General features: G+C 71.5%; 47 protein-coding genes and 1 tRNA gene. 20 read left to right on the forward strand and 28 right to left on the reverse strand.

All coding sequences use genetic code 11. The features are described from left to right. Positions 1–118: 118 nt before the first annotated feature. From FM112_RS07790 to FM112_RS07800, 3 genes are read left to right on the forward strand one after another with little or no spacing between them, the layout of a single operon-like run. The gene (locus FM112_RS07790; RefSeq protein ID WP_087006078.1) at positions 119–1,960 is read left to right on the forward strand and encodes an ABC transporter ATP-binding protein; all 1,842 of its coding nucleotides are present in this window, start codon (positions 119–121) and stop codon (positions 1,958–1,960) included. Next, on the forward strand, positions 1,947–3,821 hold the full coding sequence (locus FM112_RS07795) for an ABC transporter ATP-binding protein (protein ID WP_254910414.1): 1,875 nt from the start codon (positions 1,947–1,949) through the stop codon (positions 3,819–3,821). Before FM112_RS07790 ends, FM112_RS07795 begins: the two co-directional genes overlap by 14 nt. 36 nt (positions 3,822–3,857) lie before the next feature. After that, positions 3,858–4,700, forward strand: coding sequence for a TetR/AcrR family transcriptional regulator (locus FM112_RS07800; RefSeq protein WP_087006081.1), 843 nt, complete (start codon positions 3,858–3,860; stop codon positions 4,698–4,700). A gap of 36 nt (positions 4,701–4,736) precedes the next feature. On the opposite strand, the gene FM112_RS07805 is transcribed toward FM112_RS07800, so the two are convergent. Further along, positions 4,737–5,297 carry an RNA polymerase sigma factor gene (locus tag FM112_RS07805; RefSeq protein WP_087006083.1) on the reverse strand — a complete coding sequence of 187 codons (561 nt, stop codon included), beginning with the start codon at positions 5,295–5,297 and terminating at the stop codon, positions 4,737–4,739. A gap of 190 nt (positions 5,298–5,487) precedes the next feature. Between FM112_RS07805 and FM112_RS17200 the strand changes: the two genes are divergently transcribed. The 4 genes from FM112_RS17200 to FM112_RS07825 all read left to right on the forward strand — a co-directional run bounded on the left by FM112_RS17200 (position 5,488) and on the right by FM112_RS07825 (position 9,875). Next, positions 5,488–6,471: a hypothetical protein gene (locus FM112_RS17200; RefSeq protein WP_176386730.1), complete on the forward strand. Its 984-nt coding sequence runs from the start codon at positions 5,488–5,490 to the stop codon at positions 6,469–6,471. Positions 6,472–6,571: 100 nt separating this feature from the next. Further along, positions 6,572–7,639, forward strand: a complete 1,068-nt coding sequence (locus tag FM112_RS07815; RefSeq protein ID WP_087006086.1) for a hypothetical protein — start codon at positions 6,572–6,574, stop codon at positions 7,637–7,639. A gap of 87 nt (positions 7,640–7,726) precedes the next feature. Beyond that, positions 7,727–9,073: a hypothetical protein gene (locus FM112_RS17205; RefSeq protein ID WP_087006089.1), complete on the forward strand. Its 1,347-nt coding sequence runs from the start codon at positions 7,727–7,729 to the stop codon at positions 9,071–9,073. Positions 9,074–9,191: 118 nt separating this feature from the next. Next, complete coding sequence (locus tag FM112_RS07825) at positions 9,192–9,875, forward strand: hypothetical protein (RefSeq protein WP_087006091.1); 684 nt, start codon at positions 9,192–9,194, stop codon at positions 9,873–9,875. On the opposite strand, the gene FM112_RS07830 is transcribed toward FM112_RS07825, so the two are convergent. The 5 genes from FM112_RS07830 to FM112_RS07850 are packed head-to-tail and all read right to left on the reverse strand — an operon-like array spanning position 9,872 to position 13,921. Then, positions 9,872–10,402 (reverse strand): methylated-DNA--[protein]-cysteine S-methyltransferase, encoded by a 531-nt coding sequence (locus FM112_RS07830; protein WP_087006094.1) that lies wholly within the window; start codon positions 10,400–10,402, stop codon positions 9,872–9,874. The genes FM112_RS07825 and FM112_RS07830 overlap by 4 nt on opposite strands. Next, positions 10,399–10,890, reverse strand: a complete 492-nt coding sequence (locus FM112_RS07835) for a carbonic anhydrase (RefSeq protein ID WP_087006097.1) — start codon at positions 10,888–10,890, stop codon at positions 10,399–10,401. Before FM112_RS07835 ends, FM112_RS07830 begins: the two co-directional genes overlap by 4 nt. A 53-nt stretch (positions 10,891–10,943) precedes the next feature. After that, positions 10,944–11,876, reverse strand: a complete 933-nt coding sequence (locus tag FM112_RS07840; RefSeq protein WP_087006100.1) for an AEC family transporter — start codon at positions 11,874–11,876, stop codon at positions 10,944–10,946. Positions 11,877–11,915: 39 nt separating this feature from the next. Beyond that, positions 11,916–12,638 (reverse strand): response regulator transcription factor, encoded by a 723-nt coding sequence (locus FM112_RS07845; protein WP_087006103.1) that lies wholly within the window; start codon positions 12,636–12,638, stop codon positions 11,916–11,918. Positions 12,639–12,697: 59 nt separating this feature from the next. Beyond that, positions 12,698–13,921 (reverse strand): sensor histidine kinase, encoded by a 1,224-nt coding sequence (locus FM112_RS07850; protein ID WP_176386731.1) that lies wholly within the window; start codon positions 13,919–13,921, stop codon positions 12,698–12,700. Positions 13,922–14,057: 136 nt separating this feature from the next. Here FM112_RS07850 and FM112_RS07855 point away from each other — a divergent pair, with 136 nt between their 5' ends. From FM112_RS07855 to FM112_RS07865, 3 genes are all read left to right on the forward strand, one after another. Beyond that, positions 14,058–14,825 (forward strand): ABC transporter ATP-binding protein, encoded by a 768-nt coding sequence (locus FM112_RS07855; protein ID WP_087006109.1) that lies wholly within the window; start codon positions 14,058–14,060, stop codon positions 14,823–14,825. Further along, the gene (locus FM112_RS07860) at positions 14,822–17,269 is read left to right on the forward strand and encodes an FtsX-like permease family protein (RefSeq protein WP_087006112.1); all 2,448 of its coding nucleotides are present in this window, start codon (positions 14,822–14,824) and stop codon (positions 17,267–17,269) included. Before FM112_RS07855 ends, FM112_RS07860 begins: the two co-directional genes overlap by 4 nt. Before the next feature lie 182 nt (positions 17,270–17,451). After that, positions 17,452–17,799, forward strand: a complete 348-nt coding sequence (locus tag FM112_RS07865; protein ID WP_087006115.1) for an Lsr2 family protein — start codon at positions 17,452–17,454, stop codon at positions 17,797–17,799. A gap of 96 nt (positions 17,800–17,895) precedes the next feature. On the opposite strand, the gene FM112_RS07870 is transcribed toward FM112_RS07865, so the two are convergent. Then, positions 17,896–18,699, reverse strand: coding sequence for an oxygenase MpaB family protein (locus FM112_RS07870; RefSeq protein ID WP_176386732.1), 804 nt, complete (start codon positions 18,697–18,699; stop codon positions 17,896–17,898). A gap of 180 nt (positions 18,700–18,879) precedes the next feature. Between FM112_RS07870 and FM112_RS07875 the strand changes: the two genes are divergently transcribed. Continuing rightward, entirely contained in the window at positions 18,880–19,773 is an 894-nt protein-coding gene (locus FM112_RS07875; RefSeq protein WP_176386733.1) for an Lrp/AsnC family transcriptional regulator, read from the forward strand. Between the two features lie 33 nt (positions 19,774–19,806). On the opposite strand, the gene FM112_RS07880 is transcribed toward FM112_RS07875, so the two are convergent. The 3 genes from FM112_RS07880 to cls form a co-directional block, all read right to left on the reverse strand. Continuing rightward, positions 19,807–20,559 carry an EI24 domain-containing protein gene (locus FM112_RS07880; RefSeq protein ID WP_087006125.1) on the reverse strand — a complete coding sequence of 251 codons (753 nt, stop codon included), beginning with the start codon at positions 20,557–20,559 and terminating at the stop codon, positions 19,807–19,809. A 2-nt stretch (positions 20,560–20,561) separates the two neighbouring features. Next, positions 20,562–22,589: a DUF262 domain-containing protein gene (locus FM112_RS07885; RefSeq protein WP_176386734.1), complete on the reverse strand. Its 2,028-nt coding sequence runs from the start codon at positions 22,587–22,589 to the stop codon at positions 20,562–20,564. 103 nt (positions 22,590–22,692) lie between these two features. Next, entirely contained in the window at positions 22,693–24,201 is a 1,509-nt protein-coding gene (cls, locus tag FM112_RS07890; RefSeq protein WP_087006132.1) for a cardiolipin synthase, read from the reverse strand. A 154-nt stretch (positions 24,202–24,355) separates the two neighbouring features. Here cls and FM112_RS07895 point away from each other — a divergent pair, with 154 nt between their 5' ends. Continuing rightward, positions 24,356–24,940 (forward strand): hypothetical protein, encoded by a 585-nt coding sequence (locus tag FM112_RS07895; RefSeq protein ID WP_087006137.1) that lies wholly within the window; start codon positions 24,356–24,358, stop codon positions 24,938–24,940. Between the two features lie 87 nt (positions 24,941–25,027). Here FM112_RS07895 and FM112_RS07900 read toward each other — a convergent pair whose 3' ends face one another. From FM112_RS07900 to FM112_RS07910, 3 genes are all read right to left on the reverse strand, one after another. Then, positions 25,028–25,828, reverse strand: coding sequence for a methyltransferase domain-containing protein (locus FM112_RS07900; protein WP_087006140.1), 801 nt, complete (start codon positions 25,826–25,828; stop codon positions 25,028–25,030). Between the two features lie 99 nt (positions 25,829–25,927). Then, positions 25,928–26,362, reverse strand: a complete 435-nt coding sequence (locus FM112_RS07905) for a hypothetical protein (protein ID WP_087006144.1) — start codon at positions 26,360–26,362, stop codon at positions 25,928–25,930. Continuing rightward, entirely contained in the window at positions 26,362–31,410 is a 5,049-nt protein-coding gene (locus FM112_RS07910; protein WP_176386735.1) for a DUF11 domain-containing protein, read from the reverse strand. Before FM112_RS07910 ends, FM112_RS07905 begins: the two co-directional genes overlap by 1 nt. Before the next feature lie 268 nt (positions 31,411–31,678). Here FM112_RS07910 and FM112_RS07915 point away from each other — a divergent pair, with 268 nt between their 5' ends. Further along, positions 31,679–32,839, forward strand: coding sequence for a MalY/PatB family protein (locus tag FM112_RS07915; protein ID WP_087006150.1), 1,161 nt, complete (start codon positions 31,679–31,681; stop codon positions 32,837–32,839). A 116-nt stretch (positions 32,840–32,955) separates the two neighbouring features. Here FM112_RS07915 and FM112_RS07920 read toward each other — a convergent pair whose 3' ends face one another. The 3 genes from FM112_RS07920 to FM112_RS07930 all read right to left on the reverse strand — a co-directional run bounded on the left by FM112_RS07920 (position 32,956) and on the right by FM112_RS07930 (position 36,113). Then, on the reverse strand, positions 32,956–33,960 hold the full coding sequence (locus FM112_RS07920; protein WP_087006153.1) for a PLP-dependent cysteine synthase family protein: 1,005 nt from the start codon (positions 33,958–33,960) through the stop codon (positions 32,956–32,958). Positions 33,961–34,158: 198 nt separating this feature from the next. Continuing rightward, a complete protein-coding gene (locus FM112_RS07925) occupies positions 34,159–35,151 on the reverse strand; it encodes an alpha/beta hydrolase (protein ID WP_087006156.1) in 993 nt (330 codons plus the stop codon). 17 nt (positions 35,152–35,168) lie between these two features. Next, positions 35,169–36,113: a diacylglycerol kinase family protein gene (locus FM112_RS07930; RefSeq protein WP_087006300.1), complete on the reverse strand. Its 945-nt coding sequence runs from the start codon at positions 36,111–36,113 to the stop codon at positions 35,169–35,171. Positions 36,114–36,280: 167 nt separating this feature from the next. Between FM112_RS07930 and FM112_RS07935 the strand changes: the two genes are divergently transcribed. Continuing rightward, positions 36,281–36,826, forward strand: coding sequence for a hypothetical protein (locus tag FM112_RS07935; RefSeq protein ID WP_087006159.1), 546 nt, complete (start codon positions 36,281–36,283; stop codon positions 36,824–36,826). A 21-nt stretch (positions 36,827–36,847) separates the two neighbouring features. On the opposite strand, the gene FM112_RS07940 is transcribed toward FM112_RS07935, so the two are convergent. Together FM112_RS07940 and FM112_RS07945 are read right to left on the reverse strand one after the other, a co-directional pair. Continuing rightward, a complete protein-coding gene (locus FM112_RS07940; protein ID WP_087006162.1) occupies positions 36,848–37,408 on the reverse strand; it encodes a hypothetical protein in 561 nt (186 codons plus the stop codon). Between the two features lie 187 nt (positions 37,409–37,595). After that, complete coding sequence (locus FM112_RS07945; protein ID WP_087006164.1) at positions 37,596–40,103, reverse strand: excinuclease ABC subunit A; 2,508 nt, start codon at positions 40,101–40,103, stop codon at positions 37,596–37,598. 159 nt (positions 40,104–40,262) lie between these two features. Between FM112_RS07945 and FM112_RS07950 the strand changes: the two genes are divergently transcribed. From FM112_RS07950 to FM112_RS07960, 3 genes are all read left to right on the forward strand, one after another. Continuing rightward, the gene (locus tag FM112_RS07950; RefSeq protein ID WP_087006167.1) at positions 40,263–40,580 is read left to right on the forward strand and encodes a nucleotide pyrophosphohydrolase; all 318 of its coding nucleotides are present in this window, start codon (positions 40,263–40,265) and stop codon (positions 40,578–40,580) included. Next, on the forward strand, positions 40,567–42,285 hold the full coding sequence (locus tag FM112_RS07955) for a DUF2075 domain-containing protein (RefSeq protein ID WP_087006170.1): 1,719 nt from the start codon (positions 40,567–40,569) through the stop codon (positions 42,283–42,285). The genes FM112_RS07950 and FM112_RS07955 overlap by 14 nt, the downstream gene beginning before the upstream one ends. 187 nt (positions 42,286–42,472) lie before the next feature. Beyond that, complete coding sequence (locus tag FM112_RS07960; protein ID WP_087006174.1) at positions 42,473–43,600, forward strand: FAD-dependent oxidoreductase; 1,128 nt, start codon at positions 42,473–42,475, stop codon at positions 43,598–43,600. Positions 43,601–43,878: 278 nt separating this feature from the next. Here FM112_RS07960 and FM112_RS07965 read toward each other — a convergent pair. Together FM112_RS07965 and FM112_RS07970 are read right to left on the reverse strand one after the other, a co-directional pair. Then, positions 43,879–43,951 (reverse strand) — tRNA-Ala (locus FM112_RS07965). A 102-nt stretch (positions 43,952–44,053) separates the two neighbouring features. Further along, entirely contained in the window at positions 44,054–44,839 is a 786-nt protein-coding gene (locus FM112_RS07970) for a sulfite exporter TauE/SafE family protein (protein ID WP_087006177.1), read from the reverse strand. A gap of 189 nt (positions 44,840–45,028) precedes the next feature. On the opposite strand from FM112_RS07970, the gene FM112_RS07975 reads away from it, so the two are divergent. Together FM112_RS07975 and FM112_RS07980 are read left to right on the forward strand one after the other, a co-directional pair. Further along, positions 45,029–46,093, forward strand: coding sequence for an MBL fold metallo-hydrolase (locus tag FM112_RS07975; protein WP_087006181.1), 1,065 nt, complete (start codon positions 45,029–45,031; stop codon positions 46,091–46,093). Next, the gene (locus tag FM112_RS07980) at positions 46,093–47,433 is read left to right on the forward strand and encodes an MFS transporter (protein ID WP_254910416.1); all 1,341 of its coding nucleotides are present in this window, start codon (positions 46,093–46,095) and stop codon (positions 47,431–47,433) included. Before FM112_RS07975 ends, FM112_RS07980 begins: the two co-directional genes overlap by 1 nt. Here the strand turns inward: FM112_RS07980 and FM112_RS07985 are convergent. Next, complete coding sequence (locus tag FM112_RS07985) at positions 47,430–48,374, reverse strand: LysR substrate-binding domain-containing protein (RefSeq protein ID WP_176386736.1); 945 nt, start codon at positions 48,372–48,374, stop codon at positions 47,430–47,432. The two genes, FM112_RS07980 and FM112_RS07985, sit on opposite strands and share 4 nt — an antisense overlap. A gap of 82 nt (positions 48,375–48,456) precedes the next feature. On the opposite strand from FM112_RS07985, the gene FM112_RS07990 reads away from it, so the two are divergent. Next, positions 48,457–49,830, forward strand: coding sequence for an FAD-binding oxidoreductase (locus FM112_RS07990; protein ID WP_087006187.1), 1,374 nt, complete (start codon positions 48,457–48,459; stop codon positions 49,828–49,830). Between the two features lie 3 nt (positions 49,831–49,833). Here FM112_RS07990 and rsfS read toward each other — a convergent pair whose 3' ends face one another. The 7 genes from rsfS to FM112_RS08025 all read right to left on the reverse strand — a co-directional run bounded on the left by rsfS (position 49,834) and on the right by FM112_RS08025 (position 56,668). Beyond that, positions 49,834–50,238 (reverse strand): ribosome silencing factor, encoded by a 405-nt coding sequence (rsfS, locus tag FM112_RS07995; RefSeq protein WP_087006191.1) that lies wholly within the window; start codon positions 50,236–50,238, stop codon positions 49,834–49,836. Positions 50,239–50,275: 37 nt separating this feature from the next. After that, on the reverse strand, positions 50,276–50,893 hold the full coding sequence (gene nadD / locus FM112_RS08000) for a nicotinate-nucleotide adenylyltransferase (protein ID WP_254910419.1): 618 nt from the start codon (positions 50,891–50,893) through the stop codon (positions 50,276–50,278). Between the two features lie 25 nt (positions 50,894–50,918). Then, a complete protein-coding gene (locus tag FM112_RS08005; RefSeq protein ID WP_140400628.1) occupies positions 50,919–51,164 on the reverse strand; it encodes a hypothetical protein in 246 nt (81 codons plus the stop codon). Between the two features lie 10 nt (positions 51,165–51,174). Continuing rightward, entirely contained in the window at positions 51,175–52,692 is a 1,518-nt protein-coding gene (gene obgE / locus FM112_RS08010; protein ID WP_087006202.1) for a GTPase ObgE, read from the reverse strand. Between the two features lie 120 nt (positions 52,693–52,812). After that, positions 52,813–53,067 carry a 50S ribosomal protein L27 gene (gene rpmA, locus FM112_RS08015; RefSeq protein ID WP_087006206.1) on the reverse strand — a complete coding sequence of 85 codons (255 nt, stop codon included), beginning with the start codon at positions 53,065–53,067 and terminating at the stop codon, positions 52,813–52,815. Positions 53,068–53,085: 18 nt separating this feature from the next. Further along, on the reverse strand, positions 53,086–53,394 hold the full coding sequence (gene rplU, locus FM112_RS08020; protein WP_087006211.1) for a 50S ribosomal protein L21: 309 nt from the start codon (positions 53,392–53,394) through the stop codon (positions 53,086–53,088). A 187-nt stretch (positions 53,395–53,581) separates the two neighbouring features. After that, complete coding sequence (locus FM112_RS08025) at positions 53,582–56,668, reverse strand: Rne/Rng family ribonuclease (protein ID WP_087006214.1); 3,087 nt, start codon at positions 56,666–56,668, stop codon at positions 53,582–53,584. Positions 56,669–56,870 lie beyond the last annotated feature (202 nt).

Here is a 56,870-nt window from a genome sequence, read left to right on the forward strand (position 1 = left end):
CCTCCGAACACCCGCCGCCCCATTGCCCCATCGCCACCCCTGTGGTTAACTCTGACGAACATTCAGTATTCATATAGGCAACCCTAAGTTGCACTGTCCGCAGTCATGGAGGAGCCGCATGACCACCCGATCCGATGCGCAGAAGCGCGATGCCGGCAAGGCCGCGCTCGCCGAGCTCCTCAAACCCGTCCGGGGCCGCCTGCTGCTCGGCCGAGCCCTCGGGCTCTGCTCCGGTCTCCTCGCCATCGCCCCCTACATCGCGCTGGTGCGCCTCGGCGAGGTACTCGTCGAGGCGGAGCAGTCCGGCGTCCCCGCCGATCCGGAGCAGATCCGCGACATCACGACCGTCCTGGTCTCCGCCTTCATCGGCCAGCTGTTCTTCCTCGCCATCGGCCTGGCCGTGACGCACTTCGCCGACCTCAAGCTCTCCGGCATCCTCCGCGACCGCATCATCGACCGCATCTCCCGGGCACCCCTGAGCTGGTTCTCGGACACCACCTCGGGCCGCGTGCGCAAGGCGGTGCAGGACGACACGAAGACGCTGCACACCCTCGTCGCCCACGCGCCGGTGGAGATCACGGTGGCCATCGTCACTCCCCTGGCACTCCTCATCTACGCCTTCGTCATCGACTGGCGGCTCGGCCTGCTCGCGATCGGCACCCTCCCCGTCTACTTCGGCATCCAGGCCATCGGCTACCGGGGCATGGGCGAGAAGACCGCGGAGATGGATACGAAGCTCGGCGAGGTCTCCGCCACCGCGGTGGAGTTCGCGGAGGGCATCGGGGTCGTGAAGGCCTTCGGCCAGGTCGGCCGGGCCCACGCCCGCTACGAGCGAGCCGCCCGCGCGTTCTCCGAGTTCTATCTCGCGTGGGTCGGACCCCTGCTCAAGATCTCGTCGATCTCCGAGGCGATCGTCTCGGTCCCAGTCCTGCTGCTCGTCAACATCCTCGGCGGCACGCTGCTCGTGCAGGGCGGATACGTGGGCGTCGCGGACGTGCTGGCCACCTCGCTCATCGCGCTCGTGATCCCCATGACCATGCAGGTGATCGGCCGCAACGCGATGGCCTATCAGCTCGCCGGCAACGCCTCGCTGCGGCTCACGGAGATCCTCGACACCCCCGAGCTGCCGATGCCCGAGGGCGCGGAGTCCTCCGCCGCAGACCGCGACCGCTCGGTGCTCGTCGAGTTCGACGGCGTGAGCTTCTCCTACGGCGCCACCCGCGCCCTGAGCGGGATCGACCTCCGGCTCGAGCCCGGCTCCATCACCGCGCTCATCGGCGCCTCGGGATCGGGCAAGTCGACGCTGGCCGGCCTGCTCGGGCGATTCCACGACCCCGACGAGGGCGCCGTGCGCTGCAACGGCACCGATATCCGCACCCTGTCGGGTCCGGAGCTGTACTCGACCGTCTCGTTCGTGCTCCAGGACCCGCAGCTGCTGCGCATCTCGCTGCGCGACAACATCCGCCTCGCGCGCCCCGACGCCTCGGAGGCGGAGGTCCGCGACGCCGCGGCCGCGGCCCACGTGCTCGACGAGCTCGAGCGCATCCCCGGCGGACTCGACGCGGTGGTCGGCGAGGATGCGAAGCTCTCGGGCGGGCAGGCGCAGCGGGTCGCGATCGCCCGCGCCCTGCTCGCGGATGCGCCGGTGCTGCTGCTCGACGAGGCGACCGCGGCCACCGACCCCGACGCCGAGGCGGAGATCCAGGCCGCCCTGAACCGGCTGGTCGCCGGCCGCACCGTGCTCGTCATCGCGCATCGGCCGGAATCGGTCCTCGGCGTCGACCAGCTCGTCCATCTCGAGGACGGGCGCATCACGACGAGGCTCGCGGGCGACTCGGTCACCGCCGAGGCGATCCGCTCGCTCATGCGCCGCACCCCCGCCGCCGCGGCGACCGCAGCAGCCACCGCAACCGCCGCAACCGAAACCGCAGCAGAGGAGTCCTCCCGTGCCCACTCCTGAACAGCACCCCGCCCCCGCGGTGCGGAAGCCCCAGGGGCCCCGCACGACGCAGGATGCGCGCCGCGGCGCGCCCCGGTTCGACCCGCTCATGCTCGCGCGGTTCCGCCCGCTCCTCTCGCCGGAGGGATGGCTTCGCCTGCGCATGTCGATCGGCATGAACATCGCCATGGGCGTCGTCGAAGGGCTCGCGATGCTGTCGCTGCTGCCGATCGCGACCGCGCTGACCGCCGAGGTGACCGCGAGCGCCGTGCCCGAGGAGCGCGCCCCGTTCGGCGTGTCCCTCGTCGGCTGGCTCTGGATCCTCGCCGCGCTCGCCGTGCTGGGCGGCGTCGTCCGCTACGTCGACTCGCTCGTCGGCTATCTCGCGGCCACCGACTTCATCCGCCGCGGCCACCTCGCGGTGGGCGAGCAGCTCTCCGTGCTCCCCCTGGGCTGGTTCGACCGCAAGCGCACGGGCGAGATCTCGCATCTCGTCTCCTCCGGATTCATGTCGGCGGGGCAGACGCTCGCGCACACCATGAGCCTCGTCGTCGGCAACGCGGCCACCCTCGCGACCCTCTGCATCGGGTCGTGGTGCTGGGACTGGCGCCTCGGCCTCACCCTGACCTGCAGCTTCCCGGCGGCCTTCGCCCTCATGCTCGTGGCCCGCCGCATCCGCGCCGCCGCCAACCGTCCGCTCGCGCCCGCCGACGCCGAGATGGCTTCGCGAGTGGTCGAGTACGCCGCCTGCCAGCCGGCGCTGCGCGCCGCCGGACGGTCCTCCGACTTCGCGCCCCTCGAGGCCGCCCGCGCCGCGAACGACCGCGCCCGATTCCGCGAGCTGTGGCTCTCCACCGCCGGGGTGCTGCTCAACGGCGTCTCCGTGCAGGCCGTGGTCGTCGCGATCATCGCCGTGGTCGGAGGGCTCGCCGCCTCGGGGCAGATGACCGCGGCCGCCGTGGTCGCCTTCGTGGGCCTGCTCCTGCGCTTCGCGAAGAACATCGGCACACTCGGCGAGAGCCAGCTCGGCGTCGAGGAGGCCAGGATCCCGCTCGAGAGGGCCGAGGAGATCCTCGACGCGGAGCCGCTGCCCGAGCCCGACGCCCCGGTCGCGCCGGGCGAGCCCGGCGGGGTCGAGATCCGCGACGTCCGCTTCGGCTATGCCCCGGACCGGCCGGTGCTGGACGGCGTCTCGATGACGCTGCGGCCGGGCACCGTCACCGCCGTGGTCGGCCCCTCCGGATCGGGCAAGACGACGTTGGCGCGCCTGATCGCGCGGTTCTGGGATGTCGACTCCGGCTCGATCTCCGTCGGCGGCGTGGACATCCGCGAGATGCCGGTCGAGCAGCTCATGGCGCAGCTGTCGATGGTGTTCCAGGACGTCTACCTCTTCGACGACACCCTCGAGGCGAACGTGCGGGTGGGCCGGCCCGATGCCACGCGCGAGGAGATGCTCGAGGCCGCCGACCGCGCGGGCGTGAGCGCCATCGCCGCCCGGCTGCCCGACGGCTGGGAGACGCGCGTTGGCGAGGGCGGCCGCTCGCTCTCGGGCGGAGAGCGCCAGCGGGTGTCGATCGCCCGCGCACTCCTCAAACGGGCGCCGATCGTCCTCTTCGACGAGGCCACCTCGGCACTCGACGCCGGGAACGAGGCGAACGTCCTCGCGAGCGTGGACGAGCTCCGCGCGGGATCGACGTTCCTGGTGATCGCCCACAAGCTCGACACGATCCGCTCGGCCGACCATATCGTCGTGCTCGACGAGCGCGGCGGCATCGCCGAGGAGGGCGACCACGAGCGCCTCCATGCCGCCGGCGGCCCCTACCGCCGCTACTGGGATCGCCGGGCGGCGGCCGCGGGATGGACCCTCGCGAGTCGGGGCTGAACCCTCCCGCGAAGCCGCGCTCGATACGATGAGGCCATGATCTACCTCGAGGGCGGCGGCGACGGCGCCCCCGCGCGCCTCGTGCCGGCCGGGTCCGACCCCGCGGATCCCGGGCGCACGAATCGCGAGCGCACGGGCCAGGGCCGCTCGGGCCAGGGCCGCACGACCCCGGCGCGCGTGGGCAAGAAGACCGGGCCGAAGCCGCGCTTCACGGTCGAGGAGGTGGTCGACGCCGCCCTCGACATCGGCATCGGCTCCTTCACGCTCGCCGACGTCGCGCGGCGCCTCGGCGTGGCGACCTCCGCCCTCTACCGCGTCGTGGACGGCCGGGATGCGCTCGTCGACCTCTGCCTGCGCCGCTGGATCGAGCGGGTGCCCATGCCGGATCCCTCGCTGGGCTGGCAGGATCAGCTGCGGGCGTTCGCGGACGCGCTCTGGGAGGCGCACGCCGGGAATCCGGGCATGGTCGCGGCCATGATCGACCGGCCGCAGACCGTGCAGCACGTATACGGCCCGCTCGCCGAGTTCTGCCGCGCACTGGACGCGGCCGGGCTCGAGGGCGGCCCCGGCCGGATCGCCTTCGCCGTGGACTTCGTCGCCGACACCGTGCACATGGCCTATCTGGGCTCGCAGCGGTACGGCGGGGCCGGCCGGGGCACGGACGGGCAGGGCACGGAAGGGCAGGATGCAGAAGGGCAGGACGCGGACGGCCGGGGCGCAGACGCGCAGCGCGACGGCGATGCGGAGGCCGGCGGCGAGGAGGTGCTGCGAGAGTACGTGGAGGGCGTCGGCGCGCAGGACGAGCCCGATTGGAGCTATCGCACGTGGCTGCGCCGCAAGGTCGAGTTCATCGTCGCCGGGCTCGAGGCGGGGCTCTGACCCCGGAACCCGCTCTGACCCCGGCGCCCGCTCCGGCTACTCGACCGTCGCCTGCAGCTCGAGCAGCGCCTCCCTGAGCTGCTTGCGGGCCCGGTTGAGGCGCGAGCGCACCGTCTGCACCGGCACCTGCTGATACTCCGCGATCTGCTCGTACGTGTAGTCGCCGTACTCCCGCAGCACGAGGGCGACGCGGAAGTCCTCGCTCAGCGCGGCGAGCGCCTGCTGCACCGTGTCGCGCACCTCGTGGTCGTGCGCGAAATCGTCCGCGGGATGCTCGGGCTCGAAGACCGACCGGGACTGCTCGTCGTCGGCCACGGTCACCTCGCGTCGCCGGCGGATGACCGCGAGCGCCGCGTTCGTGGCGATGCGGAACGCCCACGTGCCGATCGAGGATTCGCCGCGGAACTTCGGGAGGTTCTGCCAGATGGCGATGAGCGCGTCCTGCAGGGCGTCCTCGGCGTCGGCGCGATGCTCGGTCGTGCGCAGGCACGTGGCCCATAAGCGGTCGCGGTAGGGCTCCAGCAGCGCCTCGAATGCGCGTCGATCGCCCTGCTTCGCGTTCGCGAGCAGCACTGCTTCATCGGCGTGCCGTGCCAAGGGACCTCCAGTCGGGTGTCGCGGGGGTGCCTGGATGGTATCGCCTCCCCGTGAAGAAACGGCTCGGGGTCCTCCTGAGAGCCGCATGAATACGGCTAGAGGATGATCTCGATCGGGCGGGAACTTTCCCGCCGCCCCGCGCATCCAACCCTCGACAGCACAATCGTCTGCCCGAAAGGATCTGAAGATCATGACCTCGCACGACTCGAACTTCTCGGACCTGCCCTCGCCCATCACGACGACCGATGCCGAGGCGTCCGACCAGAAGGTCGACACCTCGGCCGAGTCGGTGGCCGCGGAGTCGACCGACGCGCCCCAGGGCCAGGCCTACGACCTCGACGAGGACGGCATCATCGACGTCGTCGAGTACGACACCGACGGCGACGGCGTGGCCGACGAGTTCCACCTCGACACCGACGGCGACGGCCAGGTCGACAACGTCTACACGGACCTCGACGGCGACGGCTACCTCGACGCCCGCTTCATCGACACGGACGGCGACGGCTCGCTGGACTACGCGGATGTCGACACCGACGGCGACGGCATCATCGACACCACGATGTACGACACCGACGGCGACGGCCACCTCGACACGGCCAACGTGGACCTCGACGGCGACTCCTACGCCGACGACAGCTACTCGCTGAACGAGGGCGACTACGCCCCGAAGGTCGACCCGACCGGCGCCTCCGCGGAGGACGTGTCGCAGACCGAGCCGGTGCCCGAATCCGGCGACGACTCCGGGAGCACGCCCGTCGGCACCGACGGCGAGGAGGGCGGCACCGCCGAGACGAAGAACGACGACTCCGCGCAGGGCGAGGGCTCCGAGGGAGACGGCGCCGAGGGCGAGGACATCGACCCGGGCTCGGTGGACGAGGTGGACTACGACCCCGCCGACTCCGACCCCGAGATGGTCGAGGGCGAGGCGACGGTCGACACGGACGGCGACGGCGTGGCCGACTCCGCCGAGATCGACCTCGACGGCGACGGCGTGAACGACTCGCTGCTCACCGACCTCGACGGCGACGGCCTCGCCGAGTCCATCTCGATCGACTCGGACGGCGACGGCGTCTACGACGTGTTCGGCACCGACACGGACGGCGACGGGATCATCGACGACTTCACCGCGGACACCGACGGCGACGGCATCGGCGACACCCCGGTCGAGCTCTGACCGAGGAATCTCCGCAGGCGGGAACTTTCCGCACTGTCCCCGCATCCAATACCCGACGACAGATCGAGACAGTTCTTCCTCCTGAAAGGAACCCAGGACCATGAGCACGAACAACCCCTTCCAGCCGTACACCGCCGACGGCGTCCCGCAGGAAGACATCGCCGAGGACCCCTCGCAGACCGACCAGGGCGCGGAACAGGCCCCCGTCGAGGAGGAGCAGGCCTCGGACATCAACTACATCGACACCGACGGCGACGGCACGCCGAACATCGCGCAGGTCGACACCGACGGCGACGGCTACGCCGACACCACGGTCGTGGACGAGGACGGCGACGGCGTCTACGACGCCACCTACGGCGACTCGAACGGCGACGGCTTCGCGGACGACGCGCAGTTCTACGCGGAGGACGGCTCGACCGAGACGATCGAGGAATCCGAGACCGAGACGATCGAGGAGTCCGAGCCGGCGCCCGAGTCCGAGGCCGCGCCCGACGCCTCCGGCGAGGGCTTCGGCACCGTCTACGCCGAGGACCTCCTGCCGCCGGAGTACGACTCCTCCGTGAGCCACGACACCGACGGCGACGGCCAGGCCGACCGCATCGACTACGACACGGACGGCGACGGCTACACCGACCAGACCTTCATCGACCAGGACGGCGACGGCCGGTTCGACGAGGTGCTCGTGGACATCGACGGGGACGGCAGCACCGACATCCGCGCGCTGGACACCGACCTCGACGGCACGATCGACTACATCGAGGCCGACACCGACGGCGACGGCGTCATCGACACGAAGCTGACGGACACCGACGGCGACGGCGAGATCGACACGGCGATGTACGACACGGACGGCGACGGCGTCATGGACGAGACCGAGACGATCGGCGGCGAGGAGCAGATCGCGGCGCCCTCGACGGGCAACCAGTTCGACCTCGACGGCGACGGCGTCAACGAATCCACCTACGTGGACCTCGACGGCGACGGCCAGCTCGACGCGCTCGGCAGCGACTACGACGGCGACGGCGTGGCCGAGGTCGTGTACCAGGACACCGACGGCGACGGCCAGTACGACACCGTCTACATGGACACCGACGGCGACGGCACCCTCGACACCGTGTCGGAGGACACGGACGGCGACGGCGTGCTGGACACCGACTACTCGATGTAGCCCGAGCCGATCGCGCGGGGCGGGAACTTTCCACCCGTCCCGCGCATCCAATCACCGAATCACCCGCACGAAGCGTTAGGACCGATCATGACCACCAACCAGCCGACCTCCGACAGCAGCTACGCGCCGAACGAAGAAGCCGACCTCGACCAGAACGGCGTCAACGAGACCATCTCCGTGGACGCCGACGGAGACGGCGCGATCGACACCCAGCTCGTGGACAACAACAGCGACGGCCTGACCGACTACGCCACGCTCGACACCGACGGCGACGGCTACGCGGAGACCACCATGCTCGACACCGACGGGGACGGCGAGCTCGACACCGTGCTGGTCGACGGCGACGGCGACGGCTACGCCGACGAGGCCTACACCATGGACCAGGACGGCAACGTCACGGACGTGACCGACAACCCCGCCGACCCGAACGGCGGCGCCGACCAGGTCGACTACGACTCGGGCGCGCCGGACACGGGCGCCCCCGACGCCACCGACTCCCCCTCGAGCAACGCCGAGGGCTACGACGCGGACGGCGACGGCTACGAGGAGACCACGCTCGTCGACAACGACGGCGACGGCTACCCCGAGGAGATCCACGTCGACAGCGACGGCGACGGCCAGACCGACCTCATCGACTACGACTACGACCAGGACGGCACGACCGACGAGGTGATCGTCGACACCGACGACGACGGCTCCTTCGACACGACCTATGTGCCGGACGAGCAGGGCAACCTCGTCGAGGCGGACGGCGGATCGGGCGCGGGCGCGCCGGACTCGAGCGCGCCGGACGCGGACGCCGACACCACCAACGTCAGCGACCCCGGCACGGGCGGCGAGTCGCAGTACTCGGAGTCGGAGCTCACGGAGGACCACGACGGCGACGGCGTCAACGACGCCGGCTACTTCGACCTCGACGGCGACGGCACCGACGACACCTACGGCGTGGACAACGACGGCGACGGCCTCATCGACGAGGCCGTGATCGACACGGACGGCGACGGCGTGTACGACACCTACGCGGTGGACACCGACGGCGACGGCGTGCTCGACTCCTCGGAGCCGGTCGACGGCGGCGCCGCGGACGGCGCGAGCGCGGACCCGGTGAGCAACGACACCGGCTACTCCGACGACGCGGGCTCCACCGGCGGGGTCGAGAACCCCTACGGCGGCACCGAGTACGACACGGACGGCGACGGCATCGCCGACACCGTGGGCTACGACACCGACGGCGACGGCATCGAGGACTCGTTCATCACCGACTCGGACGGCGACGGCATGCCCGACGCGGTGCACGTGGACGTCGACGGCGACGGCGTCATGGACGCGTCCGCCTACGACACCGACGGCGACGGGGTACTCGACTCCTACGACACCGACGGCGACGGCGCGGTCGACGCCTACGACATGGACGGCGACGGCGTCATCGACTGACCGCCACGACCGATTCGGTCCCGCCGCGTGCGCGGCCGGATGACTCTCGGCAGTCGTCCGGCCGCGCACGCGGCACCAGCAGCCACACGCACACTCTTCCGCAGAAGGAGCCACGACCATGGTCAGCACCAACCCCGACGCCGGCACGAACGCCGAGGAACCGATCCTCGGCGCTCCCCCCGCGCTCTCGGACGCGCAGTGGGACGGCATGCTGACCACGGCCTTCGAGGCGCCCCCGGGATTCGCCGACGGCATCGTCGACCTGTTCGAGGGCACCGAGAGCGCCGGCACGGAGAACTCCGACGCCGAGGCGATCGATGCCGAGAGCATCGCGCCGGATTTTACGGAGCTGGGCGGCGGCGTCGGCCAGGAGTCGACCGCGGACGCCGGGATCGACGTGTCCGGCACGGACGGGGCCGAGGACGAGCAGCTCATCGACCTCAACGAGGAGGACGGCGGGGCGGCCCCGGCCGAGGAGGCCGGTGACGACGCCGACGCGATCTCGCCGGTCGGGCTCGACGAGGTGAACGAGGGCATGGCCTCCGAGGAGGCCTCGGACGAGGAGATCGACCACTCCGCGCTCGAGGACGACGCGCCCGAGGAGAGCGGCGACGAGGGCGCCTTCGGCTTCGAGGACGCCGCGTTCGACGACTCCGTCATGACCGACGACGCGGATGCGCTCGCGGACGACGCCGGGATCGACGGCGAGGAGCTGGACGGCTCGGGCTTCGACGACGCGGTGGTCGAGGACGGCGCGGACGGCGGATTCGACGCCGGCGGCGCCGAGGGCATCGAGCTCTAGCCCGCCCGGGACCAGCCCGCCTGGGACACCGCGCGGCGCTCGAGCTCGATCAGCTCGCGCTTGAGCTCGACGCCGCCCCCGCCCGACACGCCCCGGCCGTACAGGCCGGGGCTTCCGTCTGCGCGGATGATGCGATGGCACGGGGTGAGCAGCGGCAGCGGATTCTTCGCGCAGGCGCTGCCCACCGCGCGGGCCGCCCGCGGCCGCTGCAGGATGTCGGCGAGCTCGCCGTAGCCGCAGGTCTCGCCGTACGGCACGGTGCGCAGGCCGCGCTGCACCTCCCCCGCGAACCCGGGCGAGCGGTGCACGCCGTCGAGCGGCACCTCGAACTCGCGCCGCTCCCCGCGCAGGTACTCCTCGAGCTCCCGCTGAGCCCGGTCGAGCAGCGCGTTCTCGGCCTCCGAGCCCGGCCGGCTCGCGAATCCGAGCGGGAAGTCCCCCGGCAGCCAGACGCGCGCGATGCCGCGCTCGGTGGCCTCGAGCCCGAGCTCCCCGATCTCGCTGTCGAAGCGGCGGTACCCGGTCATTCCGGCAGCACCTCGCGCAGCCGACCCGTCTCGACGTCGGCCACGAAGCCGCGCACCTGCTTGTGCTCGATGAACGGCGACTGCGTGATGCGCCGCATCGATTCGCGCACGCTCGCGTCGACGTCCTTGAAGGACTCGGCCTTCCAGTGGGCGCGGGCGCCGGTCTCGTGCATCAGCAGGTCGTCGAACTCGTCCTCGGAGAACGTGGAGAGGCCGCAGTTCGTGTGGTGGATGAGCACGATCTCGCGCGTGCCCAGCATGCGCTGCGAGATGGTGAGAGACCGGATCATGTCATCGGTGATCACGCCGCCCGCGTTGCGGATGATGTGCGCCTCGCCGAGCTCGAGCCCGAGCAGGCCGAAGATCCGCAGGCGCGAGTCCATGCACGCGACCACGGCCACCCGCTTCGAGGGGCGCAGCGGCATCGGACCGGGGTAGGTGCGGGCGTACTCCGCATTGGCGGCGAGCATTTCGTCGGCGAACGACATGGGCGACCTCGTTTCGTATCGCTCCGAGTCTATGCCCGCGCGGGGCCCGGGCGTCACGGATGCAGCAGGAGCGTCGCGAGCAGGATCACCGGCACCGACAGCACCGTCGTGAGCAGGATGGACTCCTGCGCGAGCGAGACCCCGACCCGGTAGGTCGCCGCGTAGGTGTAGATGTTCTGCGCCGAGGGGAGCGCCGCCGTGACGACCACGACGAACAGCACGGGGCCGCTCATGCCGAAGACGAAGGCGCCGAGCGCCCAGACGAGCACCGGATGCACGAACGCCTTGAGCCCGGTGGCGATGAGCACCTGCGCGCGGTCGTCGCCGCGCAGCGGGACGGCGTTGTCGCGGAGCGACATGCCGAAGGCGAGCAGCACGGCGGGCACCGCCATGGCCCCGACCAGGCCGATGGGCTCGGCCACGAATTCGGGGACCGGCAGCCCGAGGACGTTGCAGAGGAGCCCCGCGAGGGCGCCGACCACCACGGGGTTCGTGAAGGGGCGCACGACGAGCTGCCACCACGGCAGCCGCCTGCCCTGCCGCGCCGCCGAGGAGACGTCGAGGATGCCGAGCATGATCGGGCAGAGGATGAGCTGCTGCACGAGCATCACGGGCGCGATGAGCGAGCCGTCGCCGAGCAGGTACACCGCGATCGGGATGCCGAGGTTGCCGGAGTTCACGTAGCTCGCGGCCATGGCCCCGATCGTGGTCGGGCCGACGCCCCAGCGGCGCAGGCCGCCCACGAGGCCGTAGACGAACGCCATCGCGAGCATCCCGAGCGCCGTCAGCAGGAACTGATCGCTGAACAGCACCGAGAGCTCGGCCTCGTACATGAGCCCGAACAGCAGCGCCGGGGTCGCGACGTGGAAGGCCAGGCCGTTGAGCACCTGCCGCCCGTGCGGCCCGAGCCATCCCGTGCGCTCGATCACGGCGCCGATCGCGATGATGATGCCGATGACGCTGAAGCCCTCGAACACGCCGAGCATGCCCGTCCCCTCCTCTGCCGCCCGGCGGGGCGGCGCCCGCTAGTCCCGGTAGCCCGACTGGAAGGCCCAGATGACGACGTGCACGCGGTCCGGGAGGTCGAGCTTGTCGAGGATCTTGCCGACGTGGGACTTCACCGTGACCTCGGCGAGGAACAGCGCGGCCGCGATCTGCGAGTTCGACTCCCCCTGCACGAGGTGGTCGAGCACCTCGCGCTCGCGCGCGGTGAGCGAGGCGAGCCTGGCGTCGCGCTCCGCGACGAGCCGGGCGCGTTCGGCCGAGCTCCCGCCGGCCGCCTCCGGCCCGGGCGCGGCCGCGTCGGGCGCCGCGAGTCGGCCGATGAGCGTGCGCGTCATCGAGGGGTCGATGATCGCGTTGCCGGCGTGCACCGTGTGGATCGCCCGCACGAGGTCCTCGCCCGGCGCATCCTTGAGCAGGAAGCCCGAGGCGCCCGCCTGCAGCATCTGCAGCGCGAAGTCCTCGGAGTCGTAGGTCGTGAGCGCGATCACCCGGATGTCCTCGGCCTCGGCGGCGTGCTGCAGCAGCTTGCCCGTGGCCTCGATCCCGTCCATCACGGGCATGCGGACGTCCATGAGCACGATGTCGGGCCGAAGCCGCAGCGCGGCCTCGAGGCCGGCCCGGCCGTCCTCGGCCTTGCCGACCACCTCGATCACGGGGTCGGAGCCCGCGATGAGGGCGAGGCCCTCGCGCACGAGCGACTGGTCGTCGACGATGAGGACGCGGATGGGGGTTGATTCGCTCATGACTCTTCACTCTAGAGGGGGTGGGAGCCGCGCGAGGCCGGGAGGCCGTCCGCGCGCGGTCAGGGGTAGGGCCAGGCCGCCTGGATCTGGAACACGTGCCCGGTCCGGGTGACGTCGATGCTGCCGTCGAAGATGGCCATGCGCTCGCGCATCCCCACGAGCCCGCGGCCGGAGCCGGAGCTCGCGGCCGCCTCCGCCTCGGGCGACGCCTCCCGGCCCGGCTCCGGCAGCTCGTTGAGCGTCGTGAGGGTGACCTTCTCCTCATCCCACACGAGGCGCATCTCGCAGCGCGCGCCCGGGGCGTGCTTGAGGATGTTCGTGATGGACTCCTGCGCGACGCGGTAGATCGCGAGCGAGAGCCCGCTCGGCAGCTCGCGCCGCTCGCCGAGCTCGGAGAACTCGATCGGCAGCCCGGCGAGCCGCGTGGTCTCGACGAGTTCGCCGATGTCCCCGGCGCCCTGCGTGGGGCGCTCGTCCTGCGGCGAGTCCACCTGCCTGAGCAGGAGCTTCACGTCCCCGAGCGCCGAGCGCGAGGCCTCCGAGATCTTCGCGAAGAGCCGGTTCGAGAACTCGGAGCCCGGCTGCTTCGTGCCCATCCGGCCGCCCTCGGCGAGCGTGAGGATGGAGGCGAGGGAGTGCGCGATGATGTCGTGCATCTCGCGGGCGATGCGGGCGCGCTCGTCGGTGACCGCGAGCTCCGCGAGCCGGTGGGCGTCGCGCTCGAGCAGGTCGGCCCGCTCGCGCTGCCGCATGACGTCGGTGAACTGGCTGCGGCGGAGCATGCCGAGCGCCCAGGCCGCGAGGAAGGCGACGGCGCAGACGCCGGAGATCATCACGAACTGGATGAACACCTCCGGGCCGACCGTGGGGTCGATGATCCCCCCGAACCAGCTGCCCGCGTTCGGGAACCAGCCGAAGAACAGCTGACCGGCCATGAGCACGAGCGCGAGCAGGAGCGGCACGAAGCCGTAGAAGCGCATCCGAGCCGGCCCGAAGGCCGCCACGCTGTGGACGCCCACGAGCACGACCATGTCGGCCACCATCTGGAACTCGTCGACCAGCGCGTAGGTCGTGCCCGCGAGCACCGTGGAGAGCCACAGCAGGGTGAGCGGCGCGACCCGGCGGAGCACGATCAGCATCAGCGCTATCGAGGACAGCGGCGTGCCCATCGGCGAGGTGAACAGCATCACGAACACGACCGGGAAGGCCGCGAGCGTGCCGAGCGCGTCCATGAGCAGCACCCGGAGGGGGCGCTCGTGGCTCGCGATGAAGCTGTCCTGCATGGCTCCAATCGTAGGAGCCGCGCTCCGGGCGCGCGCACCTCCGAAGGTATGGGGTGCGAGACACCATCGCACCATGTGCGGCGCCCCGCCGCACTCCTAGATTCGGTGACGTCATCCGGAATCGAAGGAGCGAATCATGACCACTGCAGCACCGACCACCGCCACCGGACCCGCGGGCGCGCCGCCCGCGGTCGCCTGCCGAGGCCTCGAGAAGGTCTTCGGCCAGGGGGACGCCTCGGTGCAGGCCGTCGCGGGCCTCGACGCGGCGTTCGCGACCGGCGAGTTCACCGCGATCATGGGGCCTTCGGGCTCGGGCAAGTCCACGCTCATGCACCTCCTCGCCGGGCTCGAGACGCCGAGCGCCGGGGACATCGCGATCGAGGGCCGCTCGATCGTGGGGATGCGCGACCGCGACCTGACGCTGCTGCGCCGGGACCGCCTCGGCTTCATCTTCCAGTCCTTCAACCTCGTGCCGACCCTCACCGCGCGGCAGAACATCGCGCTGCCCATCCGCCTCGCGGGCGGGCGGGTCGACGAGGGCGAGCTCGAGATGCTCGCGTCCCGCCTCGGCATCCTCGACCGCCTCGAGCACCTCCCCCACGAGCTCTCGGGCGGCCAGCAGCAGCGCGTGGCCGTGGCCCGCGCGCTCATCACCCGCCCGGCGGTGGTGTTCGCCGACGAGCCGACCGGCGCGCTCGACCTGCGCACGGGCCGGGAGCTGCTCGGCAGCCTGCAGAACGCGGCGCGCCAGCGGCAGCAGACCATCATCATGGTCACCCACGACCCCGCCGCGGCGGCCTACGCCGACCGCGTGCTCATCCTCGTCGACGGCAGGATCGCGCACGAGCTGCGCGACACCGACTACGAGGCCATCGCGGCGACCATGGCGGAGGTCGGGGCATGAGCGCCGCGCTCGGCCTGGCCGGCACGCAGATCCGCCGCAGCCCTCGCAAGGTGCTCGCGGTGCTGCTCGCGGCGCTCCTCAGCGCGATGGCGATCATGGCCACCGGCACGTTCATCCGCACCATGAACGCGCAGCTCGAGACGGAGCTCGCCGCGCCGGTGACCAACGCCGACGCGGTGGTGCGCGTCCCCGGCGGCGACCTCGCGCCGGTGCTCGAGCAGCTCGAGGCGGTCCCCGAGGTCGCGGCCGCGGATCCGCACGCGCTCGGCTTCGCGGAGGCGCGCGTCGACGGCGTGGAGAAGAGCGTGCAGGTCTACGGCATCCCCGACGCCGAGTCGCTGCGCTGGATGACCCTCGCCTCGGGCGAATGGCCCGGCGCGGACGAGGCGGTGGCCTCGCAGGCCACGCTCGACCGCCTCGGGCTGGCCGTGGGCGACGAGTTCCCGCTGACGGGCCTCTACGACCCCGAGAGCGCCACCACCGCCGTGATCTCCGGCGTCGTGGAGCTGCCCGACGGCGCCGAGGGCTCCACCGGCTACCTCTACGCCGATCAGGCCACCGCCGCGGGCTTCGCGTCGAGCGACGAGATCCTCGTCCAGGCGGCCGACGGGGTGGCCGAGGACGCGCTCGTGGCGGCGCTCGAGGCGGACGGGCTGGAGGCGGTCACCTCCTCGCAGTACATCGCCGAGATGATCGACACCCTCGCCGGCGGCAGCGACGTGCTCGCCACCGTGTTCATGATCTTCGTCGCGATCGCCCTGCTGGCGGCCTCGATGGTGATCCGCAACACCTTCCAGGTGCTGCTCGCGCAGCGGCTGCGGGAGAACGGGCTGCTGCGCCTCATCGGCGCCACCGGCACGCAGATCCAGCGGGTCGTGCTCGCGGAGGCGCTGCTGCTCGGGCTCCTCGGCGGCGTGCTGGGCGTCGCGGTCGGATTCGGCCTCGGCTGGGGCATCGCCGCGATCGCGGGCAGCGCGGGCGCGGGCGTGAGCTTCGGCGCGGGCTGGGCGATCGCCGCGCTCGGCGTGACGGTGGCGGTGACGGTGCTCGCGGCATGGGCTCCCGCGCGCAGCGCGAGCCGGCTCGCGCCCATGGCGGCCCTGCGGGCCTCCTCCACGACCGACCGGGAGTCGAAGGGGCGCCGCCTCGGCTCGTGGATCACGGGGGCCGTCATCACCGCGATCGGCGCGGCGGCGGTCTTCGTCTCGGGCTTCTTCCAGAACATGCTGCTGCTCATCCCCTCGGGGCTGGTGCTCGCCCTCGGCCTGATCATCCTCGTCCCGCTGCTCGTGACCGTGCTCATGCCCCTCATCGCGCGGATGACCTCGGGCGGCGGCACCGTCGCGAAGCTCGCCGGCGAGAACCTCGTGCGCACCTCGCGGCGCACCGGCACCGTCGTGCTCGCCATCGCGCTGGGCGGTTCGCTCGTGATCGCGATGCTCACGGCGCTGCAGTCGGCGTCGGCGAGCCTGCAGGCGAGCCTCGCCTCGCAGGCCCCCGTGGACACCGTGGTCGCCACGCGCGACGACGCGGCGCTGCCGGAGGCGGTGATCGACGAGGTCGAGGCCCTCGAGGTCGTCGACTCCTCGGGCGTGGCGTCCTCGAGCCTGATCGAGACCTCCTCCACGCAGGTGTTCGTGGACTCGGTGATCGCGGCGCCCGCCGACTGGCTCGCGGCGAACGACCTCGAGATCGCCCCCGGCGAGCTGCTCGTGCCCGGCTGGGCGGTCGAGGGCGAGGAGGTGGACGGCACCACCGCCGAGTTCGCGGTGCCCGGCGGGGAGGCCGTCCCGCTCACCGTACGCGTCTCGCCGATCGCCGATACGGTGCAGCCGCAGTCCGCGATGAGCTACGAGGCGGTGGTCTCCCCCGAGACCGCGGCGCAGCTCGGCGGGACCTTCACGCCCGACCAGATCTGGCTCTCGGCGGCCGACGGCAAGGCCTCGGAGCTCATGACCGCCCTCGACGACCTCGAGAGCGAGTTCGCCGAGATCGAGAGCTACGGCTCGCTGCAGACGATCCAGCTCTACGAGCAGGTGTTCCAGGTGGTCGCGGCGTTCGTGCTCGCGATGCTCGCGCTCACCGTGATCATCTCGGCGATCGGGCTCGCGAGCGTGGTGGCCCTCGCCGTCGCGGAGCGCGGCCGCGAGATCGCGCTGCTGCGAGCGCTCGGCCTCACCCGGGGCCGGACCCGGCTCATGGTCGTGGTCGAATCGGTCTCGCTCGCACTCGTCGGCGCGGCATTCTCGCTGGTCATCGGCATTCCGCTCGGAATTGCGGCGACGTTCGCGGCCTTCCCCGAGCAGTATGTCGCGATCTCGCTGCCCTGGCCCGGAATTGCGATGGTGATCGGCGTGGCCCTCGGTCTCGGCATTCTTGCGGGAGTCGGCCCCGCGGGAAGGGCGGCCCGCATCGCCCCCGCCCAGGGATTGGCCGCCGAATAGCCGAAAGCGGGGGCGCGGTTCCTGTGAATCGGATTGGACTGACGATTATTCCTATTGCTATGTTTGCTATTCAGTAATGCATACTGAACACTGTGGGAAGTCGACGTCCGGCCGAATCACTGGAACCGCCGTCCCCGATCGTTCATCATCCGCCTATTCGCACACCGATACAGGAGCTCCCCATGGCGCGCAAAGTTGTCTATCAAATCATCGATGACCTCGACGGCACGGTGCTGCCGGACGGTCAGGGCGAAACCGTGAAATTCGGCCTCGACGGCGTCGACTACGAGCTCGACATCAGCAGCGAGAACGCCGCCAAGATCCGTGAGGAGATCGGGCAGTACGTGCGCCACGCCCGCCGCGTCGGCGGCCGCGCCCAGCGCGGCACGAAGACGAGCCTCCCGAGCACCGGCCCCAAGCGCGATCTCGCCGCGATCCGCAAGTGGGCCGCCGCCAACGGCTACGAGGTGGCCGACCGCGGCCGCATCCCGCACGCCGTGATCGAGGCCTACGACAAGGCGAACGACTAACGCCGGCCTCCCGTTATCGAAAGCGGGGAGGAACTCGTCCGAGTTCCTCCCCGCTTTTTCGGCATGCGGTGCCGAATGAGAGTTGCTGCGGTGCGATCAGGAATTCCGTTCCGCCCGATGGGAGGGCGATTCCGCCGATGCGCGCAGGCGGCGCAGCTGCACTTCCACCAGGCAGGTGCGGATGCTCCTCGGAAGAACCCGGTATAGCGGTATCGCGACGGCCCACCATAACTCGACGAGGAACCGATCCCGCTTCGACCATCCGGGGGCGAACTCCCGGCGCAACCGGCTCGGCAGCAGTTCGAGTGAAACCCTCGTGATCAGGGGCAGCAGCATTCGCAGATACCACGGCGCTCCGGCCGGGCGCTGCAATTCTTCGAATACGGATCGCGCATCATCCCCGACTCGGCGAAGGTCGAGTTCGGCGCGCCACCATTCCTCGAATTCCGGGATACTCGAGGGCCAGCTGTTCTCCGGCACCCGCAATTCGGTTCCGAGGACTTCGAATGCCGCGAGCAGGCTCTCGGCCTCGGCTGGGCTCGCCGGCCCGAACACCCGCTCGTGCACGTCCCGCGCCGCGACGTACAGCGTCGCCGCGACCCAGCGCTGCAGCCCGGGGTCGTTCGCGTCGTACCCCTCGCCGCGGACGAAGCCGTGCGCCCGGTTCACCCGGTCGCGCACGAGCCCCCGGTCGGCGTCGGTGCCGTGCACCGCCGCGGTCACGTAATCGAGCGTGCCGAGCAGCCGGCGGATGGGCGCGCCGGCGAAATCGCTGTGCCTCGCGACCCCGGCGGCGACGGCCGGGTGCGCGAGCTGCAGCAGGATCGCCGCGCCGCCGCCGGCGAGGATGACGCCCTCGGCGCTCATCCGCCGCCCCTGCGTGGTCCGCGATGCGTGCATCCCTCGAGGGTATGCCCGGAACCTCCGCGCGGCGACGCCCCGCTGCCCTGCGCGCGTGTGCGGCATCCCCGAGCCGGGCGACCGAGTACCATTTCCTGGTCGCCGACGACCCGGGGCGCCGCACGAGGCCGTGCGCAGCCCGGGCCGCATCCGATCACACGACCAGCAGGGGGTATGCCCATGCCCGATTCACAGGCGCGACTCGACGAGGCCCTCGTCGCCGCGCTCCGGGACGAGCCCCGGGCGACGGTGCTCGCACTCGCCCGGCGGACCGGCTTCCCCCGCGCCGTGATCGCCGCCCGGCTGAGGCAGCTGCAGGAGTCCGGCGACCTGCACGTGGTCGCGGCCAGGCATCCCGCCTACGACGACCGGCCCGTGATCGCCGCCATCGCGATCACTGCGGACTCCCCGATCGATCCCCTGCTCGAGCGGCTCCGCGCCGTCGAGGAGGCGGTGCTCGTCTCCGCGGTCATCGGCGCGTTCGACATCACCATGGAGGTGCGGCTGCGCACCCACGACGAGCTCGCGCGGCTCACCGCCCGCATCCGGGCGATCCCCGGCGTCGCGAGCCTCTCCACGCTCCTCTACGCCCGCGTGCTGAAGAGCTACGTGCACCACCTGCCCGTGCAGCGGATCGAGCTCGACGAGCGCGACGGCCGCCTCATCCGCGCGCTCGGCCGGGACGGCCGGATGTCCTGGCAGGAGCTCGCGGTCGAAGCGGGCCTGTCGCCCTCCGCCGCGCGCACCCGGGTGCACCGCATCCTCGACGCCGGCGCGGCCCGCATCGTCGTCATGGAGCGCGGGGGCCGCTTCGGGCGCGTGCTCGGGGTGACCGCGGGACTCAACCTCGCGGAGGAGGCCGACGCGGCCCTGCAGGGCATCCGCGAGGCCCCCGAGGTGGAGTTCGTGGTGTCGACGATCGGCCGCTTCGACGCGATCGTCCACCTCAAGGCCCGCGGGGCCGAGGGCGCGCACGCGTGCCTCGAGCGGATCCGCGCGCATCCGCGGATCGCGCGCGCGGAGACCTGGACGCACCTCGTGCCCGTCAAGGAGCAGTTCTCCGAGATCCTCTGAGCCCGGAACGCGGCGCACGTCGCCGGGGACCGCTCAGGCGGCCGTCCCGCGAGGATCCGGCGCGCGCCCCAGCATGTCCTGCACGAGCAGCGTGCTGCCCACCACCGCGGCGGGCATCGTCAGCACCGCGCCGAGCGGCACGAGGAAGCACAGGCTCGTGGCCACGCCGAAGCCGAGCGTGCGGCCGCGGAACCGCCTGCGCAGCCGCGTGCGGTCGCCGGCCTCGAACCCGCGGGCGGTGAACGCGCGCGAGGTGAGCTCGTCGGCGAGCACGAGGCCGCCGAGCACGGTGCCCAGCACGGCCGCCGCGAATCCGCCCAGGACGGGCACGAGTCCGAGCAGCATCGTGAGCAGGGCGATGCCGATGCCCTTGAGCAGCAGCACGAGCGCATCGCCGATCGACGTCCAGGCGCTGTACCGCGCATCGGGCACGGCGCCCAGCCGCTTCGCCTCCACGTCCTTCCAGATGCGCTGGTAGAAGGGCTCCCCCACCATCAGCGTGAGCGCCGTGAACGTGAACACGAGCAGCACCACGCCGCCGCCGAACAGCGCCGCGCCGATCGCGATGCGCACGATGACGGCGGCCCAGGCCGCCCAGTCCTGCGCCCAGGGCGTGAGGTGCTCGACGAGCCCGGGCAGCGAGGCGCCCCAGATCACGAGCGCGGTCGCGCCCAGCAGCGCGACGATCGCGGCGGGCACGAGGCCGAGCGCCATGAGGCCGGGGCTGGCCCGCCACCAGCCGAATCCGCGGAACAGCGTGCGCGCGCCCTGCCAGAACTCGCTCATCCTCAGCTCCGATCGCCCGCCGAGAAGCGGCGGCGGTAGACGTCCCAGAGGTCGCGGAGGGTGCGGCCGTCCGACTCGCGCACCCACACGTCGAGGCCCTGCGCGCTCGCATCCGAGACGCCTGCCACCGCCGCCGAGGGCGAGTCCACGAGCCGGCCGTCGGGCAGCTCGAAGCGGTGGTCCTCGGTGACGGCGATGCGGAAGGTCTCGCCGCGCTTGCGCCGCACCCACACGAACACATCGCCCGGGTCGACGAGCCCGACCTCCATGACGTCGCGCAGGCGGATGCGCCGCGACCGGAAATCGCCGATCCCGCCGGCCGCGCTGAGCAGCCGGCTCTCGCTGAGGCGCGTGAGGTCGACGCCCTCGGAGTCGAAGCGGATGCCCCAGAATTCCGCGAGCGCGACGACCAGCTCGTCCTGCCGCGCCTGCAGCACCCGCGCATCCCAGCGCTGCCCGGGCCGGCGCACCGCCGTGGCGGCGCTCTCGAGGTCGCCGTGCGCGGGGACCAGCCGGGCGGAGAACGCCTCGAACGAGGCGTCGCCGGGGCCTCGGCGCCGGCGCTCCCGGGTGAGGAGCATCGCCCCGAGCCGCGGCCGCCAGAACTCGGCGAGGGCGGGATCCACGCCCCAGCGCCCGAGCCGCTCGGCGCCGACCGGCAGCAGCGACATGATCGCGATCCCGCGGCGGGTGTCGATGAACTGCCCGGTGAGCCGCTCGTGCGCCCGCGTGAGCCAGATGAGCGGCAGCCGCCCCTTCTTCACCTCGCCCTTGAGGTGCTGGATCGCCTTCTTGCGCGTCTGGTCGTCGATGGCCGCGAGGCGCTCGGGGTCGAGGGCGCCGAGCTCCCGCACCGCGGTCTCGGCGGCGCGCAGCAGGGCGATCGCCTGCTGCTCGCGGGCCTGCCTGGAGAGCCCGGCGGTGACGCCCACTCCGGTGATCCGCTCGAGCCCCTCGAGGACGCCCGCGAGCTCGTCCGGCTGCTCCACCGTGCGCAGCGCCCACATCGCGAACGGGCGCCATTCGTCGCCGGGGTACTGCTGCAGCCTGCGGAGGGCGCGATCCACGCGCTCGTGCCCGTGCGCCGCATCGCCGCGCACGAAGCGGTTGACCTGCGCGAAGGGCAGCATGACCTCGTCGATGAACTCCGCGCCGCGCTCGCCCTCGTACCGCCCCTCGAGCACCTGGCTCGGGAAGTCGGCGATGAGCGCCCGCCTGCCGAGGCTCTTGCTCGAGATCACGAGCAGCTCGCGGAAGAACTCGTCCGGGTCGGCGCCCGCGGTCTCGATCGCCGCCTCCCAGCGGGCCGCGTACTCGTCGCGCATCGGCTCGGGCAGCCCGCCGACCACGCGGGACTTGAAGATATCGGCCGCCGTGAGCGGCATGCCGCGGGTGTTCATGACGCCGAAGATGCGGTGGGCGCTCTCGTAGTCGTCGGTCTCGACGAGCACCATGAAGGCGTGGCGGCTCACGTACTTGAAGAACGTCCAGCGGTCGCGGCGCTCGAGCTCGTCGGAGAGCAGGCGCACGAGCGCGCGCACGTTCTCGAGGATGTTCCGCTGCGCGGCCGTCGGCAGCTGCTCGGGCACGAGCTCGAGCAGGCTCGGGAAGTCGTCGCCCTGCACGAAGCGGAACATGAACGGCTGGTCGACGTCGCGCAGCAGGACGCGCGGGCTCTCGACGATGTCGCGCGTGATGCTGCCCTCGGTCTCGAGCAGCTCGGTGATGGCCTTGCGGTACTTGGGCTTCTCGTTGAGGTCGCGGAGCACCGCGAACATGAGCGAGAGCGTCGTGAGCCGCTGCTGCCCGTCGATCACCTGGAAGTGCTCGGCGTCATCGCTGCGCACCACCACGACCGAGCCGAGGAAATAGGATTCGTCCTCGCGCCGCCACGCGTCGAGCAGGTCCTCCGCGAGCTGCAGCGTCTCCTGCGTCGTCCACGAGTACTCTCGCTGGAAGTTCGGGATGCTGTACCGCCGGTATCCGCTCAGCATGTCCAGCAGGCTGTACTCGTGTGCCTTCAGGCCCATCGACCCTCCCTCGTCGTTCCGCCTCGTCATCGCGCCTGCCAACCACTGTAATGAGGGTCCCGACACCCGTCGCGGCGCGGGCGCCGGGGTCGCCGTGCTATCGCTACTGCAGCGCGGAGGTGAGCCGCATCACCGATTCGGTGTAGCGGCGGAGCACCGAGCGGCCCTGCCACGCGTCGATGTCGAGCTCGGCGCTGAGCCGCCGGTACTCGGCGATCACGTCCCGCACCTCCGTCACGATATCGCCGCCGTACGCGAGCAGGCTGATCTCGTAGTTGAGGCCGAACGAGCGCATGTCCATGTTCGAGGAGCCGAGCACCGCGCAGGTCTCGTCCACGAGGAAGCACTTGGTGTGGAGCACCTGGGGCGCCGGGTAGCGGTAGATGCGCACGCCCGCCTCGAGCAGCGCGTAGTAGTAGGAGGACTGCGCGCGGTCGACGACGAACTGGTCGGCCTCCTCGCTCACGTACAGCTCGACGCGCACGCCGCGGTAGGCGGCGGTGAGGATCGCGGCCATGAGCGACTCGTCGGGCACGAAGTAGGGGCTCACGATCGCGAGCCGCTCGCGGGCCATGTACATGAGCGAGGTGAAGGCGCGCAGGTTCGGATCGGTGCGGAACCCCGGGCCCGAGGGGATGAGCTGCACCGCGTTCACCGCGGCGCCCACCTGGGGCCGCGGGCCGTGCGGGGCGGGGATGAGGCCGGAGCCGCCCGAGGCGTCCTCGTCCGCGTTCCGGTACGCGTGCATCTCCACGGTCTCGCCCGATTCGCTGTACCAGTCCACCGCGAACACGGCCTCGAGCGAGGAGACGATCTCGCCGGCGAGCTCGATCGAGATGTCGTTCCAGCGGCGGCCGATCTTCGCGTTGCCGGGCTTGCCGTAGGCCGAGTCGATGAGGTTCTGCGACCCCATCACCGCGACCTGGCCGTCGACGACCAGGAGCTTGCGGTGGTTGCGCAGGTCGATCCGCCGCATCCGGCCCTGGAGCGGCAGGAACGGCAGCATGAGGTGCCATTCGATGCCGGCGGCCGTCATGCCCTTGAGGAACTCGTGGAATCCCGGATACTTGCGCGAGCCGAGGTGGTCGAGCAGCACGCGAACCTTCACGCCGCGCCGCACCGCCGCCTCGAGCGCGGCGAAGAAGGGCTCGGTGGTCCCGTCGCGGGCCATGATGTAGATCTCGACGTGCACCGTCTCGGACGCGCCCTCGACGAGCTCGGTCATGCGGCGGATGCTCGCCTCGTAGTCCATGAGCACGCCGTGGTTCGTGCCCGTGACCATGGGCAGCCCGGTGAGCGCCCGCGAGAGGTCCACGATGCCGCGGAGATCGGCGGGCGGGTCGACCGACTCGGGGACGTCGGGCAGGTTGCTCGTGCCCTGCTGGAGCAGGTCGTTCGCCTGGGCCTGGATGCGTGCCCGGCGGGCGTTGATGTACGGGCTGCCGATAATGAGGAACAGCGGCACCCCGACGATCGGGAGGAAGAGGATGAGCAGCAGCCACGCCGTCGAGGACGAGGGCCGGCGGTTCTCGGGCACGATGCCGATCGCGAGGATCTTCACGATGTACTCGATGACGACGTAGATCGTCGTGCCGATGGCGAACCCGCCCATGTCAGCGCCCCTCCTCCGTCCCGTGCCCTTCCAGGATACGGGCGCGGGACCGCCAGGTCCCGGCACCGGGCGCGGTTGAGCCGCCTGCGGCGAAGTGATCTAATGGTCGTTTTGCCCGCTCCGGGGGCCCGCGCCCCGGACACCGAGGAGGATCATGGTGAAGCACGCACGTCCCATCGGCGCCGTCGCCGCGGCGCTCGCCCTCGCGCTCGGCCTGACCGCGTGCGGTGCGGATGCGGCCGAGGCGCCGCAGGACGACGCCGCGCCCGATGCCGCTTCCGACGCCACGGCGCAGGATTCGCCCGCACCGGACGACGCGGCGCAGGATGCCGCCGAGCAGGACGACGGCGCCGCGCCCTCGGAATCCGAGGCGCCCGCGGACGAGCCCGGCGCCGGACCGCTGACCGTGACCGCCGAGGGCGACGGCCCGATCGGCCTGACCACCGGCGACGCGCCGGCCGGGACCGCGCAGTCCTTCGACGGCAGGCTCATCACCGGCCCCGGCGACTGCTTCGCCTACAAGGACCGCGACCGCCCGCAGCTGCTCGTCTTCCCCGCGGACGCCGAGTTCGTCACGAGCGGCGAGCGGCCCTCCGTGACCGCCGAGGCGCTCGGCACCGCGTACGCGGGCGAGCGCATCCAGGTCTCGGCCGTCGAGGTCCCGCAGGACGAGATCGACGGCATCCCGGAGCAGTGCGCGGCCGGCGCCGCCGACTCCGTCCTCGTCGTCGTGCCCTGACCGGGCGCCCGCGCCGGGCCGCCCCGCGCTCGCGGCCGGTCGGGGCGTCGCGCCTCCAGGTCGTCAGGCTGTCAGACGGTCAGGCGGTTAGGCGGTGGCGAGGATCTCGGCGTGCGGCATGAGGAGCCAGCCGTCGGGGTCCTGCGCCCAGCGCCGCCACCCCTCGGAGATCCGCTTGAGCGCGGCCCGGTCCGCGAGCCCGAGGGCCTCGGCCTTGTCCGCGAAGGCGGAGGCGAGCACCCGCTCGGCCCACATGCCGCCCCACCACGCGCGATCCCGCTCGTCCTCGAACAGCCACACGGAGGCGGAGCACTCGACGCGCTCGAAGCCCGCCGCGCTCGCCCAGCCCTTGAGGCGGCGACCGGCGGAGGGCTCCCCGCTCGTGCCGCGGTGCACCCGCACGTACAGCGCGATCCACTCGTCGAGCTCGGGATGCCCGGGCGACCATATGGTCCCCTCGTAGTCCACCTCGCGGACCGCGACCGTGCCGCCGGGCGCCGCGACCCGGCGCATCTCGCGGAGCATCCCCACCGGATCCGCGACGTGCTGCAGCACCTGGTGCGCGTGCACGACGTCGAACGCGCCGTCCGCGAAGCCGAGGGCGTAGGCGTCGCCGGTCTCGAACCGCAGGTTCCCGAGCCCGAGCGGCTCGGCGTCCCGCCGCGCCTCGACCACGATCTCCTCGGAGGCGTCCACGCCCACGACCGGGCCGGGCGCGACCCGCGACGCGAGGTCGGCCGTGATCGTGCCGGGCCCGGAGCCCACGTCGAGCACCCGCATCCCCGGCCGGAGCCGCGGGAGGAGGTACGCCGCGGAGTTCTCCGCCGTGCGCCAGGTGTGCGAGCGCAGCACGCTCGCGTGATGTCCGTGGGTGTACGCGTCTGCCATGGCGCCACAGTACTCCCCCGCCGCCCGCTCCTCTCCGCCGGGACGCGCAGAGACGCGCCGGGGCGCCCCGGCGCGATGCCGGGCGCCCCGCGATCCGCGCTACTGCGGGTCGAACCGCTCGACGCGCAGGACGCACTGCAGCCCGTCGCCGGACAGGTCGGCCTCGGCGCGCCAGGGCGCGGACTCCCCCGCCGGCACGGATTCGACGTCGACCTGCACGAGGCCGCGGGTGTCGCCGTTCTCGGTGAAGGCGACGTAGAGGCGGTAGCTCTGCGCGGCGCCGGTGGGGTTGGTCACCGTGCCCTCGCCGATCCAGCCGCCCTCGGCGGCCTCGCAGCGGTCGGTCTCCGCATCCTCGAGCGCGCCGACGAACTCCTCCACCGAGCCCTGCTGCTCGGTGATGTCCACGACGTCCTGCGCGCCGGTCGCGTCGGGGCCGTCTGCCCCGCCCTCGGCCGCGCAGGCGGCGAGGGCGAGGCAGGCGGCCGGCAGGAGCGCGAGCCCCGCGATCCGGCGTTCCCGGCGGCCCCGCATCAGCGGCGGTTCTTCCGGGCTCGGGCCATGATCGCGAGCGCGCCGCCGATCAGCAGCAGGCCTGCGGCGATGGCCACGATGAGCCAGGGCAGGGTGTCGCCGGTCTTGGCGAGGTCGCCCACGGGCACCTTCGCGTCGTCCCCGTCGGTCACCGGGTCGCCGCCGGCGGGCGGGATGCCGATGACGGTCGCGTGGTTGGTGACCGACTGGGCGCGCACGTCCGCCTCGGTGAGCGTGTACGTCGCGGTCGCCGTCGCCGACTGCCCGGGCGCGAGCACGCCGGGCGTGCCGGGCCAGCGGTACTCGAGCGCCGAGACGCCGGCCATCTCGTCGACGATCTCGACGCCCTCGAGCGTGACGTTGCCGGTGTTCGTCGCGGTGAAGGTGTACTCGATGCGGTCGCCGACGGCGCCGCCGCCCGTGACCTCGCCGGTCTTCTCGAGCTGGATCCCCGGGGAGGGCGGCAGCGGGGTCGTGACGGTGTCGTCATCGCCCACCGGGTCGCCGCCCGGCGGCGTCCCCTCGGCGCGGGCCGAGTTGACGACCTCGCCGCGGTCCACATCCGCCTGCGTGAGCGTGTACGTCGCCGTCGCCATCGCGGATTCGCCCGGCGCCAGCACCCCGGCCTCGCCCGGCCAGTCGTAGGCGAGGTCCGAGAGCCCCTCGAGCTCGTCCGAGATCGAGACGTCCTGCAGCGTCACGTTGCCGATGTTGGTGACGACGAAGGAGAACTCGACGGTCTCCCCGACCTGCGCCTCGCCCTGCGCCTCGCCGGTCTTGACGAGCTGCAGCGCGGGGCCCGGGGGCAGGGGCACGACGTGCGGCGAGTCGTCGCCGACCGGGTCCTGCGGGTCGCCGGGCTCGCCCGTGTCGGGGTCGAGCGGGGTCGGCGGGGTGCCCTCGGCCTCGGCGACGTTGACGACGCCGCCGCCGTCGACGTCCTCCTGCGTGACCGTGTAGGCGGCCGTGGCCCGCACCGATTCGCCCGGGGCGAGCACGCCGGGCTCGTTCGGCCAGGCGTCGTCCGGGATCTCGAGCGCGACTCCCGCCTCGGCGAGCATCGCGTCGACGAGGGTCACGTCGGTGAGGGTCACGGTGCCGCGGTTGGTCACGGTGAAGGTGTAGGTGATGGTCTGGCCCGGCTCGGCGGCGCCGTCGAGCGAGCCGTCCTTCACGACCTCGATCGCGGCGTCCCGATCGATCGGGGTCCGGACCGTATCGTCGTCCCCGACCGGGTCGCCCGAGGGCGGGGTGCCCTCGGCGCTCGCGGCGTTCTCCACGAGCCCGTTGTCGACGTCCTCCTGGGTGAGCGTGTAGGCGGCCGTGGCCTCGACCGACTGGCCGGGCTCGAGTACGCCGGGCTCGCCGGGCCACGCGAACTGCAGCGGGGAGAGCCCCTCGAGCTCGTCCGCGATGTCGACGTCGGTGAGCGTGACGTTGCCGGTGTTGGTGACGAGGAAGGTGTACTCGACCACGTCGCCCGCGACGGCGCCTTCCGCGACCTCGCCGGTCTTCACCAGCTCGATCGCGGGAGCGGCGGGCAGCGGGGTGTCGGTGTCGTCCTCGACCGGCGGCAGCGGCGCGGGCGGCTCGCCGCCCTCGGGCGTCGGCGGCGTGGCCGTGGCCGAGGCCTCGTTGTGCACGTTGCCGGAGTTCACATCCGCCTGGGTGAGCGTGTACGGCACCTCGACCGTCACGGTCTCGCCCGGGGCGAGGCGCCCTTCGGCGCCCGACCACACGGCGTTCGCGAGGTCGAGCTCGCCGCCCAGCAGCGGGTCCTCGATCACGATCTCCGAGAGGGTGGTGTTGCCCGTGTTGACCGCCGTGAAGGTGTACGTCACCGTGTCGCCGACCGCGGCGCCGGCGTCCAGCCGGCTCGTCTTCTCGAACGAGAGGCCCGATTCGACGGCGGGCTCGACCACGGCGTCGTCCTGATCGGAAGGGTCGATGGTGGACCCGGGGTTCTCCGGGTCCTCGACGTCCGAGGTGCTCATCACGACGGCCGTGTTGTCGACGCGCCCGGCGTCGATGTCGGCCTGCGTGAGCGGGTACGCCGCGGTGGCCTCGACGGATTCGCCGGGGCGCAGCACGCCCGGGGCGCCGGGCCAGGCGCCCTCGGGGATCGTGATCTCCACGCCCGCCTCCGCGAGCATCGCGTCGGCGATCGCCACGTTCTCGAGCGTGACGTTTCCGGTATTCCGCACCGTGAAGGTGTAGGCGACCTCGTCGCCCGCCGCGCTGCCCCCGGCGACGTCGAGCTCGGCGGACTTCACGAGCTCGATCGCGGCGCTCTGGACGAGCGGGACGATGTTGCCGTCCTCGTCGCGCACCGGGTCCTGCGGGGTGCCGGGTGCCCCGGGGTCCTCCGGATCCTTGCGGTCCGGCGGGGTGCCCTCGGCGGTGGCGGTGTTCACCACCGATCCGGCGTCGATGTCCGTCTGCTCGAGCACGTAGCCGGGCACGGTCACCTCGACCGATTCGCCGGGCCGCAGCACGCCCTCCTCGGCGGCGCTCCCCCAGTCCCACTCGGCCTGCTCGAGGTCGATGCCCTCGTTCTCGAGCATCGCGTCGCTCAGCCCGATGCCGGTGAGGGTGACGTTGCCGTCGTTGGTGATCGTGAAGGTGAATTCGACGGGGTCGCCCGCCGCGGGCTCCTTGCCCGGGTCGTCGGGGTTGAAGACGCCGGCCTTCTCGAGCTGGATGCTCGGCGCCGGGACGGGGCCGGGCACGGTCACCTCGTCGGGATCGCTCGGGACCGGCTCGCGCGGGTCGTCGGGATCGCCCGGGTCGCCCGGCGGGGTGCCGTGCGAGACCGCCGCGTTGTGCACGAATCCGTCGTCGACGTCCTGCTGCGTGACGGTGTAGATCGCGGTGGCGGTCACCGTCTCGCCCGGGAGCAGCACGCCCTCCTCGCCCGGCCAGGGGCCGAAGACGATCGGGACGCCCGCGTCGGCGAGCATCGCGTCCTCGATCCCCACGTCGGCGAGGGTCGTGTTGCCGGTGTTCGAGACCTCGAAGGTGTAGGTGATGGTGTCGCCGGCCTGGGCGAAGGCCTGGTCCTCCGCCACGGTCTTCTCGACGGCGATGCCCGGCGCGTAGGGCGCGGTGATCGTCCAGTCGTCGTCATCGGTCACGGCGTCGCCGCTCGGCGGCGTGCCCGTGCTCGTGGCGGTGTTCGTCACCCCGCCGGCCTCGACGTCGGCCTGGGTGACGGTGTACGTCGCGGTCGCCTCGACGGATTCGCCGGGGCGGAGGGTGCCCTCGGCCCCGGGCCATTCGCCATAGGTGAGCGCGGAGAGGCCCTCGAGCGGATCGGCGATCGTCACGTCGCGCAGGGTGGTGTCGCCGGTGTTGGTCGCCACGAAGGTGTAGGTGATGGTGTCGCCGGCGGCGATCCCGTCGGTGACGTCGGCGCTCTTGACGAGCTGGATGGCCGAGGCCGCATCGCCGGGGATCGGCAGCCGCGCGTCGTCGGTCACGTCCGGGCCGAACGGCGGGGTGCCCACGACGCTCGCGTCGTTCACGATCTGGCCGGCGTCGACGTGGTCCTGGGTGACCTCGATGGTCGCCTCGGCCTCGACCCATTCGCCGGGCTGCAGGGTGAGCGGGCTCGGCACCTCGTCGTTGGGCGCGCCCGACCAGCGGATGTACCGCAGCTCGGCGAGGCCCGGCAGCTCGTCCGTGATCTCGACGTTCTCGAGCGGGGTGTCGCCGGTGTTCGTGGCCCGGAAGGTGTAGGTGATCGTCTCGCCGGCCACGAGATCGTCCGTGTCGGCGGTCTTCACCAGCTCGATGGCGGGCCGGAGCGCGTCGTTGGTGTAGGTGCAGACGACGTCGGCGCCGGCGAGCTGGTTCGTGGGGAACGTGATGTGCGCCCTGCCGTCGGCCTCGGTGATGGGCACCTCGCTGCCGTCGGCCTCGTCGATGCAGACCAGCGACCGGTCGTAGCGCCCGAGCTCGGTGGTGCCCGCGCCCACCTCCTCCAGTGAGAATTCGTGACCCTGCAGCACGAAGGCCGGGCCGACGAACTGGTTCTGGATGCCGTCCTCGTCGCCCTCGGTCACGTCCGAGAGGCTGCCGTTGTCGCCGAGATAGGAGGGCCCGGACACCGTGAGCTCGAACTGGTCGTCCGCGTCCGCGCGGCCTCCGGGGAGGTCCTTCTGGAGCGAGATCGTGTTCGGGTAGGCGCAGCTGGCGAGATCGCCGAACGCCCCCGAGCCGGTGCCGGGCATGACCCGGGGCGTCGGGTTGTCGACGGTCGGGTCGATCTCGAGGACCTGCGACGCGGTGGAGACGTAGATGAGCCCGTTGTTCGCGAAGGCGATGCCGTTGCCCACGGCACTGCCGAGGGTCGTGAGCGCCTTCACCGGCAGCTGCGGCGCCGGCTCCCCCGGCGCCAGGGGCGCGCTCGGGATGTCGGTCTCCTCGACCGTGTAGACCGTCGACCCGGAGACGAGGATGAGCGAGCCGGAGGCGCTGAACGCCATGTCGCCGTTCGCCGCGCCCGGCAGGCCGGTGATGTCCGCGACGTGGAACGCCTGCCCGGTCGCCGGGTCGTACGCGCCGAGGTAGAGCGGGTTGCTCGCGTAGCCCGTGAAGTAGTAGAGGTCGTTGACGGGGTTCACCGCGCCGCGCACGGCCGAGGCCACGCCCGGGTTGAGCGTGGCGCTGGAGACCGACTCGGTGGCCGCGTCCCAGACGCGGATCTCCTTCGCCCCCGTGCCGGTGGTGTTCTGGATGGTGAACGCCTGCTGGCCGCCGTTGCTGATGCCGAGGCCGTTGTTCTGCAGGCCCGTGATCACGTTCGGCGTGCGCTGCTGCGTCAGCACGTTGTAGGCGTCGACGGAGCCGCCGCGCTGCAGGTAGATCGTGCTGCCGTCGCAGACGAGCGGCTCGGCCGCGTAGGCCGGCTCCGGCGCGGTCGCGCCGCCCGCGAGCACGAGGCCCGAGGCGACCACCGCGGAGGCCGCGAATCCGCCGACGAGTTTCCTGAGCCACCGCTGCAGCCGGCCGCTCCGGCCGCCGTCCCGTGCTCGATTCCAGTTCATGTCCACTCCAGTCCCTACTCCGGTGATGAACGTCGATTCCGCGCACCGGTTCCGCCGGCCCGCAGACGCATCGGCGCGCCCTCGCGCCGCACACCTCACCAGCATAGGGCGAATCGCTTTTCGGCACACAGTCCGAAAAGCGGGGCCTCAGCGGCGGCGCCGCACGCCGTCGGCGCGGAGATGACGAACCGACTCGCAATGCGTCGGCGGATGACGTCCCGCCAGCCCGCCGGTGTCTCCGGCGCCCGCGCCGCCATACCCTCGAGGCATGACTTTCGAGGATTTCGAACGATTGACCGTCGAGGATCTCCGCGCGCGGGGCGGATCGAAGTGGGTCGCGTATCCCGAGGCCATCGGCTCGTTCATCGCCGAGAGCGACTTCGGCACCGCGCCGGCCGTGCAGGCCGCCGTCGAGGCGCGCGTCCGCGACTCCGCCTTCGGGTACTCGACCAAGGGCGAGAAGGACGAGGCCGCCGCCGCGCTCGAGCGCTGGGCGCGCGACCGCTACGGCTGGGAGCTCGAATCGGCGCAGATCGGCATCCTGCCGGAGGTGCTCACCTCGCTCGAGCTCACCCTCGAGCACTTCTCGCGCCCGGGGTCCGCGGTGGTCGTGCCGACGCCCGCGTACATGCCGTTCTTCACCCTCCTGCGCGACCACGGCCGCGAGATCGTCGAGACGCCGCTGCTGCGCGAGGCGGACGGATGGGAGTTCGACTACGCCGCGATCGAGCGGGCCTTCGCGGCCGGCGCGGGGCTGCTCGTCCTCGTGAACCCCGCCAACCCCACCGGCGCCGTGTTCTCGCGCGAGCAGCTGCTGCCGCTCGTGGAGATCGTGGACCGCTACGGCGGGCGCGTGTGGGCCGACGAGATCCACGCGCCCATCGTCTACGACGGCCGCGGGTTCGCGCCCTACGCATCCCTCTCCGAGACCGCCGCCGCGCACACCGTGACCGCGACGTCCGCGTCGAAGGGGTGGAACATCCCGGGGCTCAAGTGCTCGCAGATCGTGCTGACCAATCCGGAGGATGCGAAGGCGTGGCGGCGCGCGGGGCGGTGGCCCTCGCACACGACCGGCTATCTAGGGGTGTTCGCCACCATCGCCGCCTATGACGAGGGGCGCGAGTGGCTCGACGGGCTCGTGGCGCACCTCCAGGGCAGCCGCGATCTGCTCGGAGAGCTCGTGGCCGACCGGCTGCCGCGGGCCGGCTACGTGCCGCCGCAGGGCACGTATCTGGGGCTGCTCGACCTGCGCGAGTACGGGGTGCAGGGCGATCTGCAGCAGTTCTTCCTGCGCGAGGCCGGCGTCGCGGCCACCGACGGGCGCCAGTGCGGGCGGGACTTCCGCGGCTTCCTGCGCCTCAACTTCGCGACGCCCCGCGCCGTCCTCGAGGAGACCGTCGACCGGATCGCCCGCGCCCTCCCCGCCTGAGCCCCGCGCTCCCCCTCCGGCTCCCGGAGACTCCCCTCCGGCTTCCGGAAACTGGCCACGGCCGGTCGCTTTGCTTGCCGAAAGCGACCGGCCGTGGCCAGGATTTCCCGCGCGGGTCAGCCGAAGACGCCCGCCGAGAGGTAGCGCTCGCCGGTGTCGGGGATGATCGCGACGATGGTCTTGCCCGCGTTCTCGGGGCGCTGGGCGAGGCGGAGGGCCACCGTGAGGGTGCCGCCGGCCGAGCTGCCGACGAACAGGCCCTCCTCGCGGAGCACCGCGCGGGCCTTCTCGTAGGCCTCCTCGGCATCCACCTGCTGGATCTCGTCGGCGATCTCGCGGTCGTAGTTCGGCGGCAGCTGCTCGTCGTCGAGCCCCTCGACCTTGTGCACGCCGTCGATCTCCGCCGGGTACGGGTTCTCCTCGGAGGGCAGCGAGACGTCGCCGGGCTCCGAGACGACGATCCGGATGTTCTCGTTCTGCTCCTTGAGGTAGCGGCCGGCGCCCGAGACGGTGCCGCCCGTGCCGACTCCCGCGACGAAGAAGTCGATCCTTCCCTCCGTGTCGCGCCAGATCTCGGGGCCCGTGGTGGCGTAGTGCTCCTGCGGGTTCACGGGGTTGGCGAGCTGGTTCGTGAAATACGCGTCCGGGTTCTCCGTCTCGATCTGCTCGACGAGCTTCGCGAGGCCCTCCGGATCGATGAAGATGCTGTTGGGCACGGAGACGACCTCGGCGCCGAGCGACTCGATGATCTTCTTCTTGTCGGGGCTCGTGTTGTCGCCGAGGTAGAACTTGGCGGGGTAGCCGCGGCTCGCGGCGATGGCCGCGAGCGCGATGCCGGTGTTGCCGCTCGTGATGTCCACGATCGAACGGCCGGGGTAGAGCAGGCCGCGATCCTCGGCGTCCCGGATGATGGCCCACGCGATGCGGTCCTTGACGCTCGACAGCGGGTTGGTGAACTCGACCTTCGCGAGCAGGCGCGCGTGAGCGCCGCGGGACTCGGCGAAGCGGTGCAGCTCGAGCAGCGGGGTCTCGCCGATGAGCTCGGTGATGTCGCGCACGATGGGGCGCGGGGTGCTCGAGGCGCGGACCTCCTGGCCCCGGGTGGATGTGGTGTCGGTCATGCTGGAACTCCTTCGGTCGGCAGGCACGGGACAGCGGTACGGTTCCTGCTTGATCGGACACTGTATGGATGCGCCTCCCGCCATGGCCAGCACGCGCGTAATGAACCCGCACACTCCGTCACAAAGCGTCTTGGAGCCGTGGCGCCGTCGGCCTCCCGCCTCTGAGCGCATCCGCCCGGCGATGCCGGTTCGGCGGGCTCATGCGCCCTTCGACGGCTTCGGCAGCTTCCGGAGCGCATCCGGACCGAGATCGAGGTCGCCGAGCGGCCGCTCGCGCAGCCACAGCGCGAGGGACTCGGGGATGCGGTGGCGCACCGCGGGCACGGAGCCGTGCAGCGCCCGGGGCGAGACGATGAGCCGCGAGTCGGGCACGGAGTTCGCGAGCGCGAGGCTCGTGGCCTGGAAGTACTCGGCGCTGCGCTCCCCCGTCATGAGGCACGTGCGCGTGGGCAGGCCCGCGAAGTCGACGGCCCGCGCCTCCTCCCGGAAGGCCGCGGTGAGCTCGGCGACGCCGGCCGGCATCGCCTGCCGGGTCGTGCCGCGCAGCCCGGTGCGGGTCGACAGCGCGAGGACGCCGGAGACCATCCAGGTGGGGGCGTGCGAGAGCGTGCGCGACATGCCGAGGTGGCGCTCGACGAGCGCCATCGCGCGCCCGATCCGTCCGGCATCCACGTGCGCCTCGAACTGCGGCAGCCACGACGTGTCGATGGAGCCGTCGACGTTGATGGCGGGGTCGTAGACCGTGGTGCTCCGCGGGATGAGTGCGCGCAGCGGCTCCCCCTCGGGCCCGTCGCCGGCGTCGCACAGCCGCCGCACCGCGTGGAGCACGATCGCGCCGCCGAGCGAGTGCCCGATGAGATGCCGGGCGCCCGAGCGGCGGAGCCCCGTGGCGACGTCGTGCAGCTCGGTCTCGAAGGTGTAGTCCTCGTCCACGGGCGAGGACCGCCCCTTGCCGCGCCGGTCGTAGACGTGGACGCCCCAGTCGTCGCCGAGGTGCCGGACGAGCGCGGCGGCGAACGGGGCGTACGCCTTCGCCGGCAGGAAGGCGCCGCACACGATGAGCACGCGCCGCTCGGGCTTCGCGTCGGCCCGCCCGAACACGTAGGACTGCAGGGTCGCGCCGTCGTGCGCCTCCCACCGTCGGGCCGCCGCGGGCGAGGTCCTCGCGCCCGACCTCCTCCTGCGCGCCATGATCGCCCCCGGGCCTGCTAGCGGATCCGCACGGCGGCGGGCTGGATGCTGATCTCGATGCGCGCGGTCTCGTCGAGGTCGTCGCCGTCGACCTCGAAGACGCGCGGCTCCTCGAGCTCGATCGTGAGGCGCGTGAAGCGCCGGTGCGTGGTGCTCTCGCTGCTCTCGGCGCCCTCCTCGTGCTCGTCGTCCCGCTTGAGGAGCCGCTTGAGGCCGTTGTCCCAGACCATGTTGCGGAGCGTGTCGACCCAGCCGCCGATGCCCTCGGCGTTGAGGACGAGCAGGTCGAGCTCGCCGTCGGCGGGGTCCGCGTCGGGCAGGATGGTGATGCCGCCCTGGATGGTGCCGCAGTTGCCGACGATGAGGGTGTGCGCCTGGTCGTCCGCGCCCTCGCGCCCGTCGGCCTCGAGGCGGACGTCGATGATCTCGCTCGCGGAGACGGCGCGGCCGAGGGACTCGACGTAGGCGAGCCAGCCGGCCTTGTCCTTGAGGTCGTCGTCGGTCTCGGTGATCATGTGGGCGTCGATGCCGAAGCCGGCCATGACGGTGAAGGCGTGGCGCTCCGAGCCGCCGTCGACGGCGATCTCGGCCCAGCCGATGTCGATGGTCTTCGGCTCGCCGTCGAGGGCGCGGGCGAATGCGGCGGGGAGGTCGCCGAGCGGCACGTCGAGGTTGCGCGCGAGGAGGTTGCCGGTGCCAAGCGGGATGATGCCGAGGTCGGCGTTCGCCTCGACCTCGGCGAGGTGCTCGGCGACCGCCCGGACGGTGCCGTCGCCGCCGGCGGCGAGGACGAGGTCGGCGCCGGCCTCGAGCGCCCGCCGGGTCGCGGCACGGCCCGGGTCGTCCTCGCTCGTCTCGAACCATGACACCTGCCCCGCGGAGGTCTCGGCGAGCGCCGCCTCCAGGTCTTCCCTGCTCGTCTTCGACGGGTTCCAGACGATTCCGACGTGTGCTGCGGTCATGGCGGTGTTCCTTCCGATGGTGCGGGTCGTCGGCATCGACGACGGCCTGGCGGGGTATCGATATCCTGCCACGCCTTTCCCTCCGCGAACGCCCTCGTTCCGACGCCCGCACCGCCGAGACTGCGCACTCGCATGGCTTTCGCACGTGCGCGCGGCAGAATGTCCGCATGGTCAAGCCGACGAGCACCGCAGCCATCGCCTCCGCCACCGGCCGCCCGTGGGAGGAGTGGGTGGCGCTGCTCGACGAGGCCGGCGCCCGCGGGGCCAAGCACACCGCGATCGCGCGGCTCGCGCTGGAGCGGATGCCGCCGCGGGTCGAGCAGGACGAGTGGTGGGCGCAGGGCGTCGCCGTCGCCTACGAGCAGCACACGGGGCTGCGGGTGCCCGGCCAGACCTGCGACGGCGACTTCCAGCTCTCGACCTCGCGCACCGCGTCCGGCGACAAGGACGAGGTGCTGGCCCGCTGGCTCGGGCTCGTGGACGGGCGGGAGGAGTTCGGCGGCGTGCCGGTGGACGGCGAGCCCTCGACGTCGCAGACCGAGAAGTGGCGCTACTGGCGCGTGCCGCTCGCGGACGGCAGCCGAGTGGCCGCGAACATCAGCGACAAGCCGAAGGGCAGGGCCTCGGTCGGCATCGTGCACACGAAGCTCGACTCCGCCGAGGCCGTGGAGCGGTGGCGGCCGATCTGGAAGGAGCTGCTCGGACGGCTCTGAAGACGGCGGGCGCGCCCGGCCTCAATTCTCGGGCCCGAGTACCTCGCCGCAGCCGCAGGCCTCCTGAATGACGTAGGCCATCTCGTCGTTCGCGCCGGTCGGCGAGATGATCATCTCGCCGGGGACGTGGAAGACTGCGGTGCCCATGAGGAAGTCGGTCATCGCGTCGAAGTTGTCGGCGTAGTTGTCCGCGCCGGTCACGTAGCTGAACCGCGGGATGTCGTTGCAGAGGTAGCGGATGAAGTCCCCGTCGTTGGTCGTGTAGACGTCCATGTCCTCGGTCTCGCCGGTCTCGCAGGACTCCCGGTCGCCTTCCGAGGTCGTCTCGACCCACGCGTCCTTGGCCTGCTCGTAGGTCGGCAGATCTCCCGCGGGCTCCGCGCCCTCGCCGGCCTGGTCCGATTCCGCGCCGCCGGTCTCCGTGCCGTCGCTGCCGGCGGCGTCGCCCCCGGTCTCGGGTGCGGCGTCGACGTTCTCGAAGGATCCGGCGTCCTCCTCGGGCGCCTCGTCCTCGGCCCCGCAGCCGGCGAGGGCGAGGCTCATGGCGGCGAGGGCGGCGACAGCGGCTAGACGACGGCGCATGGTCCGTGCTCCTTCTCCGAAGGGGACGCGTCGGGCCTGCGCCGACGAACCCCGTTGCTCATCCTGGACGGCCGATCGTCCGGGCCCCATCGCCCGGCATCCGGTCCGTGCCTCCGAGTGTGACCGAGGCCGCGGCCCCGGGCAAGCGGTTTGGCTCTCTCGTGCGACGGAGGATACCCGCCGCGACTCATCCCGCCTCATCCGCGAGATACCGCCCCGTGATGCTTGCGGCATTCCGCGCGATGCGCGAGGGCGTGCCGGTGGCGACGATGCGCCCGCCCTCCGCGCCGCCGCCGGGGCCCATGTCGATGAGGTGATCGGCGTTCGCGATCATGTCGAGGTCGTGCTCGATGACGAGCACGGTGCCGCCCTGATCGAGCAGCCGCTGGAAGACCCGTACGAGCACGCGCACGTCGTCGGGGTGCAGGCCGACGGTGGGCTCGTCGAAGACGAACAGCGTGCGCGTCTGCGCCTTGCCGAGCTCGGCGGCGAGCTTGAGGCGCTGCGCCTCGCCGCCGGAGAGCGCGGGCGTGGCCTCGCCGAGCGTGAGGTAGCCGAGCCCGACGTCGCGGAGCGCGTGCAGCCGCGAGCGCACCTTGCGCATGTCGTCCACGTGCGGGATAGCCTCGGCCACGGTGAGGGCGAGCAGGGCGGGCAGCGAGAGCGCGCCCTCCCCCGTCGCCGAGGGGCGGCGGTGCGCATCCGCGTCGGGGCCGTAGCGGCGGCCGCCGCACTCGGTGCAGGGGATGTCCACGTCGGGCAGGAACTGCACGTCGAGCGTGATCTCGCCCGTGCCCTCGCAGCGCGGGCAGCGCAGGGAGCCGGTGTTGTACGAGAAGTCCCCGGCTCCCAGGCCGTCGGCCCGGGCGGAGTCGAGGCGCGCGTAGGCGCGGCGGAGGTCGTCGAGCACGCCGCTGTAGGTGGCGACGGTGGAGCGGACGTTGATGCCGATCGGGGTGGCGTCCACGACGTTGACCCGTTCGATGCCTCCGGGGTCGATGTCGAGCACGTGCGCGGGCCGGGCGCGGTCGTCCTCCGCCCGGAGCGCGGGCACGAGGCTGTCGAGCACGAGCGTGCTCTTGCCCGATCCGGAGACGCCGGTGACGACGGTGAGCCGGCCGCGCGGGACGGCGACGTCGAGGGCGTGCACGGTGTGGACGGGCGCGGTGCGCAGGGCGATCGTGCCGTGCTCGAACATCGCGGCCTCGGGTGCGGCGGTGCGCACCCGCGCCTGCTCGCGGCCGGTGAGGTAGCGGCCGATGCGGGAGTCGGGGTTGCGGTCGAGCTCGGCGACGGTGCCGGTGGCGACGACGGTGCCGCCCTCGCTGCCGGAGCCGGGGCCGATCTCGATGAGGTGCCGGGCCTCGCGGAGCACGAGCGGGTCGTGGTCGACCATGACGACGGAGTTGCCCTCGTCGAGGAGATCGGCGATGACGCCCTGCAGCCCGCGGATGTTGGAGGGGTGGAGACCGATCGAGGGCTCGTCGAGCACATAGAGGACGCCGGTGGTCTCGTTCCGGACCGCGCGGGCGAGCTGCACCCGCTGCCGTTCGCCGGTGGAGAGGGAGGCGCCGGCGCGGTCGAGGGCGAGGTAGCCGAGGCCGAGGTCGAGCAGGCGCCGGGCCATGCCGAGGAGGGTGCCGACGAGGGTGTCGGCCATGGGCCGCATCTCGGCGGGCAGGCTGCCTGGGACCTCGGCGGCCCAGGCGACGAGGTCGTCGAGGGTCTTCGCGGTCGCGTCGGCGAGTCCGAGCTCGCCGATGCGCGGGGCGGCCGCGGCGGGCGAGAGCCGGGTGCCGCGGCATTCGGGGCATTCGCGCTCGATGAGGAAGCGGCTGACGCGGGCGAGGCGCTTCTCGTCGGTGGCGCGCTTGAGCTCCTCGGTGACGGTGAGGCGGGCGTTGCGGAAGGTGAAGTCGAGTTCGTGGAGGCCCTTCTTGGAGGCGACCGCGATGTGCTTCTTCTCCTCGGGGCCGTCGAGGACGATCTCGCGCTCCCAGTCGCGGAGGTCGTGCCAGGGCACGTCGGTGCGCACGCCGAATTCGCGGGCGATCTGGGGCTGCACGTTGAAGCCGAACATCTGCCACGGGATGACGGCGCCGTCGTCGATGGTCATGCCCGGGTCGCGGATGAGGGCGTCGTCGTCGACCTCGCGGACGGTGCCGGTGCCCTCGCAGGCAGGGCAGGCGCCGGCGGAGTTGAAGGCGAGGGCCTCGGCGCCGGGGGCCTCGAAGCTCGCGCCGCAGACGGGGCAGGTGATGGGCTCCTCGGCGGCGACGGCGAGGGTGGGCCGCTGCCGGTGCCCGTTGGGGCAGACGTGGGAGGCGAGGCGGGAGAACATGAGCCGCAGCACGTTGAGGAGCTCGGTGGAGGTGCCGAAGGTGGAGCGCACGCCGGGGATGCCGGGGCGCTGCCGGAGCGCGAGGGCGGCGGGCACGTGGCGGACGCGATCGACGTCGGCGCGCGCGGCCTGCCCCATGCGGCGGCGGGTGTAGGTGGAGAGCGCCTCGATGTAGCGGCGCGAGCCCTCGGCGTAGAGCACGCCCATGGCGAGCGAGGACTTGCCCGAGCCGGACACCCCCGCGATGGCGACGAGGGTGTCGAGCGGCACGTCCACATCGATGTCGCGGAGGTTGTGGACGCGGGCGCCGCGGACCTGGATCGCGCGGGGGCGTTCGTGGTCTGGTCCCGTCATGACGCCATTGTTCCGCGTCCCGGGCCCGAGATTCAACGTCCGTCGTGCGTGTTGAAGACCCGTCGGGCGAGGGAGAGCGATGCGCTGCCCGGCAGCCGCAGCGATCCGACGCCTGACGGGGGCGGCCCGTCGTCCGTGGCGGTTGGTAGTTTTATCGTCATGGATGAGCAACCCGTTCTCGATGCGCTGCGCGAGTTCGTCGCCGAGCGCGATTGGCAGCAGTTCCACACACCCGAGAATCTGGCGAAGAGCATCAGCATCGAAGCGGCTGAGCTTCTCGAATGCTTCCAGTGGGGCGAGGCGGATCTCGCGTCCGCGAAAGACGAGCTCTCGGATGTGCTGACCTACTGCCTGCTGCTCGCCGACCGGCTGGGGCTCGATCCGGACACGATCGTCGCCGAGAAGCTCGTGAAGACGGGAGAGAAGTACCCGGTCGACAAGGCACGAGGCCGGAGCACGAAATATGACCGACTTTAAGCTCGAGCGGTTCCCCTTCGCCGCCGATAAGGTCCGAGCGTGGGGCGCCACCGACTCGAGGCACCGGAACTGGCCGGTCGTGTATGTGATGAACAACGATCGCGAGGTCTACGTCGGCGAGTCCCTCAACGTCGAGAGCCGAATGCGTCAGCACCTCGACTCCGAGGAGAAGAGGCGCCTGAGCTGGGTGCGCGTGGTGCTCGACGACACGTTCAACAAGTCGGCCTGCCTCGATCTCGAGTCGTTCCTCATCCGGATGTTCTCCGGCGACGGACAGCTCCAGGTCCTCAACCACAACGCGGGCATCACCGATGCCGACTACTACGACCGCGAAACCTATAAGAAGACGTTCGACGAGGTCTTCGAGGAGCTCCGGACGCAGGAGCACCTCTTCCAGCGCACCCTGCCGGAGATCATCAACAGCGATCTGTTCAAGCTCTCCCCGTTCAAGGCGCTGAACCGCGACCAGGCCGCCGCCGTCGAGGACATCCTCGAGGGACTGTTCGCCGATATCGAGAAGGGCGAGCCCAGTACGGTCGTCGTGCAGGGAAATCCCGGCACGGGGAAGACCGTCGTCGCGATCTATCTGCTGAAGCTGCTCGAGGACATCAAGCGCCACGACCCCGAAGAACCGCTGGATAGCGACTCGATCTTCAGCGATTTCTTCAGCCCTGGTCATGCCGAGCTTCTCGCGAGGCTGAAGGTCGGCATCGTCGTCCCGCAGCAGTCGTTGCGCGAGTCCATCTCCCGAGTCTTCAAGCTCACACCCGGGCTGCACAAGGACCTCGTGATGACGCCGTTCACGGTGGGAGAAAGCGACGAGCCGTTCGACCTGCTCATCGTGGACGAAGCGCACCGGCTCAATCAGCGTGCGAATCAGGCCTCCGGCAAGCTCAACACGAAATTCGCCGATATCAATAGGAAGCTCTTCGGAGCCGACGACCCGAATCTCACGCAGCTGGACTGGATCAGGAAGCAGAGCGCGCACACGATCCTCATGCTCGATATCGGTCAGAGCGTCCGCCCCGCCGACCTCCCCGCACGGACCACGCGCGCGCTCGTCGCAGAAGCATCCGCGAATGATCGCCTCTATCCCCTGCGCTCTCAGATGCGCATCGCCGCCGAACAGGACTATGTCGGATACATCCGCGCGGTGCTCGGCGATACCCGGCCCGACGAGCGCGAACGCTTCGACGGATACGACCTCCGGTTCTTCACCGACCTCGGCGAGATGCGAAGGGAGATCCTGCATCGCGAACAGGAGCACGGGCTCTCGCGCCTCGTAGCCGGATATGCCTGGCCATGGCGCAGTAAAGCCGATGCGGAAGCCTTCGACATCGAGCTCGACGGAGAGCGTCTGCGCTGGAACTCGACCCAGCGGGACTGGATCAGCTCTCCCGACTCCATCGACGAAGTGGGCTCGATCCATACGGTCCAGGGCTACGACCTGAACTACGCGGGCGTCATCATCGGCCAGGACCTCCGCTACGAGCCGGAAACCGAACGGATCATCTTCGATCGCGCGGAATACCACGATAAGAAAGGCCGCGAGAACAATCCGCGGCTCGGCATCGTCTACTCGGATGAGGACCTGCTGCAATACGTCAAGAACGTCTACACCGTCCTCCTCACCCGCGGAATTCTCGGCACCTACGTCTACGTATGCGATCCGGGGCTCCGCGAATACCTCAGGAAGTTCTTCTAGGCCGGTAATCCGATCTGCCATCCGAGCACAAACCCCGTGCATTCGAGCTGGTCGGGGTCAGCCTGCCGCCCCGATGAATAGGCAGCCTTCGCCCTGCGACAGAGGGCGCCGCGCTCATGCACGAGCTGCCAGACTGGTCGAGGCCTCTCCCTGACGGGGAGCACGCGACCCGGAACAGGAGCTCATCATGCGCATCGCGGTCATCGGGGCGGGCATCAGCGGCTTGACGGCCGCGGCGGGGCTGCAGCGGTCCGGGCACGACGTCGTGATCTTCGAACGGCGCGAGGATCCGAGCCCGGTGGGCGCCGGCCTCACCCTGTTCGACAACGCCTTCGAAGCGCTCGATCTCATCGGGCTCGGCGACGGCGTGCGGGCCGTCTCGAGCGAGGCGCTCCGCGACCTGCGCTCCGGCTTCCGCGATCCCTCCGGCAGGTGGCTGCTCGCCGTGCCCGAGCGGTCGGTGGCCGCCATGCGCAGCGTGCACCGCGTCAACCTCCATCGCGCGCTCGCCGGCCGCCTCGAGCCCGGCACGCTGCGGACCGGCGCGGCCGCGGCGGTACCGCAGGACGGGAGCGCACGCGTCACCGTCGGGGAGCGGACGGAGGAGTTCGACCTCGTCGTCGGCGCCGACGGCATCCGCAGCCGCGCCCGGCAGACGCTCGGCCTCGATACCGGGCTCCGCTACGCCGGCTGCACGGCCTGGCGCGGCGTCACCGCAGAGCCCGTGGACCTCGACGGCGCGGCCGGAGAGACCATCGGCCGCGGCCGGATATTCGGCAGCGTCCCCCTCCCGGACGGCCGCGTGTACTGGTATGCGACGCTGAACGCTCCGGCCGATGCCGTGTTCCGGAACGAGGGCGACACCCTCCGCATCAAGTTCGGCCGCTGGCACGAATCGGTGCGTCGCTGCATCGACGCGACTCCCGCCGACAGCGTGATGCGCCACGACATCTACGACCTCGCGAAGCCGCTGCGCTCATTCGTCCACGGCCGCGTGGTGCTCATGGGCGATGCCGCCCACGCCATGACGCCGAACCTCGGGCAGGGCGCCGGACAGGGCATCGAGGATGCGGCGACGCTGGTGCATCTGCTGCGAGATGCGGCGCCCAGCGGCATCGACGCGGCGCTCGAACGCTACTGCGCCCTCCGGCAGCCGCGCACGAGCGCGGTCATGCGGCGCTCGCGCGCCGCGGGCGCGGCGGTGCAGGCGGCGGGCGCGCTGACCGCCGGACTTCGCACCGCCGCGCTTCGGCTCTTGCCGGGACCGGTCATGGGCCGAATGAGCCGGCGGCTCCTCGTGTGGCCTGAGCCGTAATCGGCACCTGACCGAATGCGAAGATATGCGGCACACGCCGGGGCCCGCTCGTCGCCCATAAGCGGATGGGTCGGGGGGCGTCTTCGCCGACACCGGACCGCCCTGCCATAGACAAGAGCAAACCCCTCGACTTCCGCCGTGCTGAAGTCGAGGGGCCCGCTCGTCGCCCATAAGCGGATGGGTCGGGGGGCGTCTTCGCCGACACCGGACCGCCCTGCCATAGACAAGAGCAAACCCCTCGACTTCCGCCGTGCTGAAGTCGAGGGGCTTCCTCGTTGTGGACCTGAGGGGACTCGAACCCCTGACCCTCTGCATGCCATGCAGATGCGCTACCAGCTGCGCCACAGGCCCGTATTCTGTTCTCGCCTCCCTGCGGAAGCAACTCAACGAATATACACAGCAATACGGCGCGCGCGCAAATCGGGCCGCGCCCGACTCAGCGCCGCGCCGGGCTCAGCGCCGCGGCCACGCGTCCACGACCATCCGCACGATCACCAGCACCAGGAACACCGCGAAGGCGATGTTCGCGGCGAACGGCGTCAGCGCGCCCGCCAGCCACACCCCCAGCGGCGTCACCACGCCCGCCGAGGCGCCGATCGTCAGCGCCCCCACCGGGTCCACGTTCCGGTGCCGGATGTTCGACACCGTGCCCGAGAGCCCCGTCGCGATGATCATCAGCAGCGACGTGCCCTTCGCCACCAGGTCGCTCGCGCCGAACGCGAGCACCATCACCGGCACCACGATCACTCCCCCGCCGATACCGATCAGCCCCGCCGTCACGCCCGTCACGAGCCCGACCAGCACCAGCAGCGCCCCCGTGAACCAGTCCACGTGCACCACCGAGTCCCGCGAGGGCACCACCAGGAACAGCGACACGATCACGATCACGAGGAACCCGATGAACGCCCACTGCACGGCCCGCTTCGGCAGCCGCGCGAGCAGCCACGAGCCGATCGGCGCCCCGACGATCGACCCGGCCGCCAGCAGCGCCGCCAGCAGCACGTCCACGTTCCCATCGAGCGAGTACGTCACGACCCCGACCAGCGAGGGCACCGTGATCGCGAGCAGCGAGGTGCCCGCCGCCTTCTTCGTCTCGTAGCCGAGCAGGTACACCAGCACCGGCAGGATGATGATCCCGCCGCCGACCCCGAACAGCCCCGACGCGGTGCCCACAGCCAGCCCCAGCAGGATGAGTCCGAGCCAGTTGCGTCGGGAGTCGGTGCTGGGGGTGTGGTTCACGGTGGATCCGTCCTTCGATGCCGGGCGATACAGAGCCCGACGCTACCACCCGGCGAGCCCGCCGCTGCATAAGCAAAACCGATGACCTAATTCGGGGAATTCCGTTTTACTTCTCTCATCGGGGTGAGGACAGTGGTGTTCGGACGTCGGATCGACCGGCGCCGCACCACCGCAGACGAAGGAGTCGCATTGCCCTCAGAGGACCTGAGCCCCCGCGTCATCACGCTCGGAACCGCCGGCGGCCCCCGCTGGTGGTCCTCGCGCACCGGCCGGCACCGCCACGGCATCGCCACCGCCGTGCAGGTGGGCGAGGCCTTCTACCTCGTCGACGCCGGCCTCGGCGTCGGCCGCCAGCTCGAGCGCGCCGGCCTCGCCTTCGACGACATGCGCGCCATGTTCATCACCCACCTCCACTCCGACCACACCGTCGACATCCCGAGCCTGCTGCTCATGGGCCTCTACGAGCGCGACACCCGCGCCGCCGATCCCATCCGCATCATCGGCCCCGGCAACCGCGGCGCGCTCCCGCCCGTCTCCGACCGGGCCGAGACGCCGCCCGCGCCCGTGTGCCCCGAGAACCCCACCCCCGGCACCGCCGAGATGGTGGGCTCCATCGTGCAGGCCTACGCGACCGACTTCAACGACCGCGTGCTCGACGCCCTCCGCCCCTCGCCGCTCGACTGCTTCGCCGCCGAGGACATCCGCATCCCCGAGGGCATCGGCTACCACCCGAACGACAACCCGACCCCCGCCGGCATGGCGCCCTTCGAGATCTACCGCGACGAGCTCGTCGCCGTCACGGCCGTCCTCGTCGAGCACCCGCCCGTCGCACCCGCCTTCGCCTTCCGCTTCGACACCGCGGCCGGATCCGTCACCATCTCGGGCGACACGACCGCCACCGACAACCTCGTCACCCTCGCCTGCGGCACCGACCTCCTCCTCCACGAGGCCATCGACTTCGACTGGGTGCGGGCCCGGTACGGCGACAGCCCCGCCGAGGCCGACCTCGCCTCGATCGACCACCACCGCCGATCGCACACCAGCCCCGAGCAGGCCATCGGGCTCGCCGAGCGCGCCGGCGCGAGCCGCCTCGCCCTGCACCACCTCGTGCCCGGCAACACCCCGGCGCGGCGCTGGGAGGACCTCGGCGACCGCTTCGCGGGCGAGTTCCTCATCCCCGACGACCTCGACTCCATCCCCTTCACCCGCAAGGACGCGGGCATCCACACCTCTCCCATTAAGGTAGGCGCATAGTGAAATCCCCCACCCCGGCAGGCCAGGAGATCAGCACCGAGGCGATCTCCACCTCCCTCAACACCACCATGATGCGGCGCATCCTCGCCTCGAGCTTCCTCGGCTCGATGATCGAGTTCTACGACTTCATCCTGTTCGCGACCGCCTCCTCGATCGTGTTCAGCCAGGTGTTCTTCGTCGACCTCGACCCGAGCCTCGGGCTCTTCCTCTCCTTCACGATCCTCGCGGTCGGCTACGTCGCCCGGCCCCTCGGCGGCGTCGTCTTCGGCCACTTCGGCGACCGCATCGGCCGCAAGGGCGTGCTCGTCATGTCCATGATGATCATGGGCGGCACCACCGTCGCGATCGGCCTGCTCCCGCCCACCGCGGTGATCGGCATCGCCGCGCCAGTCCTGCTCACCGTCTTCCGCGTCGTCCAGGGCATCGCCGTCGGCGGCGAATGGGGCGGCGCGATGCTCATCGCCCTCGAGCACGCCCCGAAGGAGCGCCGCGGATTCGCCGCCAGCTTCGCGAACATGGGCGGCCCCGCCGGCGCGATCCTCGCGACCATCGTCATGTCCGTCTTCACGATGCTGCCGGACGACCAGTTCATCGGCTGGGGCTGGCGCATCCCCTTCCTGCTCAGCGCCGTGCTCGTCCTCATCGGCCTCGTCGTGCGCCTCAAGGTGCACGAGTCGCCGCTCTTCGCGAAGCTCGAGGACAAGGCCGAGGAGCGGAAGATCCCGCTGCTCGAGGTCGTCACCAAGTACCCGAAGAACCTCGCGCTCGGCATCCTCGCCGGCATGAGCTCCTACACCGTGCAGGGCCTCATGACCGTGTGGGCCGTCTCCTACGTCATCGACGACGGCCTCGACTCCACCCACGTGCTGTGGGTCAAGGCCCTCGGCGCCGCGTCCACCGTCATCGTCGTGTGGTTCGCCGCCCGCCTCTCCGACCGCATCGGGCGCCGCCCGATCATGATCGTCGGCATGCTCATCGGCGCCCTCGTCGCCTTCCCCGTGATGCTCCTCCTCGACCTCGGCATGCTGTGGGCGTTCGCGCTGGCCCTCATCCTCACCCAGGGATTCGTGCAGGGCACGATCTTCGGCCCCTTCGGCGCGTTCTGCGCCGAGCTCTTCCCCACCCGCATCCGCTACACCGGCTCCTCGCTCGTGTACCAGACCTCCTCGACGCTCGGCGCCGGGTTCACGCCCATGATCGCCTCGGCGCTCGCCGCCTTCGCCGGCGGCTCGCTCTGGCTCATCGCCGCGGTCTGGATCGCGGTGTACCTCCTCGCGGGGCTCGCGACCCTGCTCGTCAAGGAGGGCCGGGACGCCGACCTCGAGAGCGAGATGCGCTAGTCCGAGGCCCCGGGCGCGCGCTCCGACGGGCTCAGGCCGTCGAGGCGCGCGCCCTCGCGCCGGCAGAGGTCGATGAGCTCCGCGAGCCGGCGGCTGTGCCGCTGCTGCACGAACGCGATGCAGATGTCGCTCGGCGTGAAGTCGAGCAGGCGGATGGTCGTGAGCGGCAGCCCGTCGTAGGACACGTCCACGGGCGGCCGCTGCACGAGCACGCTCCACCCCAGCCCCCGCGCGACGAGGCCGCGCACGGCCTCGAAGCTGGTGGAGCGCCAGCGGATGCGGGGCTCGAGTCCCGCGGCCCGCAGCTTGGGCAGCTGCGCCTCGCGCACCGCCGGGACGTCGAGCAGCACGAAGTCGTCGTCGCCGAACTCCGAGACGTGCACCGCCTCGCGCCCGGCCAGCCGGTGGTCCGGCGCCACGAGCGCGTACCCCTCGCCGCGGCGGATCACCTCGTGCCGCACCCCGTCGACGAGGTGCTCGGTGTGCGTGATCACCGCGTCGAGCTGCCCCTCGAGCATCTGCCGCTGCAGCGCCTTCCCGTCGCCCTCCACGATGCGCACGTCCACCCCCGGATTGGCCACGATGAAGTGCTCCGCGATGAACGGGATCCAGAACGGCGCCACGGCCGTGTAGCAGCCGATGTCGAGCGGGCCGATAAGCCGTTCGGCGCGATCCGACATCTCCTGCTGCACGTCGGCGGCCCGGGCCACGAGCTCCCGGGCGTCGCCGAGGAAGCGCACCCCCGAGGAGGTCAGCCGGATGCCGTGCGAGCGCGTCCGCACCATGAGCTGCTGCCCCACCGCCCGCTCCAGCTCGCTCAGCGACTGCGACATCGCCGCCTGCGAGATGTGCACGCGCTCGGCCGCGCCCGTCACCGTGCCGGCCTCGGAGGCCGCGATGAAATGCTGCAGCTGCCGGAGGGTGAAGCGAAACGGATCCACGGTGCAACGATAGGGCACCCGCGGCGGGAGCGCCGACCGGGCCGATAGGATGCGCAGGACCCGCCCGAACCCGGAGGCCGCTATGCCCGAATCCGCTCCCCTCGCCCGCCTCGAGGCCGCGCTCCCCGGCCGCGTCGCGGCCGATCCCGAGACCCTGGCCGCGTACACCGCGGACCGCTCGGGCCACCGCTCCCCCGGCCTCCCGCTCGCCGTCGCGCTGCCCGAGACCGTCGAGGAGGTGCGCGCGATCTGCCGCATCGCCACCGAGACGCGCACGCCCATCGTCACCCGCGGCGCCGGCACGGGCCTGGCGGGCGGCGCCGTCGCCGGCCCCGGCGAGCTCGTGGTCGATCTCACCCGCATGCGCCGCATCCTCGAGATCTCGGCCGAGAATCGGCTCGCGGTCGTCGAGCCGGGCATCCTCAACGGCGAGCTCAACGCCGCGCTCGCCCCGCACGGCCTCTGGTGGGCGCCCGATCCCGCCAGCAAGGACATCTCCACCGTCGGCGGCAACATCGCGATGAACGCGGGCGGGCTGCTGTGCGCCAAGTACGGCGTGACCCGCGAGGCGGTGCTCGCGCTCAAGGTCGTGCTCGCCGATGGCCGGCTCATCGAGGTCGGCCACCGTACCGTCAAGGGCGTCACCGGCTACGACCTGTGCGCCCTCATGATCGGCTCCGAAGGCACCCTCGGCATCATCGTCGAGTGCACGCTCAAGCTGCAGCCCGCAGTGGCGGGCGAGCCGGTCACCCTCGGCGCCTTCTTCGACCGGCTCGAGGATGCGGCCGCCGCGGCCGCCGCCGTCACCGCCCGCGGGCACGTGCCCGCCATCATGGAGCTCATGGACCGGCGCACCCTCGAGTGCATCGACCGGCGCACCGGCGGCGATCTCGCCTCCGGCTGCGACGCCTACCTGCTCGTGCAGTGCGACGGGGCGGGCGCGTTCGACGCCGCGGACGGCATCCGGGCGCTCCTCGAGGCCGCGGGAGCACGCGTGACGAGCACGACCGATCCCGCCGAGAGCGAGCGGCTCTGGGCGCTGCGGCGCGGGGCGTTCCCCGCGATCGAGGCCCTCGGCACGCTGCTCATCGAGGACATCGCGGTGCCGCGCGACCGGATGGCCGAGGCCTACGCGCGCATCCGCGACATCGAGGCCCGCTACGACGTGCCCATCCCCACCACGTGCCACGCGGGCGACGGCAACCTCCATCCCACCTTCGCGTTCCGGGGCGAGGAGGTGCCGCAGCGCATCTGGGATGCGGCGGCCGAGGTGTTCTCGATGGCCCTCGAGCTGGGCGGCACGCTGAGCGGCGAGCACGGCATCGGCCTGCTCAAGCGCCGCTGGCTCGAGGACGAGCTGGGCCGGGAGCAGTTCGACCTGCAGCGGCGGATCAAGGGCGTCTTCGATCCGCTGAACCTGCTCAACCCCGGCAAGGTCTTCGACCCCGCCGGATAGGGGCTACTCCCCCTCGCCCCGCCGCTCCTCGGAGCCCTGCGCCTCCTCGGCGGTCGGCAGCTCGACGACGGGCGCGTCGGCCCAGATGCGCTCGAGCCCGTAGTACGCGCGATCCTCCTCGTGGAAGACGTGCACGACCAGGTCGCCGAAGTCGAGCAGCACCCAGCGGGCGGCGTCGGTGCCCTCGCGGCGGGCGGCCTTGACGCCGAGGTCCTCGCGGAGGCGATCCTCGATCTCCTCGGCGATCGACAGCACCATGCGCTCGTTGCGAGCCGAGGCGAGCAGGAACGTGTCCGCGAACGGCATGTTCTCGCTCACATCCAGCGCGACGAGGTCGAAGGCGGAGCGGTCGTCGGCCGCGGCTGCGGCCAGACGGGTGAGTTCGAGGGCGCGTTCGCTTGCCGTCATGCGGGGTGGTCTCCTAAGGATTCTGGGTGGCGGCGGACTAGTCGTCTTCGCCGGCCGGGCGGTAGAGGTTGGTCTTGGCGATGTACTGCACGACGCCGTCCGGCACGAGGTACCAGACCTGGTTGCCCTGGCGCACGCGGGTGCGGCAGTCGGTGGACGAGATCGCGAGGGCCGGGATCTCGAGGGTCGAGACGTGCTCGTCCGGCAGCCCCTCGAGCTCGAGGTCGTGGCCGGGGCGCGTGACCGCGACGAAGTGCGCGAGGCGGAACATCTCCGACGCCTGCTTCCACTCGAGGATCTGCGTGATCGCGTCGGCGCCGGTGATGAAGAAGAGGTCCGCGTTCGGCACGCGCTCGTTGATGTCGCGCAGCGTGTCGATCGTGTACGTCGGCCCGGGACGGTCGATGTCCACGCGGCTCGTCTTGAAGCGCGGGTTGGAGGCCGTGGCGATCACCGTCATGAGGTAGCGGTGCTCGGCCGGCGAGACCCCGGACTTCATGTACGGGTTGCCCGTCGGCACGAAGAACACCTCGTCGAGGTCGAAGTGCTGGGCGACTTCGCTGCCCGCGACGAGGTGTCCGTTGTGGATCGGGTCGAACGTTCCGCCCATGATGCCGATCCGACGACGTCGGGTTCGGAGGGCGCCCTGATTGATCGGCGTCACAATGCCAGGGATCGCCCTACTTGGCGTCCTCTTCGGCGGGTTCGATGATCGGGTGGCCGGGGTGGCCGACGGGCTCGTAGACGGTGATGCGCGAGCGCTTGGGGTGCGAGGCCGCCATGTTGCGGAACGAGAAGGTGATGCCCATCACGACGATGAGCAGCACCAGCATCGCGACGCCGAACACGAAGGGCGGGAAAATCATCGGGCCGGGGGTGACAACCATTTCCTCGACGGCCTGGGCTACTGGGGCAAGCGCGAACATGTTCTCCATCCTAGCCGTTCTTCGAGGGCTCTTCGTCCGTCCAGAACCCCGCCTCGCGCTCGGCCTCGAGCTCGGCCCGGGCCGCGGCCTTCGCGTCCATCCACTCGTGGTAGGCGGCCTTGCGCTCCTTGCGCGTGGCGCGGGTGGGCTCGTCGAGGCGCGTGTCGGTGCCGTGCGCGGTCATGACCTCGGCCGCCGAGGCGAGCGTGGGCTCCCAGTCGAACACGATGCCGTCGCCGGGGCCGATCACGACGGTCGAGCCGGCCTGGGCGCCGGCCTTGACCAGCGCATCCTCGATGCCGAGCTTCGCCAGGCGGTCGGCGAGGTAGCCCACCGCCTCGTCGTTCTGGAAGTCGCACTGCCTGACCCAGGTCTCGGGCTTGCGGCCGAGGATGCGGTACACGTTGCCCCAGGTGCCGCCCTCGACGCGGATCTCGAAGGCCTGCTCGCGGGCCGGGCGCGGCCGGATGACCACGCGCGGCTTGATCTCCTCGGCCTCGGCGCGCTCGGCTCGGGCCTGCTCGACGAGCTCGCCGAGCGCGAAGCCGAGCTCGCGCAGCCCGCGGCGGCTCACCGCGGACACGTGCAACACGCGGAAGCCGCGCTCCTCGAGGTCGGCCTGCACGAACGCGGCGAGCTCCTCGCCGTCGGGGATGTCGGTCTTGTTGAGCACGACCAGTGCGGGGCGCTCCGTGAGCGGCGTCTGCCCCGCCGGCACCTCGTAGGCCTCGAGCTCCGCGAGGATCACGTCGAGGTCGCTGAGCGGGTCGCGGCCCGGCTCGAGGGTCGCGCAGTCGAGCACGTGCACGAGCACCGAGCAGCGCTCGACGTGGCGCAGGAACTCGAGCCCGAGCCCCTTGCCCTCGCTCGCGCCCTCGATGAGGCCGGGCACGTCGGCGATCGTGAACCGCGTGTCGCCCGAGTCGACCACCCCGAGGTTGGGGTGCAGCGTCGTGAAGGGGTAGTCGGCGATCTTCGGGCGCGCGGCGCTCATCGCGGCGATGAGCGAGGACTTGCCGGCCGAGGGGTATCCGACCAGCGCGACGTCCGCGACCGTCTTGAGCTCGAGGACGACCTCGGTCTCCTCCCCCGGCGTGCCGAGGAGCGCGAATCCGGGCGCCTTGCGCTTGCTGTTGGCGAGCGCGTTGTTGCCGAGGCCGCCCTGGCCGCCCTCGGCCACGACGAGCCGCATGCCCGCCTCGCCGAGGTCGGCGAGCACCTCGCCGTCGGCGTCGCGGACCACGGTGCCCACCGGCACGGGCAGCTCGAGATCGGCGGCCTTGGTGCCGTTGCGGTAGTCGCCCGAGCCGAAGCCGCCCGACTCACTGCGGCGGTGCGGCGAATGGTGGTAGCTCAGCAGCGTGGTGATGTCCGGGTCCGCGATGAGCACGATGTCGCCGCCGTCGCCGCCGTTCCCGCCGTCCGGCCCCGCGAGGGGCTTGAACTTCTCGCGGCGGATCGACATGCAGCCGTTGCCGCCGTCGCCGGCGCGCAGATACAGCCTCACCTCATCTACGAACGTGGTCATCGATTCCCCCAAGGTTCTCCACACGCGGACAGATCCGTAAAGATACGCGAAGAGGGGCGGAGATGCTCCGCCCCTCTTCAGCAGTGCCGGCCCGGCGGGCTCGGCGCAACACGATCCGGCTTATTCGCCGGTGACGATGTTGACGACCTTGCGGCGCCCCTTGTTCCCGAACTCGACGGTGCCACCGGCGAGTGCGAAGAGGGTGTCGTCGCCGCCGCGGCCCACGTTCGCACCGGGGTGCATGCGGGTGCCGCGCTGGCGGACGAGGATCTCGCCCGCGTTGACTTCCTGGCCTGCGAAACGCTTCACGCCGAGGCGCTTCGCGTTCGAGTCGCGACCGTTCTTGGTCGAGCTCGCGCCCTTCTTAGTTGCCATCCTGAATCGCTCCTCGGGCTACTTGATGTCGGTGATCTTGACGCGGGTGAGCTCCTGGCGGTGGCCCTGGCGCTTCTTGTACCCGGTCTTGTTCTTGTACTTCTGGATGCTGATCTTCGGGCCGCGGAGGTCCTCGATCACTTCTGCGGTCACGGAAACCTTCGCGAGCTTCTCTGCGTCGCTGGTGATCTTGTCACCGTCGACGAGCAGCAGGGCGGGAAGGTTCACGTTGCCCTTGTCGTCGGCAGCGACACGGTTCATCGTGAGAACCGAGCCGACCTCGACCTTTTCTTGCCGGCCACCGGCGCGCACAACTGCGAATACCACTTCAGTTACCTTTTCTCTTTGCTCGAGACCCGGGGGCCCTTCGCGGATTGATCCGACCGGAAGCCGGAGAGAACAGAACACACGTGCAGCACTCGACCGCCGATTGAGACGCTCGCAGCGATAAGCAACGTGCAACAGCGACTAAGCCTAGTCGAGTTTTCGCCGACGCGTCAAGCGCCAACACGCCCTACGCATCGCCGTCGGGGCCCGTCGAGATGGGCCCGGTCGTGATCCGGCGCCGCGCGCCGCGCTTGCGGCGCGAGGACGTCGCGGCGGGCCGCGATTCGGGCGCCTCCTCGGCGGGTTCCCGCCCGGACGCGGGTGCCTCGACAGCCGGCGTCTCGGCGGCCTGCACCTCGGCCGCCGGCGTCTCGGCGGCCTGCACCTCGGCCGCCGGCGTCTCGGATGCCTGCTCCTCGACAGCCTGCACCTCGGTTTCCGGCTCCGCGGACTGCTCCTCGACCTGCTCGGCGTCCTCCTCGCCCGGCTCGACGAGCGCGTCGAGCAACGCGTCGAGCGAGTGCAGCGCCTCCTCGACCTGCTTCGGGTCGCGCTCCTCCGGCGCCGCGGGGGCGGCCTCGCGGGGCTCGGGGAGGTCGATCGTGATGGACTCCTCGCGCTCGGGCGCGGACTGCGCCGCGGATTCCGCTGAGCGCGCGGACTCCCGCGGCTCGGCCTCGGCGGAGCCGCCCGACGTCGAGGTCGTGTCGACCCGCACGCGGCGGTTGCGTCGCGATCGGCGCGATCCCCGCTCGGAGGACTTCGACTCCTGCTCGGCAGGGGCCTGCCGTCCATCGCCTGCCTGCACGGCGCCCGACTGCTCCGTGCCCGACTGCTCGGCGGCCGGCTTCGTCCGCTCCTCCGAGCGCGGCTGCTGCGCGTCCGAGTCGCCGCGCGGCTGCTCGTCGCGGTCCTGGCCGCCACGTTCCTGCCCGGCGCGATCCTGCCCGCCGCGGTTGCGGCGCGAGCGCTTGCCTCGCGAGCCGCGGCCGTTCGAACCCGAATCCTGGGAGCCGGACTCGTCCTTGCCCGACTTGTCCTCCGCACCGACCCTGTCGCCCTTGCCGGACTTCTCCCGGCCCGACGCCTCGGCGGCGGCCACCTGGTCCGCCGCGGCCTGCACCTGCTCGGCCGACTCCTCGGCGCCGTGCGCGACCAGCGAGGCCGCGATCTTCGTCAGGGCGTTGCGCGCATCCTCGGTGATCTCGTGGGTTCCATTGCCGTTGCCGTTCTGCCCCGAGTCGGACTGCCGGTGCTGCTGCTTCTGCTCCTGCTGCCCGTTCTTGCCGCGCGAGCGCGAGCCGCGGCCCTTGCGGCCGCCGGAGCCGCCGCCGTGGTTGTGGCTGACGGGCTCGCCGTGCACGACGACGCCGCGGCCGTCGCACTGCGAGCAGGGCTCGGAGAACGTCTCGAGCAGGCCGAGCCCGATCTTCTTGCGGGTCATCTGCACGAGGCCGAGGCTCGTGACCTCGGCGACCTGGTGCTTGGTGCGGTCGCGCGAGAGGCCCTCGATGAGGCGGCGCTGCACGAGGTCGCGGTTGGACTCGAGCACCATGTCGATGAAGTCGATCACGATGATGCCGCCGATGTCGCGCAGGCGCAGCTGCCGGACGATCTCCTCGGCCGCCTCGAGGTTGTTCTTCGTGACGGTCTCCTCGAGGTTGCCGCCGGTGCCGACGAACTTGCCCGTGTTGACGTCGATGACCGTCATCGCCTCGGTGCGGTCGATCACGAGCGAGCCGCCCGAGGGCAGCCAGACCTTGCGGCCCAACGCCTTGTCGATCATGTCGTCGACGCGGTACTCGGCGAAGATGTCCTGCTCCTGGCCGTCGTACCGGCGCACGCGGTCGAGCAGGTCGGGAGCGACCTGGCCGAGGTAGGACTTGATCGTGTCGAGCTCCGACTGCCCCTGCACGATCAGCTCGTCGAAGTCCTCGTTGAACACGTCGCGCACGATCTTGATGAGCATGTCCGACTCGGAGTGCAGCGTCTGCGGCGCCTTCGTGGTGGCCTTCGCCTTGCGCTGGATGTCCTCCCACTGCTTCGTGAGCCGCTCGACGTCGCGGCGGAGCTGCTCCTCGGTCGCGCCCTCCGCGGCCGTGCGCACGATGACGCCGACGCCCTCGGGAAGCACCTGCTTGAGGATCTTCTTGAGGCGGGAGCGCTCGGTGTCGGGCAGCTTGCGGCTGATGCCGTTCATGGTGTTGCCGGGCACGTACACGAGGTAGCGGCCGGGCAGCGAGACCTGGCTGGTGAGGCGGGCGCCCTTGTGGCCCACCGGGTCCTTCGTGACCTGCACGAGCACGCGGTCGCCCGACTTCAGGGCGTTCTCGATCTTGCGCGGCGCGTTGTGGCCGAGGTTGGCGGCCGACCAGTCGACCTCGCCCGAGTAGAGCACGGCGTTGCGTGCGCCGCCGATGTCGACGAACGCGGCCTCCATGCTGGGCAGCACGTTCTGCACACGGCCGAGGTAGACGTTGCCGATGAGCGAGACGTCCTCGTTGCGGGCGACGTAGTGCTCGACGAGGATGCCGTCCTCGAGCACGCCGAGCTGCACGCGGTTGCTCTTGGCCCGCACGATCATCTTGCGGTCCACCGACTCGCGGCGGGCCTGGAACTCGCTCTCGGTCACGACCGTGCGGCGGCGCCCGGTGTCGCGCCCCTCGCGGCGGCGCTGGCGCTTGGCGGCGAGGCGCGTCGACCCGTGCACCTTCTGCGGCTCGGTGATCGGCTCGGGCCCGTCCTCGTCGTCGCCCTGCTCCTCGGCGTCCCGCTCGTCGCGCCGGTCCTGCTGCCGACGGTCGCGGTCGTCGCGCTGGCCGCGGCCGCCGCTGCGGCCGCCCCGGCGCGAACGCCCGCGGCCGCGACCGCGGCGCGAGTCGTCGTCCTGCTCCTCCGAGTCGTCCTCGGGCTCCTCCCGGGCGGGGCGGGATGCGCCGCGCTCGGTCACGGGCGGCAGATCCGGCGCGAGGAAGAACAGCGTGCGCTTGGTGATCACCTCGGGGATGCGGGGATCGCGCTCGGGCTGCGCCTCCTGCTCGTCCTCGGCGGGCCCCGCATCGGCGGGCTCCGGCGCCTCGGTCGAGTCTTCCGCGGCCTCCCGGGCCTCGTCCTCCCCGGCCTGCGGCTGCGCGGCGCCGTCCGCCTGCGCGGCGCCCGACTCGGGCGACTCCGCGGCGGCTTCGCGCCGCCCGTCCCTGCCCGCCTGCTGCTCCTCGCGGGGCTGCTCGGCCTCGTCAGCGGAATTCTGTGCTGTTGCGTTCTCCGACGTCACTTGGGTGCTCCTGCCCCGGTCAGTCGCATCGCGGTCCTGACCGGTCCTGTCTTATCCGCGGCATGGTGCTCGCGGGAAATCCTGTATCGCCGTGGTCACGGCGTCGCCGCAGGCTGCGGCCAACCTGAGCCGCTCGGGCTCGAAAAGTCTTCATGCGCTTTCGCGCACCGAATCATTATCGCACGCGAAGCGCCGACCGCCT

It is taken from the genome of Gulosibacter sp. 10 (assembly GCF_900163695.1).
Lineage (GTDB): Bacteria > Actinomycetota > Actinomycetes > Actinomycetales > Microbacteriaceae > Gulosibacter.

Bases quoted from the DNA above. Each gene is read 5' to 3' on its own strand.
- FM112_RS07925 (WP_087006156.1), bottom strand. From the start codon at position 35,151: ATGGCGCGCAGGAGGAGGTCGGGCGCGAGGACCTCGCCCGCGGCGGCC.
- FM112_RS07895 (WP_087006137.1), top strand. From the start codon at position 24,356: ATGGTGAAGCACGCACGTCCCATCGGCGCCGTCGCCGCGGCGCTCGCC.
- FM112_RS07830 (WP_087006094.1), bottom strand. From the start codon at position 10,402: ATGACCGGGTACCGCCGCTTCGACAGCGAGATCGGGGAGCTCGGGCTC.
- FM112_RS07850 (WP_176386731.1), bottom strand. From the start codon at position 13,921: ATGCAGGACAGCTTCATCGCGAGCCACGAGCGCCCCCTCCGGGTGCTG.
- FM112_RS07930 (WP_087006300.1), bottom strand. From the start codon at position 36,113: ATGACCGCAGCACACGTCGGAATCGTCTGGAACCCGTCGAAGACGAGC.
- FM112_RS07840 (WP_087006100.1), bottom strand. From the start codon at position 11,876: ATGCTCGGCGTGTTCGAGGGCTTCAGCGTCATCGGCATCATCATCGCG.
- FM112_RS07790 (WP_087006078.1), top strand. From the start codon at position 119: ATGACCACCCGATCCGATGCGCAGAAGCGCGATGCCGGCAAGGCCGCG.
- FM112_RS07950 (WP_087006167.1), top strand. From the start codon at position 40,263: ATGGATGAGCAACCCGTTCTCGATGCGCTGCGCGAGTTCGTCGCCGAG.
- FM112_RS07935 (WP_087006159.1), top strand. From the start codon at position 36,281: ATGGTCAAGCCGACGAGCACCGCAGCCATCGCCTCCGCCACCGGCCGC.
- FM112_RS17200 (WP_176386730.1), top strand. From the start codon at position 5,488: ATGACCTCGCACGACTCGAACTTCTCGGACCTGCCCTCGCCCATCACG.
- FM112_RS17205 (WP_087006089.1), top strand. From the start codon at position 7,727: ATGACCACCAACCAGCCGACCTCCGACAGCAGCTACGCGCCGAACGAA.
- FM112_RS07865 (WP_087006115.1), top strand. From the start codon at position 17,452: ATGGCGCGCAAAGTTGTCTATCAAATCATCGATGACCTCGACGGCACG.
- FM112_RS07990 (WP_087006187.1), top strand. From the start codon at position 48,457: ATGCCCGAATCCGCTCCCCTCGCCCGCCTCGAGGCCGCGCTCCCCGGC.
- rsfS (WP_087006191.1), bottom strand. From the start codon at position 50,238: ATGACGGCAAGCGAACGCGCCCTCGAACTCACCCGTCTGGCCGCAGCC.
- rpmA (WP_087006206.1), bottom strand. From the start codon at position 53,067: ATGGCAACTAAGAAGGGCGCGAGCTCGACCAAGAACGGTCGCGACTCG.
- FM112_RS07815 (WP_087006086.1), top strand. From the start codon at position 6,572: ATGAGCACGAACAACCCCTTCCAGCCGTACACCGCCGACGGCGTCCCG.
- FM112_RS07945 (WP_087006164.1), bottom strand. From the start codon at position 40,103: ATGACGGGACCAGACCACGAACGCCCCCGCGCGATCCAGGTCCGCGGC.
- FM112_RS07875 (WP_176386733.1), top strand. From the start codon at position 18,880: ATGCCCGATTCACAGGCGCGACTCGACGAGGCCCTCGTCGCCGCGCTC.
- FM112_RS07900 (WP_087006140.1), bottom strand. From the start codon at position 25,828: ATGGCAGACGCGTACACCCACGGACATCACGCGAGCGTGCTGCGCTCG.
- cls (WP_087006132.1), bottom strand. From the start codon at position 24,201: ATGGGCGGGTTCGCCATCGGCACGACGATCTACGTCGTCATCGAGTAC.
- FM112_RS07825 (WP_087006091.1), top strand. From the start codon at position 9,192: ATGGTCAGCACCAACCCCGACGCCGGCACGAACGCCGAGGAACCGATC.
- FM112_RS08005 (WP_140400628.1), bottom strand. From the start codon at position 51,164: ATGTTCGCGCTTGCCCCAGTAGCCCAGGCCGTCGAGGAAATGGTTGTC.
- FM112_RS07860 (WP_087006112.1), top strand. From the start codon at position 14,822: ATGAGCGCCGCGCTCGGCCTGGCCGGCACGCAGATCCGCCGCAGCCCT.
- FM112_RS07800 (WP_087006081.1), top strand. From the start codon at position 3,858: ATGATCTACCTCGAGGGCGGCGGCGACGGCGCCCCCGCGCGCCTCGTG.
- FM112_RS07920 (WP_087006153.1), bottom strand. From the start codon at position 33,960: ATGACCGACACCACATCCACCCGGGGCCAGGAGGTCCGCGCCTCGAGC.
- FM112_RS07905 (WP_087006144.1), bottom strand. From the start codon at position 26,362: ATGCGGGGCCGCCGGGAACGCCGGATCGCGGGGCTCGCGCTCCTGCCG.
- FM112_RS07855 (WP_087006109.1), top strand. From the start codon at position 14,058: ATGACCACTGCAGCACCGACCACCGCCACCGGACCCGCGGGCGCGCCG.
- FM112_RS07870 (WP_176386732.1), bottom strand. From the start codon at position 18,699: ATGCACGCATCGCGGACCACGCAGGGGCGGCGGATGAGCGCCGAGGGC.
- FM112_RS07835 (WP_087006097.1), bottom strand. From the start codon at position 10,890: ATGTCGTTCGCCGACGAAATGCTCGCCGCCAATGCGGAGTACGCCCGC.
- FM112_RS07960 (WP_087006174.1), top strand. From the start codon at position 42,473: ATGCGCATCGCGGTCATCGGGGCGGGCATCAGCGGCTTGACGGCCGCG.
- FM112_RS07885 (WP_176386734.1), bottom strand. From the start codon at position 22,589: ATGGGCCTGAAGGCACACGAGTACAGCCTGCTGGACATGCTGAGCGGA.
- FM112_RS07910 (WP_176386735.1), bottom strand. From the start codon at position 31,410: ATGAACTGGAATCGAGCACGGGACGGCGGCCGGAGCGGCCGGCTGCAG.
- FM112_RS07940 (WP_087006162.1), bottom strand. From the start codon at position 37,408: ATGCGCCGTCGTCTAGCCGCTGTCGCCGCCCTCGCCGCCATGAGCCTC.
- FM112_RS07955 (WP_087006170.1), top strand. From the start codon at position 40,567: ATGACCGACTTTAAGCTCGAGCGGTTCCCCTTCGCCGCCGATAAGGTC.
- FM112_RS07880 (WP_087006125.1), bottom strand. From the start codon at position 20,559: ATGAGCGAGTTCTGGCAGGGCGCGCGCACGCTGTTCCGCGGATTCGGC.
- FM112_RS07845 (WP_087006103.1), bottom strand. From the start codon at position 12,638: ATGAGCGAATCAACCCCCATCCGCGTCCTCATCGTCGACGACCAGTCG.
- FM112_RS07915 (WP_087006150.1), top strand. From the start codon at position 31,679: ATGACTTTCGAGGATTTCGAACGATTGACCGTCGAGGATCTCCGCGCG.
- obgE (WP_087006202.1), bottom strand. From the start codon at position 52,692: ATGACCACGTTCGTAGATGAGGTGAGGCTGTATCTGCGCGCCGGCGAC.